Here is a 49,248-nt window from a genome sequence, read left to right as displayed (position 1 = left end):
GCAAAGCATTCGTTCATATCGCCATGATTAATTTGATGCTGACCAGGCTGTCCTCGGGGAAGGTATCAAACTTTTAAAACACGCACTAAACGTGAATAAGCAATAAAGAAAGTTAGGAAGCATTGAGTTTTTTTTCAAATAACTGCTAGGCTTATGTGATTGTTTCAATTATTCAGAGAATGACTTGGAAGAAGATTTAACCACCGACTTAGTTGCGCTGCAAAGCCATTTAGAGACGATGCTTGAGCGCATTCAGCGGAACAGCGCTACGTTGCGGAAGTTCCAGGCATTTGAAATAAGATTGCTAAAGCTCAATGCTTTACCGGACATTATTGACCATCTGCTCGAAGAGGCTAAAAACTATTTTGACCTTGATGCGATCAGCCTATGCTTGCTGGATGAAGCGGGTGAAATCGCAAAAACGCTTAACGATAGCGGTTACTCATGCAGCTCAAAAAATGGCTTAATCTTGCTGGACACTTTAAAACCGGCGGCCACCCAACCCTATATCGGTATTTATCGAAACGCCCAATACGCCGACTTTTTCCCGCATATTGAGAGACAGCCGGCCAGCGTTGCCATTACGCCTTTAACTCGCCGCGACAAATTTATGGGCACTTTAAATTTGGGTAGTTATCAGCTTGATAGATTCGACGATAAGATGGCTACGGATTTTATTGAGCACCTTAGCTCTGTAGTCGGTGTTTGCCTGGAAAATAATCTTCATGTCGAAGAGATCAGGCGAGTCAGTTATCTCGATGCATTAACCGGCGTTAATAACAGACGCTTTTTCGAACAGCGTATCGGTGAAGAATTAAAACGCAGTCAACGCAATGCCGCGCCGCTGTCTTGCCAGTTTTTCGATATTGATTTTTTCAAGTCGATCAATGATAAGTATGGCCATCAAGGCGGTGATTTGGTGTTGTCCCTGGTAGCCACGACGATAAAACACCAATTACGGGATAACGACGTATTCGTCCGTTACGGCGGCGAAGAGTTTGTGGCCTTATTGTCCAATACCGACGAGTTTGAAGCGCTGGAGACAGCCGAGCGAGTACGAAAAGCTATTCAGACGCTGGTCATTGCAGTGAATGACATTTCCGTCTCGGTTACCGTTTCTATCGGCATATCAAATTACGTGCCGGATACTGAATCTATTGTAATAGATAGTGATGCGGCCAATCTCCTGATCAAAGCAGCCGATTCTGCATTGTACAGGGCCAAGCATAACGGCCGGAATCGTGTGGAAAATGGTGGGATTGTTGCAAATAAACGAATGTTATCAAACAAGGTTTGACCACGAAGATCACGAAGTTACGACTTTCGTGTCTTCGTGGTAAGTTTCTTATCCTTTCAACGCTTTCAGCACCGCTTGCATCGTCGCATTGGCATCGCCGAACAACATGCGGGTATTTTCCAGCACGAATAACGGATTACCCACACCGGCGTAGCCGGACGCCATACTGCGTTTCAGTACGATAGTGGTATCGCCTTTCCAGCATTCCAGTACCGGCATACCGGCAATTGGACTGTTCGGGTCGTCCAACGCCGACGGGTTGACGATGTCGTTGGCGCCGATCACGATCGACACATCGACATCGTCCCAGTCTTCGTTGATCTCGTCCATTTCATAAACGATGTCGTAAGGCACTTTGGCTTCGGCCAGCAGCACGTTCATATGGCCGGGCATCCGTCCGGCAACCGGGTGGATGCCGAAACCGACTTTCTTGCCTTTATCCCTGAGCAACTTGGTGATTTCGTTGACGGTATGCTGCGCTTGCGCAACCGCCATGCCGTAGCCGGGGATGATCATGATGTTTTTCGCATCCAGCAGCAGTTGCGCGGTTTCCTCGGCGTTGACCGGCGTGACTTCGCCTTCGACAACCGCGGACGAGCCGCCGGACGTGCCGAAACCGCCGGCAATCACGCTGAGGAAATGGCGGTTCATCGCGCGGCACATGATGTAACTCAAGATCGCGCCGCTACTGCCGACCAGCGCGCCGGTCACGATCAGCAAGTCGTTGCTCAACATAAAGCCGGTCGCTGCCGCGGCCCAACCGGAATAGCTGTTCAGCATCGATACCACGACCGGCATGTCGGCACCGCCGATAGCCATGACCATGTGGATGCCGAACAATAATGCAATTGCAGTCATGATCCATAACGGCAGCGAACCGCCGCCGGTTTCGGTTTCCTGCAAAAACATCCAGCCCAGAACGATAGCCGCGATCAGCAAGCCCAGATTCAACCAATGACGGGCCGGCAATAACATCGGCTTGCCGCTGATGCGTTCGCTAAGTTTTCCGAATGCAATGACCGAACCGGAAAACGTCACCGCGCCGATCAGAATGCCGACATAAATTTCGATTTCATGAATCGTTTTTTCGACGCCGGTCAGCGTTGACGAAGTGTCCATGAAGTTGGCGTAACCGACCAGTACCGCAGCCATACCGACCAAGCTGTGCATGATCGCGACCAGCTCCGGCATTTGCGTCATTTCGACTTTCGATGCCGCGAAGGCGCCGATAGTGCCGCCGATCAACAGCGCAACGATCAAAATCGGGTACGAGCTGACCGCCGGGCTCAGGGCTGTGACGACAATCGCAATCGCCATGCCCAACATGCCGTAATAATTGCCTTTGCGGGCGGATTCCTGGTTGCTCAAGCCACTCAAGCTAAAAATGAACAGAATGGTGGCGACGATGTAAGACATCGTAATTAAACTATGGGACATCGTTTTCTCCGGTTATTTTCTGAACATTTCTAACATGCGGCGCGTGACCAAAAAGCCGCCGGCGATATTGATCGAAGCGATCAGGATCGCCAATCCGGCCAGGATCTGGATATTCTGGTCCGGCGCAGAAACCTGTATCAACGCGCCGATCACGATGATGCCGCTGATTGCGTTGGTCACGCTCATCAAAGGTGTATGCAGCGCCGGCGTTACGTTCCAGATCACTTGATAGCCGACGAAGCAGGCAAGCACGAACACCGTGAAATGCGTCATGAACGACGCCGGGGCCACCGCGCCGATGCCGAATAGCGCCGCACCGCCAATCGCTAACGGGATAAGCTGCTTGAGCCAGCATGGGATGATCGATTTTTTAGGTTCTTGTTCTGTTTTGTAAGCGGGAGCTTCGGTTTGCGGGGCAGGGGCGGCGGAGAGTTTCGGTGGGGGTGGCGGCCAGGTTATTTTGCCTTCTTTGATCACCGTGGCGCCGCGTATCACTTCGTCGTCCATATTGACGTTGATCTCGCCGTTCTTGTCGGGGCACAGATCGGTCAGCAAATGCCTGAGGTTGGTGCCGTAAAGCTGGCTGGCTTGGTTCGCCAAACGGCTGGGTAAATCGGTGTAGCCGATAATCGTCACGCCGTGTTTGACGACAACCTTGTCTTTCTCGGTCAGCGCGCAGTTGCCGCCTTGTTCGGACGCCAAATCGACGATGACGCTGCCCGGTTTCATCGATTCGACCATGCCTTCGGTAATCAGCTTCGGCGCCGGCTTGCCGGGAATCAGCGCGGTCGTGATGATGATGTCGACTTCCATCGCTTGTCTGGCGAACAACGCCATTTCGGCTTCGATGAATTCCTTGGACATCACTTTGGCATAACCGCCGGTGCCGGAGCCTTCTTCTTTAAAGTCCAGCATCAAGAACTCGGCGTCCATGCTTTCGATTTGTTCTTTAACTTCGGGGCGGGTATCGAAAGCCCGGACAATCGCGCCCATGCCTTTCGCGGCGCCGATCGCGGCAAGGCCCGCAACGCCGGCGCCGATGACCAATACTTTAGCCGGTGGGATTTTGCCTGCGGCGGTAATCTGGCCGGTAAAGAAACGTCCGAAATGCTGGGCCGCTTCAATGACTGCCCGGTAACCGGCGATATTCGCCATCGAGCTTAGCGCATCGAGCTTTTGCGCCCTGGACATGCGCGGCACGCTGTCCATCGCCAATACCGTCGCGTTTTTGGCCGCCAGTTTTTGCATTAATTCTTCGTTTTGCGCCGGCCAGATAAAACTGATTAAACGGCCGCCTTCGGGTAACAGGTCGATTTCGTCCAGCGCCAGCTCCGGATGCTGCTCGGGAGCGCGAACTTTCATGACAATATCCGCCGATTTCCATAGCGTCTTGGCACTCTCAACAATTTCAACGCCCACTTCTTGGTAGGCTTCATCGGAAATATTAGCTTCAAGTCCCGCTCCGCTTTCGAGCAGGACGGAAAAACCCAGTTTTATAATTTGTTCTGCGGCCTCAGGCGTTGTGGCCACACGTTTTTCACCTGGATGAATCTCTTTAGGTATACCAATCTTCATAAAATCTCCAGTGGGAGTAGTTTAGAGCATAGTGTCCAGAGGCTTTAACCTCATTCAAAACCTCAACATGGAGGATAGGAGATTAGGCAGGGTTTTTCAATAAAAACATAAAAGGTGGGTTATTGTTGATTTTTAGAGAAACAAATATTTTTTCTAAAAGTATGGCTATGGATAGGCTGTTTTCTGAGGCTGTATAAAGCTCACGCTTTTCTCCAGCCAGGCGTTAAAGCCGGCACAGTGGCCGAAGAAATGGTGCCGGCCCTTGCCGTACCAGGATGGGGTTTGGTTGGCTATGCTCATGAATCAGGCGACGGTTTGCTCGACAATCGCATCGGCGAGCTGGAGCTGCGCGGTTTACGCGGCGGCGATATAGCGCGGGTTACCCGCTTGGGTACAGATTTTCAAATCTCAATAACAGCGGCATCGAAAAACCGACAATATCAGAGCGCGCAAGAATTACGGTCGATTGCTATGGTTCCGATCTGAAAACCGCCTTGTCCGCGATAATGATGAAGGATGCTTACCTGTTCATCGATCAGCGGTTTTAACAGTTGCGAGCCGCAAGAGGATTTTTTCAGTAATGGTCCGAAAGCCGTGTTGAAAAGTTCGGCGGGGAGTTGGTTCGAAGCTGATACGTTGACCAGGGTATAAGTCAGGCTGATTTTCGGTCCCGGCCCCGCTTCAACACCGTCGAATCGGGTATAAACGTCGATCATTTCCGGCGTACTGTTTTTGATGACGCCAGCTGCGGCCTGAATTCGCTGATCGAGAGTGAAATTAAGATTCGCACTCGTCGCTTGCGCCGGTTCCCTATCCGGCGCTTCGTGCGCCGACGGCGCCTGTTTTGCTGGCAGGGCTTCCGGAGCGGTTTGATCGTCGTCAAAAACACGGGATGCATTGGAAGCAGAACTTTGAGTTTGCTCATTCGATTGAAGCTGTTTGGCCCGCATCGTATAGCTTTGATAGGCAGGCAAGGCAATGCCGGCGAGAACGCCGATGAGGGCGATGATCGCCAACACCATGCCGCCTTTTCCCAATCGAGGCACGAACAAGGCGAGCAGCCAGGATAATTTATGATGCGGCGGTAAAGAATCGTCCGGGTCGTGAAGGCGCATGGCCCGTTTGCTCAGCCATGGATAATCGGCCACCAGTTCATGAAAAGACATCCAAAAGCCGCTGCTTTCGTAAGCTTGGCATGTATATGCAGGTATATCTGTCGAGAGCCATCTTTTTCGGCCGGCGGCAAGTGCGGTCAGTCCCTGGACTGCGCTCCGGGAGTTTTTACAGCAAGCACGGCCGAATTGGTCGCAACTGTATTCCCGGGCACGGGAATAAGCCGGCCCGATTAACGGCAAAATACCGGACGGCCAAAGATAAGGCCCCAATAATAGGTGTCCGCTTCTAATGTGCCCCAGTTCATGGCCGATATAAAAATTAACGGCTTCCGGGTTTTCGGATAAAGCGTCGACGATATCGGAATGCAAAACGACCCAATGCTTGCCTAAAAAGCGCGCAGCAAAGGCATTCATGATGCCGCCGCCGTTGATCAGGTAGATTCCGGGCTGTTGCTTGATGCCCAGCACAACGCAGCAATTTTTGAAATGTTCGTACAGGTCCGGAAACTGCTCATCGCTGACCTTAATCCCATTGCCTTTGATCCAGGCTATCAGGCCCGATTGGGTAAAGAGATAACTGACGGCGAATATTGCCGCATAAATTAACGCCTTTCCTAGAGTTAGAGCGATGATCGTTAGCCAGAATAGGGTCGATAAAATTAAATGGATTATGAACAGAGGGCGTTCATGTTTATCGGCCAGCTTATTGGGATTAACGGTTCGTTGTTGTGGATGCATTGTAAGGTTGCTTAAATGATTTTTAGATCTACATAACGTGTGTTGATGTTGCCTACACACTCATTTCTAAGTGAGCGTGTAGTTACGATTTTCAATGTTGGTCTCAGCCATTCATTGCTGTAGACTGATGGTACTAACAATATGGCTGAGCGGTCAAGAAACCGCTTTTCCTTAGTATCCGGCATAAAAGAAAAGAGCGGGGCTGTTGTTTTGCCGTTAAACAAATTATTTACCATTGTGCAAAACCGGAGCGTAATTCTTCTTGCCGTATTTCTCGTCGCCTGCAATTTTTCGCAATCTACAGACTCTGTCGGGCGGTTTATCAACCAGTTTTCCAACTTCAAAACCGTCGTTCTCGATTTCTATTACACCGAAGGCAAATTGCCCGAGATCAGGCACGAACGGCAATTGCAGGCAGCGATCGGATTTTGGCATGAACTGGTCGTCGAAGGCCCGGGAAAATACCGTTTCGATCTGGATATAAACCAAGATAAAAAGTTGCCTGTTTATATATTGGTCAGCGAAAGAAATCCCGCTTCGCATCCGCCCCTCGAATTCCAATGCCTGTATCGCGATAAGGAGTTCGCAACTGTTTTTAATTCGTCGTTTTGCCGTTACAGCCATGACCTGCCCGTAAAGCAAACGGATACCGGGGAAAAGCAAGAACCGTCCAACGGCGGCAACCGGATCTCGGCTGAATTATCGCAACGTTACCGGGAGGAACTTCATGTTAGTCAGCTGCTGGAGCTTGAACACTGCCTAAAAGAATGGGGCATCGCTTGGAAATTGCCCTATGCGCCCATTTTGTCGGGCCGGTGTGAATCCGAAGCTGCTTCGAGCAGCGGAGAAAGCCCTTATTTTACCGGCCAAGGACGGAAAACGATCGTGCATTTGAACATCGATTACACGCCGCTATTTTCCGGACAACAAGGCCGAGACCAGGTAAACGACAAGCTAACAGCAGTTTATGCCCATTTTGAGGCCTTGTTTACTCGACAAGGCTTTTCAAAAGTTGCCGGCGACTTTCCTCATCGCACGAGCTTTATGCGCACGGCCGGAGAAAAACCGCTAAGGGTCTATATTACGAGACAAAGCTCAAACACGCTTGAGTTACTACTGGAGCAAGTCCGCGTCTTAAAATCCGGCGTTAAATTGCCGCAACCGCCCACGGAGGGATTTTTCAACTTTTTTAAGGACGGTGGGTATGGAAATTTGTTTTTATTGCCGCAGGGACGGTTGGCGGGAGAAGAAATCGTCGGCGGCTACACCATTGAAAATCCGCTACCCGTTGACGGGCCGCCTTTGTTCATTACACCTTATTGGGATGAATTCGTTCAATATCAAAGAAGCGTGAATATGCCCAGTAACAAACTGTTCACCTTCCATTATCCTAACTCGATAACTTTAGGCGAGCTAATCGGGGCCTACCGCGAGGTTTTAAACAATGCCGGCTGGCAAATCCATGAAGAAAGCGGCCATTCGATAAGGGCGTCGTACGCCTTGACGGCTAGAACATTGTTATTAATCTTGAAAATTTGGGACGAAAATGAACGTGTGGTCCGGATTGAGCTCGGCGATCCCTTGTTCAGCTCGTTGGAAGCAATCGTCACAAACTCATTAAGCAGACGTTACGATTATATCTTTACCCCGATTTTTAGCGCCGATAATAGCATGACGGCACTCACCGAGTTGCAGATTTCTGTCTTGCAGCAACATCTAAAAAGAAATTTCGATTCGCCAAGGGAAGGACTGGCATTCAGCCCGGTGTTGGCCGAGGCGGATAAAAACAATCCTGAATTACTGGCCCAGGCAGTTAGAGAAACGCAAAAAATAGTCGATGTATTTCTCCAAACAGGCATACCGGCACATAAAGTGCGCCTCGTGTTTGAACCGGAAGTTGCGAAGCAGGCGTCTAAGCATTTTCATCACGGAGCCCGGGTTGAGGACTTTTTCTGCCGGACGGTACAGGCCAAGGAGTCTAAAGAAAATGCCGACACTTGCGAATGCCGCACGCATTTTAAGATCATCGAAGTCATACCGGGAGCGTGCCAATGAAAGTATGCCGGTTAATACTGTTGATTTTTGCATTGGCCGGTTGTAGCGCCGGCATCCCGGAATTTATCGATCCGGCCGAATATATCGCACTTCAAGATCAGCCGGACGATTACGGCGGACTGGCCCGTATCGCCCATCAATATGCTAACCGGCAGGCCGTCGTTGCATATCTTGAAAAAAGAAACTATCGATGCAGCCGCCTTGAAAAAATCGCGCCGGCGCCGAATGGGCAAATTGTGACCGATTGCAGGTATGCCGGGATCGATTTATTGCCGGGGGTTAAAACCGTGTATTTGTTGTCCCAATCCGGCGTCATCCGCAAAGCGGTCGGCAAACGAGAGTTTCCGGCCGGGGTTTACCCGTCGTTTTTGAAAAAACGGTTCGATTCCAAGTTTTCCCCGCCGGGTATTAATTTTCCCAACATCCAACGTTTTGCCGATTTTGTTACGAATAACCTGGAAATCACCAATATCAATAATTGTTTGGATGCCGATGCTGTTGGGCCCGGCTCCCAAGCCGAATGCCGGCAATGGCGCGACAACAGGAGGCAGGGGTGGCCACGTTGGGAAGGACGTCCTGTAGATGCCGATTCGATTGCGGCGGCGGTTTCGCGGCTGAGGAGAAAGGGCTTCGATTGTCCCGAATTTCCGGCCGGCCATGGCGTATTCACTGCTTCGATTTTGCCGGACAAGGATACCGTCTGGTTGCAGTGCGAGAACCGGTCATTGCTGGGCCAAACGCAACGGGTCTTATTGGGGCTTAGGCTTGAAGACAGCGCACTATACCGCTTACGAGTCGAACTGGATACGGAGCGGCAGGATATTCCGTTGAAAACCGTCGCACCGGATTCCCATGTCAGTGATCGCAACGTCATTGTTCAAACCGATGACGGCACAGTTAAAACGGTCAGCCTCATTATTGAAAAAAATCGTAATTTGCGCGACTTGGATATTTCCGGCGTGGACTTTGATTCACGTCGGCGATTGCTTTCGGCAACCGTTTGGCAAGCCGGCATTGTCGATGAAACTTATCGGGAACTAACTTCGATACCTAAGCTGCAACAGCTTGACCGGCTAGCCTATTTGTTTGTCCGTTTGGGCCCTAAAGTATTAAGCGAGTGGCGGACGGCGCTCAAAGAATTGAAGCCCGATTTGCTGGCGTCTATCGTCATTGCCGAGTGCATGCAAGGAGATGCCAACCAAGCCGCACAATGCTTCTTACCTCATTTGGCCGCCGATCCGCGGTTAGCACCGTTTTTTACAGAAGCGATTGTTGAAATCGAACCCTATGTTGAGGGGCTGTCCAACGAACACACGGTGAAAAAGCGTCTAAATATGCTGTCCAATGCACTGATGGCGTATCGGCATTTTTTAATTGCCGGTACGAGAATGGAGTCTCCCAGTTGACATTTTATTAACCCGGCTCTAATTTTCCTTGGCATTCGCTTGTCGAAGCCTGATTGGATATGTCCTTCGACAGGCTCAGGGCGAACGGTATTTAAGGGCCGGGTTAATATTGCACGACCCCGCGTCTCCACGCTAGCTCCCTCACTTTGGTATTTGCCTATGATCCTTAAACTCCAACGGCCCAACACGCCGACTTCGATATTATTGCTTGCGCTTTTTTTCATAACGGCTTGCACAAGCAAAAAGGAAATAGACTGGATTGATAACGGCGATCAGTTTGTAGACCTAAAGGAAATCATGCCTTCGGTTCAATTGGATATTCGCTATTACACGAAAAACAACTTTATCGGTTCAAGAATTGACGGCTACGATGCGCCCAAGTGCCTGCTTACGAAGGACGCAGCCCTTGCTCTGAAGAATGTACAGAAGGAACTTGCAAGCAATCGGCAGTCGCTGAAGATTTTCGATTGCTATCGTCCTCAGCGAGCTGTCGATTATTTTGTTAGGTGGGCGAAAGATTTGCACGATCAGGAAATGAAAGCCGAATATTACCCATCGATTGATAAAAAGAATTTATTCAGGGATGGTTACATCGCCGAACAATCAGGCCATAGCCGTGGCAGTACGGTCGATTTGACGATCATCGATTTGGATAGCAACCGGGAGCTGGATATGGGAACGCACTTTGATTACTTTGATCCGCTCTCGCACACAGCCAGTAGTCACATCGGCAAGATTCAGCACGACAACAGAATGGCTCTAAAAACAGTAATGGAGCGAAATGGCTTCCGGAATCTTAAAGAAGAATGGTGGCATTTTACGCTTAAGAATGAAGCGTTTCCGAAGCAGTATTTTGATTTCAAAGTTCAATAAGCTGAAACGGGATATTTACTTAGGTGCTCCTGGTGAAAATAGAAAACGTTATAAGCCAGGCCCAAACAGAAAAGGCAATGGTTCAGTAACAAATCTTCGTGACGATTGCAGCTTTTTTGCTCCAGCTTGGCCTTTGGGGATTAATATCAAATGGACAGCTATTCAGAAATGGCCGCTATCAGGTTTGGGCGCCGGGATAACCCTTCGGAAAGTTAAGTTGATGCGCCCTTCAGTCACTTGCCGGTCGATTGGGACGCTATGTAGCCAGTGCCGCTGAAAATCCGGCCGCATAACCAGTAAGTCGCCGCTACGCAGCAATAGCCTGCCATGGTCGGAGAATTTCTTATGGCGGAATTCAAATTGCCGTTCCGCGCCGAAAGTCAATGAGGCGATGAAGGGTTGCCCGCCCAGTTCCGGTTCATCATCCGCATGCCAACCGACATAATCTTCGCCGTTCCGGTACAAATTGACCAATACCGAATTAAAGGAGAAATTTAAGCGCGCTTCGACTTGCTCCCTAATTGCTGACAACAGCGGCGTCCATTGCCTGGTTTGTAGCAAGTTGTTGCTATAGCTATAGCGGATGCCCGGGTCGGCATGCCAAGTCTGTAGCCTGGGCAGGATAAATTGCCGTCCGGCGACGGTGTATCGGTTGTCAGGCCAGTTTTGTTCGTGCAGCAAGCGCCGATAAATGCGCTCGCACTCGACGGCATCGTAAAAATTTGCAACGACTTCCAGTTCGGGGCAGTGCGCCATTTTAAGGGTGTTTGTTCAGGTGCGCCGCCAGCGCACTGTCCATGGTGGTCACATGCAGCCCGAACCACTGGGGCAGGCGGTCTTTGACAAACGGGCGGCCAAACGCAACCAGCCCCTTATCAACCCGCGACTTAAATTGTTTGAACTCGCCGAGCACCCGCTGATGTTCGCCTTTGTGCTCGGTTTCCCCCGGATACGCGGACTCAGCCATCAACTGGTTCTCCCGTTCGAAGTGTTGTCCGGTTTGTTCGTACAATTGCTGGAACAAGGCCGGGAACTCGCTGTTTCCGGCTGAGTCCAGCTTGTTTAACAGATTGATGAATTCATCATGGTCGCCGTCGATCAGCTCGTGGCCCACGGTCGGTATAGCGGTTGTTTCAAGCAATGGCATATTATGGTCACCTCGTTAGGGAAGTGCTGAATAAATCGATTCCGTTCATGGTTCGACTTGTGTTCACCACGAACGGAATAACAGTTTGCCGTTCGTCCTGAGCTTGTCGAAGGACTTTTTCAGCGCTTCCTTAGTTATTGAAAATTGGCTTTAACCGGGAGTTGAGTCAGTCCACGCGATAGCCTTCTTCCTGCAAAACCCGCCTTACCTTCGGCCGTTCCAGCATCAAGCGATAATGCCTGGAGCAATTTTCCGGCATCGCAAGCCCTATTTTGTAAGCCCAAAATTCGACATAAAACAAAGCGGCGTCGGCAATGGTGAACATGCCCATGACATAGCCTTCGGACGGCAAGATGTCGTTAATGACGGCAAAGCCGCGCTTGACGATGTCCATGCCTTGGATTTTCACGGCTTCAAAATCGTCTTTGCTAGGCGTGAACCGGTCGGTGGTAAAAATTCGGGTGAAGCCCTGGCCATGGATAGTGCCGACCACGTAGTCCATCAGTTCGATAACGCGCGCGTCGCCATCCGGGTTGCCAGGCAACAGTCCGGCTTTGGGATAGCTCCGCGCCAGCCAATAGGCAATCGCTTGAAATTCGGTCAGCGCCGTGCCGTTGTCGCGAACCAGGGTCGGGATCGTGGCTTTGGGATTCTGGGTAAGGTATTCCGGCGTATTTTGATCCCCTGCCATAAGGTTTACGATATGCGCTTCGAAAACCAAGTCGAGTTCTTCCATTAGAATATGAATGCCTGTTGAGCAGGAACCGGGCGTTAAATACAATTTCATTAGTCTTCCTGTGTGTGGGATGGAGTGGCTGGCCGCTAATCCAAAAAATAGCCATTGACGTTCACGGCGAAGTTTTGCCAAAGGCCGGCGATTTCACGCTTCACCCCGTTAATGTAAGTTCTGTCCGGCTTATGTTCGTTTGGGAAATTGGATAGGGCGCAGGAAGTGCAGTGCTTGTCGACCGCAAACATTAAAAAGTCGTCGATGAACCCGTCGAAAGCCGCCAACGCCGGCTTGGTCAATTCCGATAAGCCTTGGTTGACTTGCAGCTCCTCGCTGTCGAACGGCAGCGTTTGCAAATGCTTGAGCGCTTGCCCGTAAGCCAGCTCCAAAACGGCCAGCACATTGCGCTGGAAACATCCGTCCCATTGCTGCTTGGACAAATCCTGGGCGAGTAGCTGTTGGTATTGCGTTTTTAACGCGGGTTTAAGCCCGTCCACATAGCGCCTGAACTGGACGATACTGTCGGTGTTTTGTGTTTGTCGGCCGCCCTGGTTTAAATTGTTCATAGCCATCTTCATTCACCTCCAGCCATGGCAAAGGTTTTTAGGATTAACGGCTTCCTCCGACCCGCTAATTCCAAGCCGCGGAACGCCGCATAACGCTTGAGCGCTTCCAAACTCGGCTACAATTGCTGTTGCATGGCGGCACCGGCATTGCTGTACAGACCGTGCCGGATTGCAGCGGCGTAAAGGATTTTGGCGATATGCTCCGGTTTGCCGAAGCCGCCGTTAGCGATTTGTTGTTGGCAGGAAAATCCGTTGGCGATTATCGCCGCGTGCGGCTCGGCGCGTAGGGCAGGGAACAGCGCCAGCTCGGCCATGGCTTGCGAGGCGGCGTAATGTTCCGCCTCGAAGCCGAAATGTCCGGCCATGCCGCAGCAGGACGATTCGATCAGTTCGAAGTCTAGCCCGTCCACGGTTTTCAGGACTTTGCGCATTGCCTTCATCGCGCCGACCGCTTTTTGGTGGCAATGTCCATGCACCAACGCCCGGCCGCCTTCGGCCTTGAATGCCAGCGGCCAGCGTTTTGCGGTTTGTTCCTTGGCGATGAACTCTTCCAGCAACAGCACCCGTGCGGCCAGTTTATTTGCGGCCTCGCCCAGTCCCAGTTGCAGATATTCGTCGCGCAGGCTGAGGATGCAGGACGGCTCCAGGCCGATGACCCAACGGCCGGCGTCAATATGCGGCTGCAAAGCCTGCAATAGCCTGGCGGCTTCGCTACGCGCCCGGTCTATCATGCCGTTGGCAAAATAGGTGCGCCCGCAGCACAGCGCTGTCGTCCGGTTGTCGTCCGGTCCGGCAATATGTACGCTGTAGCCCGCAGCGTTAAGCAGGTTGGTTGCGGCTTCGGCTACGTCGGAGTTGAAATGGCGGTTGAAAGTGTCGACGAACAGTACCACTTCGCGCGCCGGTGCCGTTGACCGATTGTCAAATGCGATCCCCGTAGCGGGCTTTTCTTTGCTGCCGTATTCGGAAGGGACGGGCAACGGGGAGTCGGCGGCAATGCCCAATAGGCGTTCGCCGATACGCGCCAACCAAGCATGACGGTTGCGCAAGGCCAGCAACGGCCTGACCAACGGCCAAGCCAATAGTTTGGGTAGGTGCGCCCACAAAGTATGGCGCAGGGATAATTCTCGGCTTTTCCTGCGCTGGGCCAGATATTCGGCCTTGATCAGCGCCATATCGACTTCGTTCTCGCATTCGCGCTTGCAACCTTTGCAACTGACGCACAAATTCATCGCTTCGGCCAGTTCGGGATCGAGCAGCGCTTTTTCGTCGCTTGAGTTCAACGCGGCTTTCAAAAACTTGACCCGGCCGCCCGGCGACAACGCGGGGTTGCCGGTTGCTTTAAAGCTCGGGCACATCACGCCTTTGTCGCCTTGTTCGCATTGACGGCTGCCGATGCACACCGCGACAGCCTTGGCGAAGTCGCCGCCGTTCTTGGGAATATCGGCATAGGCGTCGCCCATGCCGGAATTTTGGTAACTGGACCAATCAAGAAATAGTTTCATCGCTGCTTGCAAATATAAATAACAGCAGGCAAGCAATAATAGTGCCATCGTTAAGATATTGTTTTGCTGGAAATTTGGGCTTATTGCTCTGTTGCAAAGCTTACAATGGGGCGCCGTTAAGGCGGGGATGCAACAGGATGTGGGCGAGGTTACCGGCGTAGTTGAAAGGGGCGGCAACTAACCGCACGAACGCTGCCACGGTCTGGCAAGCCGCCCCGTCATCGTCAGCATGGGCTTTGTCTTGCCAGGCAGCCGCTATTGCGCCCTACGGCCCTAGACGAGATTCCTCGTATGCAACGACGACGGCCCGTAAAGTTACTGTCTCTATTACCCGGCTTAATAAAACGAATATAAATAAGATCAGTCTGAATCAATATCTACATTTTGCGTTCTCACCCATAACGCGAAAGTCATCATTGCCCAGCCGCGGACAGCAATTTCAATATTCAGGCATATCGACATAAACCAGCCGTCTCCAGTGGGCCACTGCTTCCAGATTAAAAAGCCCATGATTACCGATATTAAACCGCCGAGCGACGTGACCAGAATGTGAGGCAGTTGCAAAGCGTGAGCCAGAGTCGCGCGTACAATGCCGCGAACAATTAAAAAAGTCGCAATCATCATGCTTAAGCGCGAGGGTTCTTCCGTCACGCTGAGGATAATCATTGTCCCGATAACCGCATCAAGCACCCCGACTTGCAGGTTTTGCAGGAAATCGCGCGGTTCCTTGGTTAATGCGGCATCAAGGCACTCCAGCAAACCCAGCGATAAAATCACCATGCCGCTGACCGGAAGCCAGGAAAGATGCCGCGCGGTGAGCACAATAGCATTAGGATTAAATGCGCTGGCCATTGCCAGGGTCGCGCCCGTCAAAGCAATAAGGATGCCTTGTACCAGCAGCCTCCGCCAATCCATCTCGAAACGTTCGTAAGTCAGGAATTTTTCAAGTAGATTCATGCTGCTTTTTCCGTATCAGTGAAACTATTGTTCGCATTTTCCATATTTTTTACGGCGTGTCATTAAATCGGTATTTTTAAATTCACAAACATCCGATTAATCTATAACCTTGTTTCATGTCATTCAATTTAAAGTTATCGAACACGGAAATAGCTCATGCGTATTATCAGTATTCTTGTTCTTGTTGTTATTTCAATTCTTGAGATTAGTCCGGTTCCAATTACCCCTATATTGTTACTTTATGTCGTGCTGTTCCGCCCGCTATGGTTTTATGAATGGGTTCTCAAAATATATGACAAGAATTAAAATCAGCAGCATGAAAAATAACTCATTCTTTAAACTGAATATCGTCAATATAAAAAGAGCTAATAATCCTTAGCATATTATCCGGCTGAATTCCGGAATTTCAGCGTCCTTGAAATAACCTGCATGATTTTTAAATGAAACCGATCTTTTACCGTCCCGCCCAACTGCGCGGCCTGGCTTTTCTAGGCTTATTGGTGCTGGCTCTCGCCATACTCGGCGGCATGATCTGGCGCAATGTACATCACTTTGAAACTGTTTTTTCCTATGTTAACTACTCGCATCGCATCCAAAATGTATCGGTAGGCCTACAGCAAGCGTTGATCGAATATTTGACCGAGACGGTATCGGGCTCAAGCCCGGTGGTGCTGACCAAGACGCTGGACGAGATGCAGGATTTAATGACGGATAACCGTTATTTATCGACAGCGACGCGGACAAGCCTGGAAACCGTCAAAAGTATGCTCGGCGATTTATCCACGTTAAAAAAAGAGGAAAAATACAACCGCCTGTTAACCGCGCTTAAAATTATGAGCGAAACGCTGGATAACGAGGCGTTGCAGCGCGAAGAGCTGCTGGAAGACATCAGCCGCGATACCCAAACCGAACTGTATATGGCTTTGGCGATATTCACGGCGACATTGTTTGTCGCGCTATTATTTTTGCGCTTCAGGATACTGCACCCGCTTAACGATTTGAAAGAATTGCTGCAACGCTTGACCGAGGAAAACTTCACCCCGATCACGACCGACCATCTCGACCCGTTGTTATTGCCGGTGTTCAATAGTTATAACGAGATGGTCAAGCATCTCGCTGAACTGGAAGACGCGAACCGTTTGCACGCGCAATCCTTGCAACATGAAGTCAGGCTCGCCACGCAAGCCTTATTGGAACAGCAATACAGCCTTGCCAGAGCCGACCGGTTGGCGGCGATAGGCGAGGTCGCAGCGGAATTGGCGCATGAGATACGCAACCCGCTGGCCGGAATTCAAATGGCTTTTAACAATTTGCGCCGTGAAATTGATGACGCGGACCAATTGGAACGGTTGGATTTGATTAATGCCGAACTGAAACGGATGGCAAGACTGCTTAACGACATGCTCAATCAAAGCCGCCATTCGCCGGAAGTGGCTACGGCTTTCGATGTCAGGACTCTAATCCGGGATCTGGTCGCACTAACGCGCTACCAGATCGCCGAATCGATAAATCTGGAAATAGACGTACCTTTTCCGTTGCCTGTACATCTTCCGGAAAGCGGTCTAAGACAAGCCTTATTAAACCTGATGCTGAATGCGGCCGATGCGCTTGAAAGTAATTCCGGCACTATCTGCATCAAAGCGCGTACGGAAAGGCAAGGATTACGCATCGACGTGCAGGACGACGGCATCGGCTTTTCGCAGGACATGTTGGAACATGGCATCAGGCCGTTTCGCACCAGCCGTCAACGCGGCACCGGGCTTGGTTTGGCGATGGTGCAACGTTTTGTAAAGGATGTGGGGGGCTCGATCACTCTCACCAATCAACCGACACACGGAGCCTGTGTATCGATATTACTGCCCAATGAATGCATTGTTAGAGACAAAACATGATAGAAACCCTGTTGATCATTGAAGACGAAAAATTGTTAGGTTCCGAGTTATCCCGCCATTATCGGCAGTCGGGTTGGGATGTGGCGTTGGCTACCAATCTGGCTGAGGCCAAGGAACTATTGCTGAAGAAAAAAATAGAACCGTTGCTGATTATTTCCGATATGAATTTGCCGGATGGTAATGCGCTGGATTTCATGGAAAAAATCAAAAGCGATATTACCTATAGCGACGACACCAAGAAAGGTGCGATGCCGGGAGCCCATGCCGAATGGCTGTTCCTGACCGGCTACGGTAACGTACCCGACTCGGTCAGGGCATTACGGCTCGGCGCTTACGATTTTCTGGAAAAACCCTGCGACCTGGAGCGTCTTGACCTGCTGGTTGCCAGCGCCGCCCGCAGCGCATCGGTTCAGAGGCGGGTTGCCGATCAAACCAAGCATCGGCATCGGCGCTATTCGCCGGCTGCTTATGTCGGCCATAGCCAGCAAGCGAAAAATATCCGCCAGTTATTGTTACGCTTAACGGAAGTGCCGTTCAGCGCATTGATTATCGGCGGCGAGAGCGGTACCGGCAAAGGCTTGGCGGCCCGGATACTGCATTACGGCGGCTCCCGCGCGCAGCAACCGCTGATAGAAGTTAACTGTGCGGCGTTACCGAGGGAATTATTGGAATCCGAGTTATTCGGCCATGAGCCCGGCGCATTTACCGGGGCGGCCGGACGGCATCGCGGCTTGCTCGAACAGGCCGACGGCGGCACTTTATTCATGGATGAAATCGGCGAAATGCCGCTGGATTTACAGTCGAAACTGCTCAAAGTCATTGAAGACCGTAAAGTCCGGCGTCTGGGCGGGGAAAAGGAAATCCAGGTCGATGTGCAGATAGTGGCCGCCAGTAACCGCGATTTGGAAAAAATGGCGCAAGACGGTAGTTTTCGCGCCGACTTATATCACCGCTTAAGCGTATTCAAACTGATCCTGCCGCCGCTACGCGAGGCGGTCGAAGATTTGGACGAACTGGTACCGTTATTTGTTGCCGAATACAACGCTAAAGCAGGACGCCAGGTTAAAGACATCCCCGATGCGGTGTGGAGCAAGCTGAAAGCGCATTATTGGCCGGGCAATGTCCGGGAACTGCGTAATGTGATCGAACGTTGCGTTTTATTCTCCGACGGCCCGACTTTTCCGGCGCAATGGTTGCAATTGCCCGGACAGCCTTCGGTCGAGGCATTGCAAACCGAACAAGGCATTTGGTTACCGTTAGATGGCAGCATGGCGCTGGACGATATGGATTGCTTTATTATCAAGACCGCCCTGGAGCGGGCGGACAATAACCTGACAGCAGCCGCCAGGGCGCTCGGCGCTACGCGCGAAACGTTGCGTTACCGGGTTCGGAAATATAATTTGAAAATATCCGATTGAGATTTTTAGCTAATCGGTGCCGTAATTGATTGAGATATATTGATATGCCACTAAATAAAGAGAACACGGATGACACGGATTTTTACGGATTAACACGGATAAGTATCTGAACATAAGTATCCAACTCGTGTTCAAAGCCGGAGTGCAGGCTCCAACAGTAGGCGCTTTACGACTGTAAGGATTCAGGAGGTAGACAGAAAACCGCTCCTGCGTTTTCTGCATTCACCACATCCTTGTGGTTTAGCAATGCTGGAGCAATTGCCGAGGCGAAGCTTGCACTCCAAAATACCGGAAAACCTTAGCGGGATTACTCAATAAGTTAGCCCCGTAAAAATCCGTGCCGATCCGTCGCATCCGTATCATCCGTGTTCCATCTCTACCTGTGGAGCTTCGATTAGATTTATACGTAGCAGCGGCAATTGGCCGGTTTCAATAAGTCATTGCGGCGTGTTAGAATCCAAAACGAATATTTCCACATTAAAGGAACCGTGTGCTGAATACGCTGCATTTTCAAAGAAATCGCCCTTACTTGCACAGCTTGGTGTTCGTGTTGCTCGTAAGCTGGATTTCTATGACGGTTTCGGCAACTTGTGCAATGCCGGGGTCATTGCGGGCGTCTTCGGCTGTCACCCTGTCGACAGGATGTGCGGAACAGGAACACCTTTTCTTGCAAGCTAACGGGCATGCTTCAATGCCCGATCAAGACTGTTCTTTCAATCCTTGTCTTGATTCGCAGCCCAATCCGGCTTTCGAATTCAAAATAGATAAACCGCAGCTACCCCTCTTTGTCCTATGTTTAATCGGCCTGGCCGGGTATTTGCTTCGCTATGTCCCGATACAACGTATTTCCCGCGCAACAGCGCCACCGATCGGCAGGCGGATTCTGCTGATTTACCGCTACTGTACACTCCTGAATTAGCCTTATTCCTTGAAACAGAACCGCGCCTGTTAAGGCGTTAACGTGGTTCTGCGTCTTGCGGAACCTGTTTTTTTCGATGTTAAGGAAATCTATGTACTCTGTAATATTCCGGCCGTTTTCATTGCCGGTAGTCTGCTGCCTGACTCTATTTTCAACCGTCCTGTTGGCTGACGAGCCCGTGCTGACGCCCGAACGGGCGGTCGGCATCGCGCTGGCGGACAATCCCAATCTTGCCCAAATCAAGGCGCGTAGCGAGGCGATGGCCGCAATTCCATCGCAAGAAGGCAGCTTGCCCGATCCGACGATTAATATCGGCGCGCTTAACTTGCCTACGGCCAACGGCCTTAACCTGCAAAAAGAAGATATGACCATGCTGGAAGTGGGTGTCAGCCAGGCGATCCCGTTTCCCGGCAAATTGGCGCTACGGGAAAAAGCGGCTACTTTCGAAGCCGCGGCCGCGGCCGACAGCGTCGATGAAGCGCGTCTTCGATTGGTCCGCGACGTCAAAATGCACTGGTGGCAGTTGGTATTCATTCACCGTTCGTTGCTGAACCTTGACGATACCGAGCGATTGTTAAAACAGCTGGCTGAGATTGCCAACAGCCAGTACCGTATCGGTCAGGGCTTGCAGCAGGATGTTCTGGCGGCGCTGCTGGAGCAGTCCAAACTGGCCAAAGAAAAAGCCCAGCACCTTGGCATGCACCGCGCTGAGATCGCGCGCTTGAACGCGCTGCTTAACCGTTCCCCGGACAGCACGATCCGTTTTCCCGACGAGGTCGATACCCGTTTGCCCGATATTCAATCCGCAACCGACGGCCAGGAATCCCGGCCACTGCTGGCCGAGCGGAAGAATGCGATCGATGCCGCGCAAACCAGGCTGGAACTGGCGAAAAAGGATTATTACCCGGATTTTACGTTGGGAACCGCTTATTCGTTTCGCCAAAGCACTCCAAACGGCCAAAGCCGCAGCGATTTTGCCAGCGTTCAGCTCAGCATGACCCTGCCCATTTACACCGAACGCAAGCAGGCGAAAGCGGTCGACCAGCGTCAAAGCGAATTACTGAAGGAACGTTACGCACTGGATCAAGCGCGGCGGGAAATCCAGGTCGAAATCAGCGAATCGCAGGCTCTTTACCAAAGCAGCCGCGCGCAGTTTGAGCAGTTGAAAAACACCATACTGCCGCTCGCGGAACAGAACGTCGCAAGCGCTGTTAACGCCTATCAAGTGGGCAAAACGAATTTTCAGAGCGTAATTCAGGCCAAAAATGCCTGGATTGAATACCGGAATCAGTATTGGCAGACGCTGGCCGAAGCGCATCAGGCCTTGGCGCAGTTGGCGGCGGCGACAGGGAGGGAGTCATTATGAACAAGAGCATGTTATGGATTGCGCTCGCGGCTGCGGTCTTCGGCGCAGCGGGCGGTTACTGGCTGGCTGCCGAGCGGATCGGCAGTACAACATCCGCAAAGAAACCGCTTTTTTACCGTCACCCGATGAATCCGTCGGTTACCTCGACGGTACCGGCCAAGGACGAAATGGGCATGGACTACGTTCCGGTATTCGACGAGTCCGCACCTGACGCTAATCCAGGGCAGGGCAAAAAGGTTCTGCATTACCGCAATCCGATGGGCTTGCCCGATACCTCGCCGGTCCCGAAGAAGGACGCGATGGGCATGGACTACATTCCCGTCTATGAACAGGAGGACCAGCAAGGAACCGACATGCTCCGCGTCAGCAGCGAGAAAATCCAGCGTCTCGGCGTGAAAACGGCGCCGGCGGAAAACATCGAAATCGCCCGTTCGGTTCGTAGCGTCGGCGTTGTCGAAGCCGACGAGCGGCGGCTCTATAACGTGACTCTCCGTTTTGACGGTTTCATTGAAAAACTCTACGTGAACACCACCGGGCAAGCCGTAACGCGCGGCCAACCCTTGTTCGAACTGTACAGCCCGGATCTGGTTTCCGCCCAACAGGAATATCTAAGCGCCAGGAACGGCGAGGCCGCGCTAGGCAACAGCGAAGCTTGGCTGCAATCCGGGATGAAAAACCTGACCGACAGCAGCCTGGAGCGCCTGCGCAACTGGGGCATTTCCGAAGCGGAACTGGCGCATCTGCGGCAACAGGGCAAGGCGCAACATGCGCTGACCGTGCGCTCGCCGGCATCCGGCATAGTCATGGAAAAGTCCGTCGTCGCAGGCGCACGGGCCATGGCCGGGGATACGCTGTTTAAAATAGCCGACCTGTCCCAAGTGTGGATTATTGCCGAAGTTTATGAACAGGATATGGGCCTTATCAAATCCGGCCAAAGCGCCCAGGTTACGCTTGACGCTTATCCCGGCCAAACCTTCAACGGCAAGGTGGGCTTCATTTACCCGATGTTGAACCCGGCGACGCGCACGGTCAAAGTGCGTGTCGAATTGCAGAATTCTGACGGCCTGCTGAAGCCGATGATGTACGCCCAGCTTGAGATCGCCAGCCAAACGCATACCGCGTTGGCGGTGCCGAGATCGTCGGTTCTGGAAAGCGGCCGGCGCACGCTGGTGCTGGTTGACCTGGGCGAAGGGCGCTTCGAGCCTCGTACGGTCAAGTTGGGGCAGCGCGGGGCGGCACGGATTCCTGACCCGTTGACTCACTCCGGCCATCCCTGGCAGCCGGATGAAATGATCGAGATAATGGAAGGCCTTAGCGAGCACGAGCGCGTCGTGGTCAGTGCAAATTTCCTGCTCGACGCGGAGAGCAACCTGAAAGCCGCCCTAAGCGGGTTTGAACCTGCCGATGCAAAAGTCCCGGACGAGCCACCGCAACACGGCGAACATCAACATTCAGGAGGGATGTGAAATGCTCGGGAAAATCATTGAATGGTCGGCGCGCAACGTTTTCCTGGTTTTGCTGTCGACGGCCTTTATCGTCATTGCCGGCATTTATGCAGTCATCAAAACTCCGCTCGACGCGTTGCCCGATCTGTCCGACGTCCAGGTTATCGTCTATACCGAATATCCGGGCCAAGCACCGCAAGTGGTCGAGGATCAGGTGACATATCCGTTGACCACGGCCATGCTGAGCGTGCCGCGCTCCAAAGTCGTGCGCGGCTTTTCGTTTTTCGGCGCGTCGTTCGTGTACATCATTTTCGAGGACGGCACCGACGTTTATTGGGCGCGCTCAAGAGTGCTGGAATACCTGAACTTTGCGTCCAGCCGCCTGCCGATGGGGCTATCCCCGCGTCTGGGCCCTGACGCGACCGGGGTTGGTTGGGTATTTCAGTATGCGGTCCTTGGCGCCCGGCAATCGCTTGCGGAACTCCGAACGCTACAGGACTGGTTTGTCCGCTACCAGCTCGCCAAAGCGCATGGCGTCGCGGAAGTCGCCAGCGTCGGCGGCTTTGTCCAACAATACCAGGTGATTGTCGATCCGCGTAAACTCCAAGCTTTCGGCGTCCCGTTGTCGACGGTGAGCCGTGTCATTACGGAAAGTAACAGAGACGTCGGAGGCCGGGTGGTCGAGATGACCGAAACCGAATATATGGTGCGCGGCAAAGGCTATTTGCGCGGCATCCGGGATATAGAGGATTTGGTTGTCAAATCCGAAGGCGGCATCCCCGTGCTGATTCGCGATATTGCCCGCGTGGAGCTGGGGCCGGACGAGCGCCGCGGCGTTACCGAACTGAACGGCGAAGGCGAAGCTGTTTCGGGCATTGCGATTGCCCGCTACGGACAAAATGCGCTGGACGTCATCGAGAACGTGAAAACCAAGATTCGGGAGATTACTCCCGGCCTGCCGGACGGCGTTTCGATAGTGCCGGTTTATGACCGCTCCGTGCTGATCCTGAAAGCCATTGAGAATTTGCGCGATAAACTGGTCGAGGAAAGCCTGGTGGTAGCCGGAGTTTGCGTACTGTTTCTTTACCATGTCCGCAGCGCGCTGGTCGCGATCGTGATGCTGCCGATCGGCGTGCTGATTGCCTTCATCGTCATGCACGGGCTCGGCATCAATTCGAATATCATGAGCCTTAGCGGCATCGCGATTGCGATTGGCGTGATGGTGGATGCGGCGATTGTGATGATCGAGAATGCCCATAAGCATCTGGAGCGGGCCGAGCCCGACGCCAACCGCCTTGAGTTGATGATTAGCGCCGCGAAGGAAGTCGGCCCGGCCTTGTTCCTGAGCCTGCTGGTCATCACTGTTTCGTTCCTGCCGGTTTTTGTGCTCGAAGAGCAGGAAGGCCGCCTGTTCAAACCCTTGGCTTACACCAAAACTTTCGCGATGGCGGGGGCGGCGCTGTTGTCGGTAACCTTGGTGCCGGTATTGATGTGGCTGTTCATCCGCGGACAGATCGTGCCGGAACACCGCAATCCGCTGAACCGGTTGCTGATCTGGCTATACCGCCCGGTTATCGAAGGCGTGCTGGGCTGGAAGAAACTGACCGTCGCCGTGGCGGTCATTGCACTGGCGGCGACTATTTATCCGGCCTCGAAGCTGGGCAGCGAATTCATGCCGACGCTGAATGAAGGAACCTTGCTGTTCATGCCGATGAGTTTGCCCGGCATCTCGGTCACCAAGGCGTCGCAGATCATGCAGACCCAGAACCGCATCCTGAAAAGCTTCCCTGAAGTTGAATCGGTATTCGGCAAGGCGGGACGCGCGTCAACCGCGACCGATCCCGCGCCGCTGGAGATGTTCGAAACGGTGGTCAATCTGAAGCCGGAAGCGCAGTGGCGGCAGGGCATGACCACCGACAAGCTGATTGCCGAGATGGACGCCGCAACGCAAATGCCGGGCGTGACCATCGCCTGGACCATGCCGATCAAGAACCGCATCGACATGCTTTCGACCGGTATCCGCACGCCTATCGGCATCAAAGTGTTCGGCAACGATCTGGGGCAAATGGAAAAGCTTGCAACACAAATCGAACGCGTCGTAAAAACCGTGCCGGGCACGACAAGCGCTTATGCGGAACGGCTGACCGGCGGCTTCTACCTGACCATCGAACCGGACCGGAAACAACTGGCACGCTACGGGCTTAGCGTGGGCGACTTTCAAAACGTGATTGCGACCGCTTTGGGCGGCGAGACCGTAACGACAACGGTGGAGGGTAGGGAACGCTTCAATGTGATCGTGCGTTATCCGCGCGAACTGCGCGATTCGCCCGAGATGATCGCCACGCAAGTGTTAGTGCCGGCACCGGCCGGGGCGATGATCCCGTTAGGGCAATTGGCCAAGATCAGTCTCGACAAGGGCGCGCCCGGTATCCGCACTGAAAACGCGTTGCTGTCCGCCTATATTTTTGTCGATATTCGCGGACGCGACATCGGCAGCTTCGTAGCCGATGCGCAGCGCGCCGTCATCGAGCAGGTCAAGTTCCCGCCCGGCTATTACGTGACCTGGAGCGGCCAGTTCGAATACATGGAGCGGGCGAAAGCCAAACTCGCGATTGCGGTGCCGATGACTTTGTTTATTATCTTCCTGCTGCTTTACCTTAACTTCAAACGCATCACCGAAACCCTGATTGTAATGTTGTCGCTGCCTTTTTCGCTGGTAGGCGGCGTTTGGCTGCTGTACTGGCTGGGCTATAACCTGAGCGTGGCCGTCGTCGTCGGTTTTATCGCGCTGGCGGGCGTGGCCGCCGAAACCGGCGTTGTGATGCTGATCTATTTGGATCATGCGCTGGAAAAAATCAAACAGCAGAGGAGGGCGGAAGATAAGTTTTTCGGGGTCGCCGATTTATATGCGGCCATTCGGGAAGGGGCGGTGGAACGGGTTCGGCCCAAAATGATGACGGTCGTCGCGATCATGGCAGGGCTGCTGCCAATCATGTGGGGAACGGGCGCCGGCTCGGAAGTCATGCGCCGCATCGCCGCGCCGATGGTTGGCGGCATGGTCTCGTCAACGTTGTTGACCTTGATCGTGATTCCGGCGATTTATGCGCTGATCAAAGGCCATCGCATTGAGCGGCAAACAGGCCCAAGCGTGTAAAGTTCGTTGTGAGGGGGATTTGCTGTTACCGGCAGATGGGTTAGTAGCGTCTAGGCTTCCGGGAGTAACAACAAGGGAGATTCATACTGAGCGCTTACGGCGAATCATGAATCTCCCGCTTCAAGTTAGAACGTTTGTAATACAGGCGTTCAACTTCAGATTGATAATCTCGGCTTAAGCCTTTAATTCCGGTATGAGAAACGGCCCTCGCGAAATAATTTTAAACAGGCATCGACAACTTGCGGGTCATAAGCAGTACCTCGTCCGCGTTTTATTTCTTCGATAGCGGCTTCGATGCCTAATGTTGGACGATAAGGCCGATGCGAAGATATGGCTTCTACAATATCGGCCACCGTCAAGATGCGCGCTTCAAGCAGTATCTGATCGCCTTTCAATCCGTGAGGATACCCGGAACCGTCCATTTTTTCGTGGTGTTGGGCAAGGATATCGGCAATTGGCCATGGGAAATCCACATCTTTCAAAATTTCAAAACCCGTTTCAGGATGCGTTTTGATCAACATGAACTCAATCTCGCTCAGTTTGCCTGGTTTAGCAAGAATTTCTGCCGGTACGTTGATTTTTCCCAAATCGTGAATCTGGGCGGCCAGCTGAATGCCATGGATTTTTTCTTTAGGCAGTCCCATTTCCTTTGCAATCGCCACAGCTAAATCAGCCACACGCCGTTGATGACCCGCGGTATAGGGATCCCGCAATTCGGCTGCTAAGGATACTGTATGGAGCGTGCCTTCCAATGCATGTTCTAGCACTTGCCGTTCGTCGCGCAAGAGTTGCTCGACCAACTTGCTGGTTGTAATGTCCTGCATCGTGCCTAGAGAACGAAGTGGTTTACCGTTTTCATCGTAAGTCGTTTCGCATTTCTCCAAGATATGTTTGATTCTGCCGTCTTTCATCTGCAAGCGAAATTCCGTTTGAAACGGCTTTTTATGTTGCAATGATTCGGCGAAGGCTATTTCTATCGTCTGGCGATCGTCCTGATGAACGATGCCGAGAAATTTTTGATAGGAAGGGGTGAACGAATGCGAATTAACTTCAAAAATGCGGTATACCTCGTTGGACCATGTTAGTTCATCCGTTCGATGGTCAAGCTCCCAATGACCTAAATGGGCCATCCGCTGGGCCTCAGCCAGTTTTGCTTCGCTTTCGCGCAACTTGTCTTGCATGCGCTTTTTTGCAGTGATATCGACAGCAAGGCCAAGCAAATGGGTGGGATCGCCTGCTTTGTCGTATAGCCCGATTTTAAAGCTATGCAGCCACTTTTCAGTGCCGTCGACGGTTTTGACGGCCTGGTCGGGTATTTCCAACGGTAGATGACTAACTAATGCTTCCCTATCTTGCCGATCCATAGCATTCGCCAGTTCTTTAGGAAATATGTCGAATACGTTTTTGCCCAGAATCTGATTTTGGGAATAACCCAATAAATGTTCGCCGGCTTTGTTGAAAAATTCGAAGCTTAAATCTTCCGCGCGTTTCAAGAACACCATGGCCGGAATATTCTCCACTATGGAATTTAATAATTCCTGAGAATGTTTAAGTTCGCCCTTGATTCGCAATTGTTCGGTTATATCGAGAAAAGTAATGACGGCTCCCTGGACACACCCTTCCTGAATTACCGGATACGACCAATACATGACATGGAATGAGCTGCCATCCTTACGCCAATAGATTTCGTTGTCGCGATAAAACGATTTGCCGTCGCGAATGGTAAAGAAACTGGGGCAAATTTCGTAAGGATGAGGCGAGCCATCGGCTCTAGTATGATGCACTAATCGGTGCATGTTCTTGCCGAGTAATTCGGAGGGATTATCGTAGCCCAGAGCTTTCACACCCGCTGTATTAATGAAAGTGCAGCAGCCTTGCGGGTTTACCCCGTAAATGGCGTGAGCGATTGAGTTTGTCAGCAATGTGACTTCGGCTTCACTTTGTTCCGCTTCCTTTATAACGCGTTGTTGCCGTCTGCCGCCTATAAATAAACCGAATACGCCCAGCCCCCAGATTAGGCCATGACCCGCAATCAAGGCATTACGCTCGCGGTCTTCACGTTTCAGAGAGGCATCAATGGGCACGGCAATGCTTACTCCCCCACGAACTCCCCCAAGCTTATCGCCATATTGGGCGTGGCATTTCAAGCAGGCTTCTTCGGTAATCATCGGTTTCATGTAACGATAGTAAGATTTGCCATCGGGCATGACGTCGATTGAAGCGTGCTCCTTGTCGCCTTGAACAAATGCTTGGAGCGCTTGGCGCTCCCAGTCGTCAGCAGCATTCACTGGGTTGATTGGATTCAGGCTAGCGATATTTCCACGGACCGGCATGTTGGCATCCGCCATGGCTTGATGCACCAGACGCACCACATAAGAGGAGTTCAACAACGTTAGCTGCTTGCCGGAAGGCGTGACGATGTCCCGCTCAGGCAGTCCGCTTAGCCACGGACTTGGATTAACATTGTCGGTAACCGGCACGTAGACACCGCCGCTGTGAATAACCCAGTTGCGATAAGCCATTTCCATCGAATGAAAAGCCGCTGCTTCGGTATGTAATGTGGTCTTGAAACGCTCTTGCTGATAATACAGGTTCCAAATTAACGAGCTGCCGACAACCGCTGTCCATATCAGAATAAAAAGTTTGATGTTTCGCCAAAGCTGTTGTGTTCGAGTGCGTTTAATTTTTGCCATATTCATAGCTCTATATTCTGGTTTGAACCTCCTGGAAATCCGAAGCAGTTTAAACTTTTAACGGCAGATTTCTGGAAACTCGGGCCGTTGGCTTTGCATTATCCATAGACCGCTGTTGGCCGAACTGCGGCATTCAGTTCAACCAAATCAGGAACAACTCTCCGAATCGCGCAAATTTTTGTTCAACTGCCCCGGCTAACGCTGTGCCGGATAATCAATGATCAACGTTTGATATTATATTGATGCTCAAGGCCTTCGGTTAAATTGTAACCTTCGTGATTGAATAGATCGCCGTCAAAAAACAAATGTAAGTCGATAATCCAGGCGATTTTTTTTATGTTGTTGTTTTCAATAATAATAGTTGAAAGTTTATGATCGTTGTCAATGATCTGGTCTACGATTGTTTTGGGATTGTTAGGGTCTTCTGTCAATGCGCCGGAGACAATGCGCTGGGCGGATTCCATTGTCAGCACAGGATAAGTCGTAGGCAGCTCGGCAATTTTTTCTTTTTTAAGCGATTGCGCGTTGAAGTAGCCGATGTCGTAGACAACCTTAAACAGCACGCCCAGTATAATCAAGCAACCATAAATAGAGAGGCCAATTTTTAATCGTCTTCTAACGCGAGGATTTGATAGTTTTTTTATAATAACGCTAAGTTTCATATTTATTTTTGTTGCGGTTTAACGGCTTGGTTTGTCCTTATTCAGCTCTAAGCTTCTGTGTAATAAGCGAAGCTCTGCATATTCTATATTAAGATTGGTTCTTCGCTTAATTCTCGGCAGCAATCGATCAAAATAATGTGAGTGCAATTGAAAAGCCGTTTGCTGCTGGTATGATGTTATCGAATAGCAGACGCTCAAAACTTAATTGAAAGAAGCAAAAATGTTTTATGTTACGGAATCCCATACATTCGAAGACATCATAAAAAAATCGCGATTTATCGGTATCATTTTTCCCTGCCTCAATGATCAAGACGTTTTTCGGCAATTAAAAGCGTTGCAAGCCGAACATCCGCACGCCAACCATATTGCCTTTGCCTACCGTATCAAAACCAACGACGGCGTTATTTACCGGTTTCACGACGCAGGCGAGCCTACAGGCACGGCAGGAAAGCCGATTTTTCAGCATATTGAAGGTAAAAACATTATTAATGCTCTCGTTGTAGTAATCCGTTATTTTGGCGGCGTGAAGCTTGGAGCCGGCGGACTGACCAGGGCTTACGGCCACATGGCGAAACAGGCGATCGATACGGCGGCATTACACCCTTACATAGAAATGGCAACGCTTCATTTCACGCTCGATTATGAAAGATTTCAGTCCTTTGATTACGCATTGAAAAAAGTGAATGGACACATTATTGAGCAAGTCTTTGCCGGACAAATTCATCTAACGGTTACGCTTCCCGTTGAAAAACAATCGGATTTGGAAAGCCAGTTTGCTACGGTATAACCGTGGATGAGGTAATCCGAAGAAGACGGTATTTATATAACGCTAGATAACGGATAAAGTGCGGTTTTATGCAACGTGATTAGGAGAGAGCTCATGTCATATAGTGTTAAAACGCTAACTGCACTGATTTTGTTGAATATTTTCGCCCCGGTTCATGCCGCTACGCCTAGCTATGACCCGGTTAGCGGACGCCTCAATTTACCGGAGGTGTTAATTAACGATCACTCTTACAGCAACATTGTGTTGGCGCTCGGTTCCGACGGCCGCTATCAACTATTATCCTCAACTTCACCGGTTTCGCTGACCGATGCCGACAATGGGCGATCCATCGAACTCGTACAGGGACAATTCCTTGAAATAAAGCTGGCGTCCAATCCAAGTACCGGTTACAGCTGGACATTCAACAGTCAATCGATCGACTTAGTTGAACTTCAAGGCAATAGCAGCTTCGTTCTCGATAGTGATTGCGGGGGAAGAGTAGGATGCGGCGGCACTGAGACAGGAAAGTTCAAGGCGATAAAGCAAGGCAATGGAACGCTTCGCCTTGAGTATCGCCGTCCTTGGGAAACAACTGCGCCGCCGGCACAAGTTTTTCAGTTATCTATTACTGTGCGCTAGCGGCGCTTGGCCGATTAGCTGTCCTCTTCAGCCAAGCGATAGCCGACTCCGACCTCTGTCCGTAAATAACGCGGTCTGGCGGGGTTGACTTCCAGTTTATGGCGCAGTTGCCCCATATATACCCGCAGATAATGCTGGTCGTGGATATGTTCGCCTCCCCAGACTTCTTTCAGGAGCTGGCGGTGGGTAACAACCAAACCGGCATGGCGGACTAGAATGCTGAGCAGGCGGTATTCAATCGGCGTGATATGAACTTCATTGCCGGCCATAAAAACTTTGCGCCGGGCCAGGTCGACCGATAATTCGCCGGTTTGAAATGTTTCCGTTTTGTTCGTTGTGCGCATCACGCGGCGAAGCAACGCCTGGAGGCGGGCATGCAGTTCTCCGGTACTGAACGGTTTGGTCAGGTAATCGTCCGCGCCGGCATCCAGCGCCATGATCTTGTTTTGCTCCTGGCTGCGGGCCGATAACACCAACACCGGCAAATCGGATAACTGCCGTAAACGTTTGGTTAGCGAAATGCCATCCATATCGGGTAAGCCCAGATCAAGTATGACCAGATCGGGGCTGTCGCTTTTAACCAGCGCGAGCCCATCCTTACCGTTTTCCGCTTCAATAACGCGCCATCCGCGGGTGCAAAGATTGGTTTTCAGCAGACGGCGAGTTTGCGGATCGTCCTCAATCACTAGAATAAGCGGCTTGATCTCATCGCTCATGACGGCATTCCTTCAAAACAGTTCAACTCAGGCGAATCGTGGATCGGTAAGTTAATGATAAACGATGCGCCTTTACCGGACTGATTGGTCGCATGAATGCTGCCGTCATGGGCTTCAATAATGGCCCGGCATAAGGTTAATCCGAGTCCTACCCCGCCTTGATGGCTTTCGGACTCAAGCCGGTAAAACTTGTCGAATATTTTTTCTTCCATGCCTTGCGGAATGCCGAAACCATAGTCCGATACGGTAATGATTATGTTGTTGGCCGATAATTCAGCGCTAATATCGATAGGACTGCCTTCCGGCGTGTACTTGATCGCGTTTTCGATCAGGTTGGCCAGAACCTGTTCGATTAATACCGCATCTATCCAAAGCAGCGGCAAATGATCAGGTAACAGCGTTCTCACCGGCCGCGTTTTCAAGTTTCTTTCCAGTCGGTTCAACGCGCTGCCGACTATTTCTTCAAGTGCGTTCCATTCCGGGTGAAGAATGATTTCACCTGCCGTCAGCCTCGCCATGTCCAGTATCTTGCTGGTCAGTTCCGACATGCGTTGGGCTTCGTCAAGAATGACTTTATTAAGATCCAGTTTTTCTTCCGATGAAAAATCCGCGTTATTTTCAACCAGGGCCGTGCCTGCGCCGATAATGCGCGTCAATGGCGTGCGCAGATCGTGCGATATCGCACTTAACAATGCATTGCGCAAGGACTCGGTTTCGGCTTGAAGATTCGCATTGTTCGCCTGTTCGGTTAAGCTTAGGCGCTCAAGGGTTTGCGAGATCAGGTTCAAAAAAGTATCGAAAAAAGCAGTCAATTCGGGATCTTTTAAATTAGCCGCTGCCGGTGATTTTATAGCCAGTACGCCCTGAATGGATTGCGAGCTTTCCAGCGGATAATAGCTAATTGAGCCTGTTGAATCTTCGGTTCTCTCGATAGTGCGTTGCCGATAGGTCTGCTGCGCTATTTCCAGGTCGATGCCGCGAACAGAATGCTCGAGCGGCGTATCGGACGGATACTTGAGACGAAACTCCCGGTCCGGAAACAGCAATACCGACAAGGCGCCAAAATCATCGTAGATATGGTCTACCGCGATTTTGGCAACTGCTTGTTGATTATGCGCATCGGATAGGGCCTGACTTAAGCGATAAAGTGCGTTGGCCCGGTTTTCCCGCTGTTTGGAGATTTCCGCTTGCAGTTGCACTCTCTCCAAAAAATTACTCGTCACATTAGCAACAACCATCATCACGCCTAGTCCTACGATGTTTTCAAGGTCGCTGATAGCAAGTGAAAAAATCGGCTGGGCAAAATAAAAAGCAAATACCGGTGCGCTCAAGAATGAAGCGATGATGGATGCGCCGCGACCGTAGCGGCTCGCGACTAAAAACACTCCTAACAAGTAAGTCATCAGGATGCTGGCCGGCCCTAAAACATGACGTAGCGGCCAATCGATCAGCGTGCAAATAAACGGAGCAGCGATACCCCACAGGTAGCCTTGCAACCGGTTCGGACGGTGACTGCGGTTTAACATTATTTCCGAGAGCCGATGCTCTGCCGGTTCGTTGTTACGCAAACTTTTCTCCCAAAGCGGCTGACCGTCTACAACCACTGTTAAAAAGATTTGGAGTTGATCAAGAAATGTACGCCAATGCTGGCAAAATAGCCCAACAAAATCATCGGGCACCATTTCATATGGCTGGTGAAAGTATATTGGCCTTTTGCTTGGCCCAGCAAGCCGATTCCAGGCGCCGAGCCAATCGCCAGCAGGCTGCCGCCGACGCCCAAGGTCAGGGTCAACAGCAGCCATTGCCCTTGTGATATGTCGGGGTGCATCGTGAGGACGGCGAACATCAACGTGCCGTTATCGACAAATGCCGAGGATAGGCCGATCAGAACGTTGGCCAGCGTCGGGCTTAATTGTCCGTACAGCACTTGCGAGATCGCATCGAGATAACCGATGTAGCCCAGTCCGCTGATGCCCATCATCGCGCCGTAAAAAAAGAACAAGGTATCCCATTCAAGACGGCCGACTTTGTCGAAAATATCCAATCTACTGATTTCGCTGGCGGAGGAATTGATTTTTCCGCTGCCGAAAAACAACGCGAATTCCGATTGCTTATAGGTATTTTCTTTATTGATTCTGTTCAGGTAGTAATAAAAGAACTGCAATAACGATAAGCCTGCCATCATCCCGGCTGCTGCCGGCAAATGCAGTTTCATGTCAAACGTTACAGCCAGGCTTATCGTAATGCCAAACAGAAAGATCACGCGTTTAGCTCCGCGAAGCAAATGGACCTGTTCATCGTCGATATCAGGCCTGTCTTTGGGTACTGAAAAATTCATTACCAAGGCCGGAACGAAAAAATTTACCAGGCAAGGAATAAACAATTTAAAAAACTCCGTAAAGCCCAAAATGCCGTGTTGCCATACGAATAGCGTCGAAATGCCGCCCAATGGGCTGAAAGAACCGCCGGCATTGGTCGCAACGATAATGTTGATGCATGCCAATGAAACGAAACGCGGACTGTCTTTGCCGACGGCGACCACTACGGCTCCCATCAGTAATCCCGCTGTCAGGCCGTTAACGACGCTGGAAATAAAAAATACCAGTAAGCCGGTAATCCAGAACAGTTGCCGGTAACTCAAATGCATACCGACTAGCCGGACTTTTAAAGCGTCGAATATGCGCATGTCTTCCATCGCGTTCAGGTAAGTCATCGACACCATGATAAACAACAACAATTCGATATAAGCCTGCATGTTGCTCTTAAAGGCGGTTACCGCAAAATGGTCGTTGCCTTGTTGTTGATAGGCCACGACAATCACAAGCCAAATCAAACCCGCAGCAAGTAGCATCGGTTTGGATTTGCGAAGTTCAGTAGCCTCTTCGAACATCGCTGTAATATAGGCAAAGATCATCACTACCAGAGAAAAATAGCCCGCCCAATGATGCGTTAGATCAATATGCTGCAATGGCGCCGCCGCTGTTTCTCCGTCGGCGAAGACCGTTCCCGGCAACAGCAAAGCCGTTATTCCTAGTATAAAGCTGAGTTGAGCGGCTTGTCCGCTCAAACGAAACTTATGGCCTTTGGCTATAAAGCTGAGTTGAGCGGCTTGCCTGCTCAAACGAAACTTATGGCCTTTGGCTATAAAGCTGAGTTGAGCGGCTTGCCTGCTCAAACGAAGCTTATGCCCTTTGGGTATAAGAAAACCATAATTCACAATAATCGGCCTCATGCTTAATCAATTTAAATGGTTTACCTGGCAACGCTTGCCTAGTCGCTAAGCTTGCAGATTTTAATACCGGATTTTAATCAGATCAGTGTAAAAAAAGCGTAAAGGCGCGGATTAAAACTGTCTGGAGCTGTCATTGAATCCGTTTCTTTATCGGAACCCGGCTTTCAGCGATATAATTTTATTTTGCGGCTGCTCGGAACCCGGACATTCAAGATTCGGCCGGCTTTATTAGCGTAGACTTCGAAAATCAAGCTTTAAACAAAAACAACAAACTTTCTTAACCGGAATATTGAAAACATGGCAACTAAAGCAGCTCCAACCACCTCGCCAACCCACACTTTCATCGATGAGTTCTGGGGGGGATTGGCGTCCATGCTGGTTGCATTGCCGTCGGCGATTGCTTTTGGCGTGCTGGTGTTTTCCTCGGTTGACCCGAAAATGGCAGGCGAGGGTGCTTTTATCGGCATGATAGGCGCGGCTTGCATGGGTTTGGGCGCGCCTTTGTTTGGGCGCACCCCCGCCTTGATTTCCGCCCCTTGCGCTCCGGCTGCGGCGGTTTTATCGGGGTTGGCACTTGAGTTAACCAGGACCGGCACCGAGATTAACCGCATTCCGGCATTGTTAGCGTTGACTGCGTTATTGGCCGCGTTGTTACAAATCCTTTATGGGTTATTGAAAGGCGGGCGATTGATTAAATATATTCCTTTCCCGGTTGTCAGCGGTTATTTATCGGGCGTCGGCCTGATTATCGCGATCGGCCAGATTCCCAATTTGCTCGGCATACCGAAAAGTGCAGGCCTGTGGCATGGCTTAACGGCTCCCGATTCATGGCAATGGCCCGGAATTGTCGTCGGAGCAGTCACTATCGGCGCAATGTTAATTGCACCGCGCATAACGCAAAAAATTCCGGCCGCTATCGTCGGCTTGTTTTCCGGAATAGCCGGCTACTTCCTGATAAGCCTGTATGTGCCGGCATTGTTATCTTTAGAAGCCAATGCGCTGATCATCGGGCCGATTCCGGCCGGTACGGATTTTTGGGAAACGGTTAAAGACCGCTTTCAATCGGTGCAGCAAACCGGCTTGGCCGACTTACAGGTAGTGGCTTACTCCGCGCTGGCTTTATCGGCGTTGCTGTCTATCGATACGTTGAAAACCTGCATCGTGCTGGATGCACTGACCAAAAAACGCCATGATTCCAATCAAGAGCTGTTAGGCCAGGGCTTTGCCAATCTGCTGTCGTTCGCGGCCGGAGGAATGCCCGGTTCGGGAACGATGGGCGCCAGTTTGGTCAACATTACCAGCGGCGGCCGTAAGACCCAATCCGGGGTGATTGAGGGCGGCTTGGTCGTGCTGGCAATACTCGTATTATCGCCATTGATTGCCTGGGTGCCTATTGCCGCGTTAGCCGGCATTTTATTGGTCGTGGCTACGAGAATGTTCGATTGGCATGCGTTCCATTTATTACGGCATAAAGAAACTTTTTTCGATTTTACCGTCATTGCCTCGGTCGTTATTGTCGCTGAAACGGTCGGTTTAATTGCCGCTTCCGCGACAGGCATCGGATTGGCGATTTTATTGTTCATTCGCGATCAAATTCGCGCTTCGGTATTGCGGCGGCGGGCCACGCTTAAAGAAACGTCCTCCAAAACCTACCGCTTGGAAGACGAGCAGCTATTTCTACGCGAGCACGGTAACGAAGCGGCGATTTATGAATTACAAGGCAATTTATTTTTCGGCACTACCGATCATTTGTTCAGCCAATTAGAGCCCGATTTAGACATTTGTAAATGGCTGTTATTCGACATGCGCCGCGTGGAATGTCTGGATTACACGGCCGCGCATTTGTTTACGTTGATGCAGGATAGGTTGCGAGCACGAGGCGGCGAACTGATATTCAGCGGCATGCCTTCCAAATTACCCAGCGGCGAAGACCTGTTGAAGTATATGACTCAAGTCGGTTTAGTGACTGACGACGGCAACGGCATTCGGATTTTCGATACCCGCGATGAAGCGTTGGAATGGATGGAAAATCAAATTCTACAAGCATCCGGATGGACTGAAGAAAGACTTAACGAGCAGACGCTTGATCTGGCCGACATTGAATTACTGCGCGAATCCGATGAAGCAACGCTCGCTGCATTACGGCCTTGTCTACAGGAACGGACGGTGCCGGCCGGTGAGAAAATATTTACTTTAGGCGATAGCGGCGATGAGCTGTTCCTGATCCGCCGCGGCATCGTGCAGGTTTTCTTGCCGCTAAACAATGGCAAACATCATCATTTAGCGACTTTTCACCAAGGCGACTATTTTGGAGAGATGGCGTTTCTGGATCATCGCCAACGTTCGGCCGAAGCCATTGCCAAAACGGATTGTGAGATTTACTCGTTGTCGCGGCAGGAGTTTAACGGCCAAGTCTATAATAATCCGGTGTTAGGGACGCGGATTTTTGCCCGTATCGCCAGGGCTGTTTCCCTTCGTTTGCGGCAAACCGATATTGAGCTTTGTTCGCTGGAAGAACGCTAGATTTCTTTCGTCAGCCCTTATCAACGACGGCTACACAATTTTACAGCGGATTACAGCGTCTTCATCATATGAATAAATGGCGCACAAGCGGTGATAGCCGTCGGCAATGACGACCTTGCCGTTGGCCGTATCCCTGACCAATAAAAGCGGGGAAATATCTTTTCCCGATTCTATTTTTTTCTGGTCTTTTTCGACATGCGCATTACTGATACCGAGCAGTGAAAGACCTGATGCCCTGAAAATATCTTTTGCCTTGAATTCGGAGAGAGGGGCGTCCCTTAATTTTTCTACATAGGCGCTTGCCGCCGATTCATCGTAGATTAGACTCAAATAAGATCGAGCCGCAGGATAGTCATGTTCTTCCGGTTGGTTAAGCCAATTGATTTGAACGGTTTTCTTGGACATATTTAAGTTCCTTCGGTGTACCTATAAAGTTTAAAAGTATAGTCATCCGTAAAGGGAATTTAATTGTTCCAGGCAAAATCGACATTCACTTTCCTATCTTCCGATTTCAGTTTCCGTTTTACCGGTTTGAATTAAATGAATCGTTAGCTTACCTAATCAGCGGCAAATTGGGTAAATCAGTCCCATGAGAGCCGTCCGGCTTTGCTGCGCTTGCGGTTTTGGTTCAAGTTACCGGCAATCGCGGCAATCGCAAATAGCGCCGATGAAATGATGAATTCACCGCAAAGATAGCCGAGCAGGCCGGTTATAAATAGCAATCCTGTTAACAAATCTCTGTAGAAGTCACTCATGATTCAGTTTCCTTTGTAAAGTTGAAGTATGTTTCGATACGCTGTGTAACGTCATCGCGATTAGCGCCTGACAGTTACGATGATGCATAGATTACAGAGGCAAGATGAGAGAAAACCTAGACATTGGATTAAGATCGAATGAGGACCGGATTAAAATTCGCAAACCGCCGTATATCATCGTGAAATTCGGTTTTTGTTCTCTTTTTTGCGTTTTATGCGGTTTACGGTAAGCTGACAAAAAATAAATCACAGGAGCCCTATGAACGCATTAACCCGGCGGCAGAAAGAAATCTTCGATTTCTTGCGCGATAACTACGAAAGCTTTGCCCATCCACCGACGCTGGATGAACTCTGTTCGGCGTTGGGCATGGCATCGCGCGGCTCGTTGTACAAGCACATCATGGCGCTGATTGCGGCGGATCTGGTCGAGCCGTTCGCCGGCAATAAGCAAGGCGGTATTCGTTTGTCCGCCAAGGCTCAGCGCGACTATACGGCTTGCGAACACTCACTGCCGTTCGTCGGTAAAATTGCCGCCGGCAGACCCATTGAAGCTTTAGAAAACATCAACTATATGGCCGTGCCGGAAATACTGAAAAGCAATAAGCCCTGCTATGTGTTACAGGTTCAGGGCGATTCGATGGTTGAGGCCGGGATATTCGACGGCGACTGGGTAATCATCGAGCAACGCAGTTATGCCGGCAACGGCGAGATCGTGGTGGCGCTAATCGAGAAAGCCGAAGCTACGTTGAAATATATAGAGCAGGCGCCGGGAGAAGTGCGATTGATCCCCGCCAATAACGCAATGTCGGCGATGAGCTATCGCCCGGATCAAGTTGAAATCCAGGGCGTTCTCGTTGGGCAAATGCGTAGCTACCGCTCGCATTAGCGACAAAAACAACAGTAATAACCGGGAGAAGCCTGATGCCTAGAAAAATCCACATGCAGGATCAAGTCGGACATAACAAAATTGAAGAAATTATGAGTCATGATTACGGCCAGAGCTTGATAGAACTCTGGGCGATGAAGTTTGCCGTGATTGGGTTATTTTTGTTGATCGGGGTGTCTTGGTAACTATCGTATTCACCGCGTACGCTATAGTGGTGTACTCAACGCTGGACTGTTGAACTCTCTTCTTCGTGGCTGGTAAAAAGGTATTCACCGCACGTAGCCGTAAATCTTCTGAATAAAGGCTGAGCATAGACAGGTAGCTCATGCGTACTAAACATTTGTAGTCTAACAAGCGGTTTAAACATACAATGGAAATATATTGCCAGTGCCTATCCCTGAGGTTAACTTGTATATTTCTTTGTCTCGGCAGTGCACTAATCAATCGTTGTAAGCTTTAGCTGATATTCAGGAAGCAATTTTTAAGGTATTTTAATAGTGAATTCAACGCTTGGTTATCCAGACAAATCATAATTAGTTTCAGAACTAGATGCTCTACTGTTTTCGGCCCCGTATGCGGCAATCGCAATTAATCACGTAGTTACTGGAACAGTACCGAAGCCAAAATTCTCAATAAGAAGATGACGAACAATACTCAAGCATTCTGCTAACAGGGGAAACTAGATGGAAAAAACGTCAACTAGAAGCGATCAGAATCACTTAGTGAAACAGGCGCTTGTTGAACTTAGGGAGCTTAAGGCAAAGCTCAAAAAACTGGAAAACGCGAAAAATGAACCGATTGCAATTATCGGCATGGGCTGCCGGTTTCCTAAAGGCGTTGATAATCTGAAAGATTTTTGGAGTTTATTGAGTAATGGCGTTGATGCGATCACCGATATTCCTGCCGATCGGTGGGATGTTGAGGCCTCATACGACCCAGACCCTGACGCAAGTGGAAAAAGCTATATCCGCCATGGCGGGTTTATTGACGGCATTGATTTATTTGATCCCGATTTTTTTAACATTCCCCCCAGGGAAGCAAAACAGCTGGACCCACAGCTTCGGCTCTTATTAGAGGTTACCTGGGAATCTCTTGAGAATGCAGGCCTGTCTCCCGATCAAATACGGGGAACCGAAGCCGGCGTGTATGTGGGATTGATGAACAGCGACTATGTCTTTCGCCAATTCGGAGGTATTACGCCCTCAAGCATCGATCCTTACATGTTGACCGGGAACAGTAATAGTTTTCTTGCCGGACGCTTATCCTACTCGCTCGGGTTGCATGGCCCCAGTATGGTGGTCAGTACCGCCTGCTCATCGTCGTTAGTCACAGTTGACCTGGCTTGCAAAGCGTTACGCAATAAAGAATGCGATTTAGCCTTTGCTGGCGGCGTGAATCTGATTCTAGACCCCGTCACTAATATCATGCTTTCACAGATGCGGGCCATCGCTTCCGATGGCCGTTGCAAATCGTTTGATGCGTCGGCCGATGGTTATAGTCGAGGCGAAGGATGCGGGATGATTGTGCTTAAGCGTCTTTCGGATGCGCTTGCCGACCGCGATAATGTTCTCGCGCTGATTCGCGGATCGGCGGTCAATCACGACGGCAAGAGCGCCGGTCTTACGGTTCCCAATGGACTCGCCCAGGAAAGACTGTTGCGCAAAGCCTTTAAAGCTGCCGGGGTAGAGCCGGCGGACGTCGGTTATATTGAGGCTCATGGCACCGGCACGGCATTGGGCGATCCGATTGAGATCCGGGCGTTGACCAGAATAATGGGCGATAATCGGGAGGCTCCGCTACACATCGGTTCAGTTAAAACCAACATCGGCCACTTGGAAGCCGCCGCCGGGATTGCCGGTTTGATCAAGACCGTCTTAGCGTTGCAATATCAACAAATCCCGCCGAGTTTGCATTTTAAAGAGCCCAATCCGCACATTCCATGGGATCGGATTCCATTAAAAGTCGTGACCGAGTTATCGCCATGGCCCCATAGAAACAAACCCAATATTGCCGGTGTGAGTTCTTTCGGATTGAGCGGTATTAATGCGCATATTATTCTTGAGGAAGCCCCAACGTCCGAGGTCGAAACGATCAGCGAGGAGCGGCCGCAGCATATTCTTGCTTTGAGCGCAAATTCCGATGATGGATTACGGGAGTTGGCCCAACGCTATATTTCCCATTTAAAATTTAATCCAGAGCAGTCTTTCGCCGATGTTTGCTATACGACAAATCTAAGCCGCATTGACTTGCCCCACCGTTTACACGTTGTTGCGGAATCTTCGCTTGAAGCCCAGCAATTGTTATCGGCGGCTACATCGACTGCAACTAGGACGCGGATCAAAAAAGCGCCTAAAGTTGCGTTCCTGTTTACCGGACAAGGATCGCAATATCCGGATATGGGCCGTCAGTTGTTTGAAACGCAGCCGACTTTTCGCCGCGCCTTGTGCCGATGCGACGAAATTTTACGCGCTTATCTGGATATTCCTCTGCTGGAGATTCTTTATCCTAAAGAAGGCCTGTCTTCGATAAAAGACACTGCAAATGAATTTGTGATTCACCAAACCGCTTATGCGCAACCGGCCTTATTTTCGCTTGAGTACGCTTTGAGCCAGCTTTGGCAGTCGTGGGGAATAAAGCCTGACGTTGTGATGGGCCATAGTGTCGGGGAATATGTTGCCGCATTGGTTGGGGGCGTCTTTAATTTGGAAGACGGACTCAAAATGATCGTGGAGCGGGGGCGCTTGATGCAGGCGCTTCCCAAAAACGGCAAAATGACCAGCATTTCGGTCTCTGAGGCCGATGCCGCAGCAGCGATACGCGCCTCTGACTCCGGTAACGAGGTGTCAATCGCTGCAATCAATGGGCCGAAAAGCGTGGTTATTTCGGGCTCGGACAATGCGGTAGTTAAGGTCGTTCAATTTCTTTTACGCCAGGGGCTGCTTAAGGAACAATCGGACGCGATAGACCTTGAGGTTTCGCATGCATTCCATTCACAGTTGATGGATCCGGTGTTGGTTCCCTATGCGGAAGTTATTCAAAAAATTAAGCTTTCAGCGCCGAGTATAAGGCTGATTTCCAATATTACCGGCCAGTCGATCCAAAATGAAATCGCAAGCGCGAATTATTGGTGTCGGCATCTACGCGAACCGGTACGATTTGCCGATGGCATAGACAGTCTGAACCAGCTGGACGTCGATGTGTTTCTGGAAATAGGACCAAAACCCGTTTTGCTTGGATTAGGGCAGCAATGCCTGTTTGAAGGCAAAGAACGGGCATGGTTGCCGACTTTGCGAAAGAATAAGGATTGGGAGCAAATTCTTTGCAGCCTGGGACGGTTGTACGAGTTGGGAGCCAAAGTCGACTGGCCCGGTTTCGAACAGGACTATGCGAAGGCTCGCCGCCGGGTGGTCCTGCCGAACTATCCGTTCCAGCGGCAACGTTACTGGGTGTTGAATAATAAATCGCACCTGAATACCGGGAAATGCGCTTCAACCAAATGCACTACCTTGCTGAATCAGGGTAACAGTAACGAACTTGCCGATTGGCTTGCCCAGACCAAAGATTTTTCCCAAGAAGAACTGAAGTTGATGCCGAAAATTCTGGAGGCTTTGGTAGAGCAGCACCGGCGGGAAACGGAAGAGGCACGGATTGACGCTCAGATTGCAAACGATACCGCATACCCGGAGTCGTCAGAACCGATCGATGTCAGCTTGCCGCTTCTTGATTGTCTGCAAAACGCTCCAGCCGATGAGCATCTGATGCTGGTCACCGAGGCCCTCGAAGCTAAAGTCGTTAAAGTGTTGGGACTTAGCAGGGCAGTTGATACCGATATTTCGCTGGTTGAGTTAGGATTCGATTCGCTGATGTCGACGGAGCTTCGGACGTGGTGCAAGCGTGAATTCGGGGTCGAGTTGGATATAGCGAATTTCCTGTCAAGCTTGGGTGTTTCCGCTCTGGCGCAAAAGCTTGTTGAGCAAATATCGTTCTCGGCATCGTCAAGTCTTGCAGCCGCTGATACCGGCAATATCGGCACTAGCGCATCAAAAAACAATGCGCCCTTTCCTTTGTCACATGGACAACAAGCGCTCTGGTTCATCTATCAAAACGCGCCCGACAGTTCCGCTTACAATGTCGGCCTTGCCTTACGCATCTGTTCGGAGCTTGACGTAGACGGCCTTCGCCGAGTCTTCCAATTACTGAGCGATCGGCATCCTGCGTTACGGAGCACATTTTCAGCCGCCAATAACGGCGAACCCCAACAGATTGTCCATCAGGCCCGTCAAGTCGATTTTGAGACCATCGATGCGACGAAATGGGAATACAGCTTGCTGGTTCAGCAGGTCGACTCGGTTCATAAGCAACCTTTCGATCTAACCGAGGGGCCGTTGATGCGAATCCGGCTGTTCTCATGCTCCGCCAGCGATCATGTGATGTTGCTGACGTTTCATCATATCATTTGCGATAACTGGTCCATTTGGACGCTGCTGTCGGAATTCCGTGATTTATATTCCGTGGTAAAAACGGGCCGCTCCAAGATCTTGCCGTCGATTCAGCACCATTACAGTGATTTTGTCCGTTGGCAACAAGAAATGTTGTCGGGGCAAGCCGGTAACGACCTGTGGGCTTACTGGCAGAAGCAACTAAACGGAGAGATTCTCCCCCTGGATTTACATACGGATTACCCAAGGCCGGCCATACAAACATATAAAGGTGCATCCTACGCGGTAATGTTACCGGCAGAGTTGACCCAAAAGATCAGGGAATTGGCACGCCAGGAGCAAGCCACGCTGAACATGGTGCTTTTGGCCGCCTACCAAGTGTTATTACATCGTTATACCGGACAAACCGACATCTTGGTCGGAGCGCCTACGGCGGGCCAGAACCAGAGCATGTTTGAGCATGTGGTCGGCTATTTCATCAATACCGTTGTTCTGCGCGCCGACCTCTCCGGAAATCCTACTTTCCAGACGTTTTTGCAGCAGGTCCGCCAAACTTCATTGGAAGCCCTTGCGCATCAGGATTATCCTTTTTCGTTATTGGTGCAAAAACTGCATCCAAAGCGCGACTTAAGCCGTTCCCCGCTCGTTCAAACCCGTTTTTCCTTACAGAAAGAACCGCCTATCCTGAGTAGCGAATTGGACATGATCCAGAGAGTCGATTGGGGCGGAATAAGTATTGAACCGTTTGAATTAGCGGAGGAAGAAGGCCAGCTCGACATTAATATGCAAGTCGTGGAAGGCAAACACACGTTAAAAGTCATTCTTAAATACAATACGGATTTATTCGATTTAGCCACTATTCAGAGAATGAGCGGACATTTTGTCAACCTGCTGACAAACATCGTTGATCGGCCTTCTGACTGCGTCTCGATGATCCCGCTGTTGTCAAAATCGGAACGCGAGCAAATGCTGGTCGCCTGGAACGACACCAAGGCGGAAGCGCCATTGGATCAATGTATCCACCAGTTGTTTGAACAGCAAGTAAGCCGAACGCCAACGCAGATAGCGGCGGTATTCGAGGACAACCGCCTAAGCTATCAGGAGTTAAACCGGCGGGCTAATCAGCTTGCGCATCGCTTGCAGGAATTAGGGCTTGGTCCGGAAAAAGTGGCCGGCATCATGTTAGAGAGATCGCTGGACATAGCGGTGGCCATTTTGGGCGTCCTTAAAGCAGGAGGCGCATATCTGCCTTTAGATCCGAAAACGCCTCGCGAGCGCTTAAATTTTATCTTGCAGGACAGCTCGGCACAGGTTCTGCTCACGCAGCAGAAGCTGATCCCTGAAGAAGCGATCCCTGATGACGTTCCGCTATTTTGCCTGGACAGCGATTGGAAGACGATTGCCGAGTATAACGACCAAAATCTCGTTAGTGCCGCCGGTCCTCTGAACCTCGTATATATTATTTACACTTCAGGTTCGACAGGCAAACCTAAAGGCGTTCAACTGCTGCATCGCGGTTTGACCAACTATCTTACCTGGGTTGTACGTACATTCGACGTTGGTAAAGGATCGGGCGCGCCTGTGATTTCCTCAGTCGGTTTCGACCTGACCATTACCAGCTTATTTCCGCCATTATTGACAGGCAAGACGGTTTATTTTTTCCCTGAAGGCAATGAAATCGAAACCTTAAGCAAAGTTTTGATCGAAGATCAAAACTTAAGCCTTATTAAGTTCACGCCGACCCATTTGGAAATGTTGAACCAGCTTTTACCGGCTAAAAAAATGGCCGCTCCGGTTCAAACCCTGGTTATCGGTGGAGAGGTATTGTCAGGGCAACAACTGACGTTCTGGCAAACTTATGCGCCGAACACCCGGTTGTTCAATCATTACGGCCCGACCGAAGCCGTGGTTGGCTGTTGTTATTATCCGGTTAGCGAACCGATGAGCGGAAATATACCGATCGGTAAACCGATCAGTAACGTGCAACTCTACATTTTGGACCCGCATTTAGAGCCGGTGCCGGTCGGAGTTATCGGCGAATTGCATATCGGCGGTGCAGGTGTCGCGCGCGGTTATTTGAACCGTCCTGAATTGAATCAAGAAAAATTTATTACCAACCCTTTTGGAGAAGGCCGGCTGTTCAAAACCGGCGACTTAGCCTGTTACCGGGCAGACGGTAATATTGAGTTCTTTGGGCGCAAGGATTCCCAGGTGAAATTACGCGGCTATCGAATCGAGTTAAGCGAAATCGAAGTGCTGCTGTCAAACCACTCCGGGATTCAGGATTCTGTGGTCATGGTCCGGGAAGACAAGCCGGGAGATCAGCGGCTGGTTGCTTACATTATCCCGTCGGACGGCTCGCAACAGGCGGGCATCACCGATGAGCAACTGCGCCGCTATTTAGCGGATGAATTACCCGGATATATGATTCCGTCGCATTTTGTCACGATGGATTCATTTCCGCTGATTGCGAACGGCAAGGTTAATCGCAAAGCATTACCTGCCCCCAAAATCAATGACTTGAAAGATTCCCCGGCCAGTCCTCGCGATACGCTTGAGCTTGAACTGACGCCAATTTGGGAATCGGTGCTGGGCTATCATCCGATTGGCATACACGATAGTTTTTTCGATCTTGGCGGACATTCCTTATTGGCCGTCAGGTTGATGGCAAAAATTCAAAAGAAATTCGGCCGCGACCTGCCTTTGAGCTTGCTTTTGCAAAACGATACCATTGCAAAATTCGCCGACTGCCTGCGGAAAGCAGCCAGCGCCGATGATACATGGTCGCCGCTTGTCGCTATTCAGCCTTTGGGAAACAGGCAGCCCCTGTTTTGTATTCCCGGAGCCGGCGGCAATGTGATTTATTTCCACAAATTGGCCAGCTATCTAGGCTCCGATCAGCCCTTCTACGGTCTACAGGCGGCCGGGCTTAACGGCATCGCAACACCCCATACGACTGTCGAGGAAATGGCTGCGTATTACATCGAAGCAATGAAGCAAGTGCAACCTACAGGTCCGTATAGGGTTTGCGGCCATTCGGTTGGCGGTTGGGTTGCGTTTGAGATAGGTCAACAATTACTCAAACAAGGAGAGCAAATCGCTTTTGTAGGGATTATCGATACGCCGATACCTAACAAAGATCGCGAAGACCGATCGGGTTGGGATAATGCGAAATGGATTATTGAGTTAACGGCACGGATTCAGCATTTGCTGTCGGCCGATCTGTCGGTTTCCCTGGACGACTTAAGAGAACTCGATTTCGACCAGCAGCTCCACTATTTTAAAAGCCGGCTGAATCAGGCCGGCCTGTTTCCTGCCGAAGTCGGCATCGATCAATTAAAAAGTATCCTGCAATTGTTTAAGGCTCAATCGCAGGTTATCTATTTTCCAAAAGATGTGATTCCGTCCCGGCTTAGCCTTTTCCGGACTGACACCGTTCATAAGAATCTTCCTCCCGAAGATCAGACCTGGGGATGGCAAACGTTCGGTTCTGTTGATATTTACCAAGTTCCGGGCGAACATTTGACTGTACTTGCCGAACCTTATGTACAAATTTTGGCGAAGGAGATGTCCGCTTGCCTGGAAGTTTTATCGTAGGTAAGCACATAAGATTATGATATTTCCAGATTTGATCAAGGATGCCCGGGCATGAGCTTTTTAACAAAAAATAGAATTTTTTATCTACCATTGGCAATCCAAAAAGGGGGGTATTTATGTCAACGGTAGTTGTTCTCAATTTGACCAGTTCAGGCCATATCAATCCGACGTTGCCGTTGGTTACTGAACTGGTCGGCCGCGGAGAGAGGGTAATTTATTACGCGATTGAACAATACCGTTCGCTCATCGAAGCTACAGGAGCGGAATACCGCCCTTACAGCCATCCTGAATACTTGGTTCCTAAAGTTCACCAGGGCGAATTCTTTGGGTCGATGGCCCATTTCGCCAAAGCCGCTCAAGTTAATTTGCCGGCATTGTTGGAAGATTTGGAGCAATCTCCTCCGGATTATATTTTGCTTGATTCGATGTGCATCTGGGGGAATCTGGCGCAGCAGATCATGAAGCTGCCCGCCATCACGTTCTCGTCAATCTTCATCATGCACCCGACGATGAAAGCCGAGGACATTCTTGATATGGTTTATTCGCCGCGCCCCAAGGAAGTCGTTCTCAAAGGAGTGCAAAGCCTGTATCGCTATTTTGAGATTTCCCAGGAAATCAATGAACAATACCATTGTAAAATCCCCAGCCTGATTGAAGCGTTTTCCAACCCGCAAGATTTGAATATCCTGTTTACGTCCAGAAAGTTTCACCCATTCTCGGAAATGTACGATGCAAGCGTCTACAAATTCGTCGGCCCGTCCATTGCACCGCGGCCAGGAACAATTCCGTTCCCGTTTGAACAGCTCAAGCCTGGAGTTACGATCTACATTTCGTTAGGCACGATCGTCAATGACGCCGTTGAATTTTATAAGGACTGTTATCAAGCTTTTGGCAATAGGATAGAGCGCCCGTATCCTCATCAAGTTATTCTCTCGATTGGCAATAAAGTGAATCCAGCCGATCTTGGACCGGCTCCGGATAATTTTGTTGTGATGCCGCATGTGCCGCAGCTTGAGGTATTGGAGCGAACTTCTGTTTTTATTACTCACGGCGGGATGAATAGCGCTAGTGAGGCGCTATGCTATGGCGTGCCTCTCGTCGTCATTCCGCATCGGGGCGATGCGTTTCTTGTGGCGCAACAAGTTGTCAACAATGGTGCCGGAGTAAGTATGCTGCCGGCTCAAGCATCGCCGGATACCTTGCATGATGCGGTGGAAAAAGTTCTATCGTCGCCGGCATTCAAGCAAAATGCAGAAGAGCTAGGACAGTCGCTTAGATCGGCGGGGGGATATGTCAAGGCAGCCGATGAAATCATGGCCTATAAGAGCGAGATCGGCCTCAATTAAAAGAAGTAATCAGAACAAAGATAATTAGAAAAACAAGGAAAAAGTAAAAATGACATCAGAACAGAAGCTTCACCCATTGATTGCCAAGTGTTATCGCCTTGCATTATCGGCACTCTACACTATTTTTATTATCCCGAACGGGTGGTGGCTAAGGAATGTGGCCGCGCGAAAACTACAAGCAACAGGTTCAAAGCCGCAGCTTTGGCAGGATAGAACAACATCGGATACTCAGCTCGATCATGCACGGAGGCAATACTAAATGTATATCTTAGGAATTTCCTGTTTTTACCACGATTCGGCAGCAGCGTTGCTGCATGACGGCAATTTAATCGCCGCAGCCGAAGAAGAGCGGTTTTCAAGAAAAAAACACGATTGGGAATTTCCCCATCAAGCGATTGCCTTTTGCTTGTCTTTGGCCGGAATTTCGAAAGAAAACGTCGATTATTTTGTGTTCTATGAAAAGCCGATGATCAAATTCGACCGCTTTTATCAAACCATCATTCAGTCATCGCCAAACTTAAAACATATTTACACAAACAGCTGGGAAAGCCCTTATAAAGAAAAACTTTGGGTGAAAAAAGAACTGCTTAAGGCTCTGGATATTCCATCTAAAAAATTGCTATTTGTTGAGCATCATCTCAGTCATGCAGCCAGCTCATTTTTTTGTTCGCCTTATGAAGAAGCAGCGATCCTGACCGTAGACGGCGTCGGCGAATGGGCAACCGCTACGATTGGCAGGGGGACTGCGAGTTTCTCGTCGGAGAACAGCGGGAATACCGGCATTGAGCTTTTCAAAGAAATTCGTTATCCCCATTCGCTTGGATTGATGTACACGTCTTTTACCGCCTTTCTTGGTTTTCGAGAGAATTCGGGCGAATACAAGGTGATGGGCATGGCCCCCTACGGCGTGCCAAGGTATGTGGATGATATTTATAAGCATATTTTCGAAGTCGATGATGACGGCGGGTTCCGGCTGGATATGGACTATATCCCGATTACCCAATCACTGCCCTGGAATCCCAGGATCATCTCGAAGAAGTTCATCGAACTTTTCGGGCCGCCGCGGGAAAAGGAATCGGAATTTTTCACGCTGACGACGCATCCTAATCGCGACCATCCGGATTGGGATGAGGCCGTGGCGGCAAAAAACCAGCATTACGCCGATATTGCCGCAAGTATTCAGGTTGTTACCGAAGAAACCATGTTGAAAATGGCAAACTATGCTTATAAAAGCACGGGCTTGAAAAAGCTGTGCATGGCAGGCGGATGTGCGCTTAACTCGGTCGCCAATGGCCGAATTATGCGCGAGACTCCATTTGAAGATGTCTATATTCAACCGGCTTCAGCAGACTCCGGTTCTGCGTTGGGCGCGGCATTATATGTCTATCACGCATTACTC

34 protein-coding genes (1 of these 34 cut by a window edge) are annotated in these 49,248 nt (G+C 50.6%); 18 read left to right on the top strand and 16 right to left on the bottom strand.

Annotated features, from left to right (window positions below; all coding sequences use genetic code 11):
• Positions 1 to 184 precede the first annotated feature (184 nt).
• Positions 185 to 1,297, top strand: a complete 1,113-nt coding sequence (locus EKO24_RS18545; protein WP_127030792.1) for a sensor domain-containing diguanylate cyclase — start codon at positions 185 to 187, stop codon at positions 1,295 to 1,297.
• A gap of 48 nt (positions 1,298 to 1,345) precedes the next feature.
• On the opposite strand, the gene pntB is transcribed toward EKO24_RS18545, so the two are convergent.
• Positions 1,346 to 2,734, bottom strand: a complete 1,389-nt coding sequence (gene pntB, locus EKO24_RS18540; protein ID WP_143733255.1) for a Re/Si-specific NAD(P)(+) transhydrogenase subunit beta — start codon at positions 2,732 to 2,734, stop codon at positions 1,346 to 1,348.
• Between the two features lie 12 nt (positions 2,735 to 2,746).
• On the bottom strand, positions 2,747 to 4,309 hold the full coding sequence (locus EKO24_RS18535; RefSeq protein WP_127027484.1) for a Re/Si-specific NAD(P)(+) transhydrogenase subunit alpha: 1,563 nt from the start codon (positions 4,307 to 4,309) through the stop codon (positions 2,747 to 2,749).
• Positions 4,310 to 4,546: 237 nt separating this feature from the next.
• On the opposite strand from EKO24_RS18535, the gene EKO24_RS18530 reads away from it, so the two are divergent.
• On the top strand, positions 4,547 to 4,795 hold the full coding sequence (locus tag EKO24_RS18530) for a hypothetical protein (protein WP_127027483.1): 249 nt from the start codon (positions 4,547 to 4,549) through the stop codon (positions 4,793 to 4,795).
• On the opposite strand, the gene EKO24_RS18525 is transcribed toward EKO24_RS18530, so the two are convergent.
• Positions 4,750 to 6,162: a M48 family metalloprotease gene (locus EKO24_RS18525; RefSeq protein ID WP_127027482.1), complete on the bottom strand. Its 1,413-nt coding sequence runs from the start codon at positions 6,160 to 6,162 to the stop codon at positions 4,750 to 4,752. The genes EKO24_RS18530 and EKO24_RS18525 overlap by 46 nt on opposite strands.
• A gap of 141 nt (positions 6,163 to 6,303) precedes the next feature.
• Between EKO24_RS18525 and EKO24_RS18520 the strand changes: the two genes are divergently transcribed.
• The 3 genes from EKO24_RS18520 to EKO24_RS18510 all read left to right on the top strand — a co-directional run bounded on the left by EKO24_RS18520 (position 6,304) and on the right by EKO24_RS18510 (position 10,496).
• The gene (locus EKO24_RS18520) at positions 6,304 to 8,217 is read left to right on the top strand and encodes a hypothetical protein (RefSeq protein ID WP_127027481.1); all 1,914 of its coding nucleotides are present in this window, start codon (positions 6,304 to 6,306) and stop codon (positions 8,215 to 8,217) included.
• Positions 8,214 to 9,623 (top strand): hypothetical protein, encoded by a 1,410-nt coding sequence (locus EKO24_RS18515; RefSeq protein ID WP_127027480.1) that lies wholly within the window; start codon positions 8,214 to 8,216, stop codon positions 9,621 to 9,623. The genes EKO24_RS18520 and EKO24_RS18515 overlap by 4 nt, the downstream gene beginning before the upstream one ends.
• A 159-nt stretch (positions 9,624 to 9,782) precedes the next feature.
• The gene (locus EKO24_RS18510) at positions 9,783 to 10,496 is read left to right on the top strand and encodes a M15 family metallopeptidase (RefSeq protein ID WP_127027479.1); all 714 of its coding nucleotides are present in this window, start codon (positions 9,783 to 9,785) and stop codon (positions 10,494 to 10,496) included.
• A gap of 162 nt (positions 10,497 to 10,658) precedes the next feature.
• Here the strand turns inward: EKO24_RS18510 and EKO24_RS18505 are convergent, their stop codons facing one another.
• The 6 genes from EKO24_RS18505 to EKO24_RS18480 all read right to left on the bottom strand — a co-directional run bounded on the left by EKO24_RS18505 (position 10,659) and on the right by EKO24_RS18480 (position 15,401).
• Complete coding sequence (locus EKO24_RS18505; RefSeq protein WP_127027478.1) at positions 10,659 to 11,252, bottom strand: alpha-ketoglutarate-dependent dioxygenase AlkB family protein; 594 nt, start codon at positions 11,250 to 11,252, stop codon at positions 10,659 to 10,661.
• 1 nt (position 11,253) lies between these two features.
• Positions 11,254 to 11,643 (bottom strand): bacteriohemerythrin, encoded by a 390-nt coding sequence (locus EKO24_RS18500; protein WP_127027477.1) that lies wholly within the window; start codon positions 11,641 to 11,643, stop codon positions 11,254 to 11,256.
• 166 nt (positions 11,644 to 11,809) lie between these two features.
• Positions 11,810 to 12,430, bottom strand: a complete 621-nt coding sequence (locus tag EKO24_RS18495) for a glutathione S-transferase family protein (protein ID WP_127027476.1) — start codon at positions 12,428 to 12,430, stop codon at positions 11,810 to 11,812.
• 35 nt (positions 12,431 to 12,465) lie between these two features.
• Complete coding sequence (locus EKO24_RS18490) at positions 12,466 to 12,939, bottom strand: amine oxidase (RefSeq protein WP_127027475.1); 474 nt, start codon at positions 12,937 to 12,939, stop codon at positions 12,466 to 12,468.
• 116 nt (positions 12,940 to 13,055) lie between these two features.
• Complete coding sequence (locus tag EKO24_RS18485; RefSeq protein WP_241674663.1) at positions 13,056 to 14,492, bottom strand: (Fe-S)-binding protein; 1,437 nt, start codon at positions 14,490 to 14,492, stop codon at positions 13,056 to 13,058.
• A 312-nt stretch (positions 14,493 to 14,804) separates the two neighbouring features.
• Positions 14,805 to 15,401 (bottom strand): hypothetical protein, encoded by a 597-nt coding sequence (locus tag EKO24_RS18480; RefSeq protein WP_127027473.1) that lies wholly within the window; start codon positions 15,399 to 15,401, stop codon positions 14,805 to 14,807.
• Positions 15,402 to 15,841: 440 nt separating this feature from the next.
• On the opposite strand from EKO24_RS18480, the gene EKO24_RS18475 reads away from it, so the two are divergent.
• From EKO24_RS18475 to EKO24_RS18455, 5 genes are all read left to right on the top strand, one after another.
• Positions 15,842 to 17,293 (top strand): sensor histidine kinase, encoded by a 1,452-nt coding sequence (locus tag EKO24_RS18475; protein ID WP_127027472.1) that lies wholly within the window; start codon positions 15,842 to 15,844, stop codon positions 17,291 to 17,293.
• Positions 17,290 to 18,711, top strand: a complete 1,422-nt coding sequence (locus EKO24_RS18470; RefSeq protein ID WP_127027471.1) for a sigma-54-dependent transcriptional regulator — start codon at positions 17,290 to 17,292, stop codon at positions 18,709 to 18,711. Before EKO24_RS18475 ends, EKO24_RS18470 begins: the two co-directional genes overlap by 4 nt.
• A 1,010-nt stretch (positions 18,712 to 19,721) precedes the next feature.
• Positions 19,722 to 20,996 (top strand): TolC family protein, encoded by a 1,275-nt coding sequence (locus EKO24_RS18465; protein WP_161990624.1) that lies wholly within the window; start codon positions 19,722 to 19,724, stop codon positions 20,994 to 20,996.
• Positions 20,993 to 22,462: an efflux RND transporter periplasmic adaptor subunit gene (locus tag EKO24_RS18460; protein WP_127027468.1), complete on the top strand. Its 1,470-nt coding sequence runs from the start codon at positions 20,993 to 20,995 to the stop codon at positions 22,460 to 22,462. The genes EKO24_RS18465 and EKO24_RS18460 overlap by 4 nt, the downstream gene beginning before the upstream one ends.
• A gap of 1 nt (position 22,463) precedes the next feature.
• On the top strand, positions 22,464 to 25,595 hold the full coding sequence (locus tag EKO24_RS18455) for an efflux RND transporter permease subunit (RefSeq protein WP_127027467.1): 3,132 nt from the start codon (positions 22,464 to 22,466) through the stop codon (positions 25,593 to 25,595).
• 182 nt (positions 25,596 to 25,777) lie between these two features.
• On the opposite strand, the gene EKO24_RS18450 is transcribed toward EKO24_RS18455, so the two are convergent.
• Both EKO24_RS18450 and EKO24_RS18445 read right to left on the bottom strand, forming a co-directional pair.
• The gene (locus EKO24_RS18450; RefSeq protein ID WP_127027466.1) at positions 25,778 to 28,294 is read right to left on the bottom strand and encodes an HD domain-containing phosphohydrolase; all 2,517 of its coding nucleotides are present in this window, start codon (positions 28,292 to 28,294) and stop codon (positions 25,778 to 25,780) included.
• Between the two features lie 215 nt (positions 28,295 to 28,509).
• A complete protein-coding gene (locus EKO24_RS18445) occupies positions 28,510 to 28,950 on the bottom strand; it encodes a hypothetical protein (RefSeq protein ID WP_127027465.1) in 441 nt (146 codons plus the stop codon).
• A gap of 220 nt (positions 28,951 to 29,170) precedes the next feature.
• On the opposite strand from EKO24_RS18445, the gene EKO24_RS18440 reads away from it, so the two are divergent.
• Complete coding sequence (locus EKO24_RS18440) at positions 29,171 to 29,737, top strand: IMPACT family protein (RefSeq protein WP_127027464.1); 567 nt, start codon at positions 29,171 to 29,173, stop codon at positions 29,735 to 29,737.
• A 93-nt stretch (positions 29,738 to 29,830) separates the two neighbouring features.
• A complete protein-coding gene (locus EKO24_RS18435; protein WP_127027463.1) occupies positions 29,831 to 30,355 on the top strand; it encodes a protease inhibitor I42 family protein in 525 nt (174 codons plus the stop codon).
• 14 nt (positions 30,356 to 30,369) lie between these two features.
• Here the strand turns inward: EKO24_RS18435 and EKO24_RS18430 are convergent, their stop codons facing one another.
• From EKO24_RS18430 to nhaD, 3 genes are read right to left on the bottom strand one after another with little or no spacing between them, the layout of a single operon-like run.
• Positions 30,370 to 31,071 carry a response regulator gene (locus EKO24_RS18430; RefSeq protein ID WP_127027462.1) on the bottom strand — a complete coding sequence of 234 codons (702 nt, stop codon included), beginning with the start codon at positions 31,069 to 31,071 and terminating at the stop codon, positions 30,370 to 30,372.
• Positions 31,068 to 32,639: a DUF4118 domain-containing protein gene (locus tag EKO24_RS18425; protein WP_241674661.1), complete on the bottom strand. Its 1,572-nt coding sequence runs from the start codon at positions 32,637 to 32,639 to the stop codon at positions 31,068 to 31,070. Before EKO24_RS18425 ends, EKO24_RS18430 begins: the two co-directional genes overlap by 4 nt.
• 38 nt (positions 32,640 to 32,677) lie before the next feature.
• On the bottom strand, positions 32,678 to 34,108 hold the full coding sequence (gene nhaD / locus EKO24_RS18420; RefSeq protein ID WP_241674677.1) for a sodium:proton antiporter NhaD: 1,431 nt from the start codon (positions 34,106 to 34,108) through the stop codon (positions 32,678 to 32,680).
• A gap of 492 nt (positions 34,109 to 34,600) precedes the next feature.
• Here nhaD and EKO24_RS18415 point away from each other — a divergent pair, with 492 nt between their 5' ends.
• A complete protein-coding gene (locus EKO24_RS18415) occupies positions 34,601 to 36,826 on the top strand; it encodes a SulP family inorganic anion transporter (RefSeq protein WP_127027460.1) in 2,226 nt (741 codons plus the stop codon).
• 30 nt (positions 36,827 to 36,856) lie between these two features.
• Here EKO24_RS18415 and EKO24_RS18410 read toward each other — a convergent pair whose 3' ends face one another.
• Positions 36,857 to 37,231: a hypothetical protein gene (locus EKO24_RS18410; protein ID WP_127027459.1), complete on the bottom strand. Its 375-nt coding sequence runs from the start codon at positions 37,229 to 37,231 to the stop codon at positions 36,857 to 36,859.
• A gap of 176 nt (positions 37,232 to 37,407) precedes the next feature.
• Positions 37,408 to 37,581 (bottom strand): hypothetical protein, encoded by a 174-nt coding sequence (locus EKO24_RS22665; protein WP_162853374.1) that lies wholly within the window; start codon positions 37,579 to 37,581, stop codon positions 37,408 to 37,410.
• Positions 37,582 to 37,840: 259 nt separating this feature from the next.
• Between EKO24_RS22665 and lexA the strand changes: the two genes are divergently transcribed.
• From lexA to EKO24_RS18390, 5 genes are all read left to right on the top strand, one after another.
• Positions 37,841 to 38,467, top strand: a complete 627-nt coding sequence (gene lexA / locus EKO24_RS18405) for a transcriptional repressor LexA (protein WP_127027458.1) — start codon at positions 37,841 to 37,843, stop codon at positions 38,465 to 38,467.
• 35 nt (positions 38,468 to 38,502) lie between these two features.
• Complete coding sequence (locus EKO24_RS22440) at positions 38,503 to 38,652, top strand: hypothetical protein (RefSeq protein ID WP_154671603.1); 150 nt, start codon at positions 38,503 to 38,505, stop codon at positions 38,650 to 38,652.
• A gap of 498 nt (positions 38,653 to 39,150) precedes the next feature.
• Positions 39,151 to 46,503, top strand: coding sequence for a non-ribosomal peptide synthetase/type I polyketide synthase (locus tag EKO24_RS18400; RefSeq protein ID WP_127027457.1), 7,353 nt, complete (start codon positions 39,151 to 39,153; stop codon positions 46,501 to 46,503).
• A gap of 116 nt (positions 46,504 to 46,619) precedes the next feature.
• Positions 46,620 to 47,849 (top strand): macrolide family glycosyltransferase, encoded by a 1,230-nt coding sequence (locus EKO24_RS18395; RefSeq protein WP_127027456.1) that lies wholly within the window; start codon positions 46,620 to 46,622, stop codon positions 47,847 to 47,849.
• Positions 47,850 to 48,108: 259 nt separating this feature from the next.
• Positions 48,109 to 49,248, top strand: partial view of a carbamoyltransferase family protein gene (locus EKO24_RS18390; protein WP_143733254.1) — the 5' portion only. Its footprint extends 669 nt past the window's final position; 1,140 of the gene's 1,809 nt are visible here — the first part of the coding sequence; its start codon is at positions 48,109 to 48,111; the stop codon falls past the right edge of the window.

Origin of the sequence: Candidatus Methylobacter oryzae (genome assembly GCF_003994235.2) — a bacterium.
Taxonomy (GTDB): domain Bacteria; phylum Pseudomonadota; class Gammaproteobacteria; order Methylococcales; family Methylomonadaceae; genus Methylobacter_A; species Methylobacter_A oryzae.
This window is presented reverse-complemented; position numbering and strand designations above follow the sequence as displayed.

Excerpts from the sequence above, each read along its gene's own strand:
- pntB (WP_143733255.1), bottom strand. The coding sequence starts at position 2,734 with ATGTCCCATAGTTTAATTACGATGTCTTACATCGTCGCCACCATTCTG.
- EKO24_RS18535 (WP_127027484.1), bottom strand. The coding sequence starts at position 4,309 with ATGAAGATTGGTATACCTAAAGAGATTCATCCAGGTGAAAAACGTGTG.
- EKO24_RS18525 (WP_127027482.1), bottom strand. The coding sequence starts at position 6,162 with ATGCATCCACAACAACGAACCGTTAATCCCAATAAGCTGGCCGATAAA.
- EKO24_RS18520 (WP_127027481.1), top strand. The coding sequence starts at position 6,304 with ATGGCTGAGCGGTCAAGAAACCGCTTTTCCTTAGTATCCGGCATAAAA.
- EKO24_RS18515 (WP_127027480.1), top strand. The coding sequence starts at position 8,214 with ATGAAAGTATGCCGGTTAATACTGTTGATTTTTGCATTGGCCGGTTGT.
- EKO24_RS18510 (WP_127027479.1), top strand. The coding sequence starts at position 9,783 with ATGATCCTTAAACTCCAACGGCCCAACACGCCGACTTCGATATTATTG.
- EKO24_RS18505 (WP_127027478.1), bottom strand. The coding sequence starts at position 11,252 with ATGGCGCACTGCCCCGAACTGGAAGTCGTTGCAAATTTTTACGATGCC.
- EKO24_RS18500 (WP_127027477.1), bottom strand. The coding sequence starts at position 11,643 with ATGCCATTGCTTGAAACAACCGCTATACCGACCGTGGGCCACGAGCTG.
- EKO24_RS18495 (WP_127027476.1), bottom strand. The coding sequence starts at position 12,430 with ATGAAATTGTATTTAACGCCCGGTTCCTGCTCAACAGGCATTCATATT.
- EKO24_RS18490 (WP_127027475.1), bottom strand. The coding sequence starts at position 12,939 with ATGAACAATTTAAACCAGGGCGGCCGACAAACACAAAACACCGACAGT.
- EKO24_RS18485 (WP_241674663.1), bottom strand. The coding sequence starts at position 14,492 with ATGGCACTATTATTGCTTGCCTGCTGTTATTTATATTTGCAAGCAGCG.
- EKO24_RS18480 (WP_127027473.1), bottom strand. The coding sequence starts at position 15,401 with ATGAATCTACTTGAAAAATTCCTGACTTACGAACGTTTCGAGATGGAT.
- EKO24_RS18475 (WP_127027472.1), top strand. The coding sequence starts at position 15,842 with ATGAAACCGATCTTTTACCGTCCCGCCCAACTGCGCGGCCTGGCTTTT.
- EKO24_RS18470 (WP_127027471.1), top strand. The coding sequence starts at position 17,290 with ATGATAGAAACCCTGTTGATCATTGAAGACGAAAAATTGTTAGGTTCC.
- EKO24_RS18465 (WP_161990624.1), top strand. The coding sequence starts at position 19,722 with ATGTACTCTGTAATATTCCGGCCGTTTTCATTGCCGGTAGTCTGCTGC.
- EKO24_RS18460 (WP_127027468.1), top strand. The coding sequence starts at position 20,993 with ATGAACAAGAGCATGTTATGGATTGCGCTCGCGGCTGCGGTCTTCGGC.
- EKO24_RS18455 (WP_127027467.1), top strand. The coding sequence starts at position 22,464 with ATGCTCGGGAAAATCATTGAATGGTCGGCGCGCAACGTTTTCCTGGTT.
- EKO24_RS18450 (WP_127027466.1), bottom strand. The coding sequence starts at position 28,294 with ATGAATATGGCAAAAATTAAACGCACTCGAACACAACAGCTTTGGCGA.
- EKO24_RS18445 (WP_127027465.1), bottom strand. The coding sequence starts at position 28,950 with ATGAAACTTAGCGTTATTATAAAAAAACTATCAAATCCTCGCGTTAGA.
- EKO24_RS18440 (WP_127027464.1), top strand. The coding sequence starts at position 29,171 with ATGTTTTATGTTACGGAATCCCATACATTCGAAGACATCATAAAAAAA.
- EKO24_RS18435 (WP_127027463.1), top strand. The coding sequence starts at position 29,831 with ATGTCATATAGTGTTAAAACGCTAACTGCACTGATTTTGTTGAATATT.
- EKO24_RS18430 (WP_127027462.1), bottom strand. The coding sequence starts at position 31,071 with ATGAGCGATGAGATCAAGCCGCTTATTCTAGTGATTGAGGACGATCCG.
- EKO24_RS18415 (WP_127027460.1), top strand. The coding sequence starts at position 34,601 with ATGGCAACTAAAGCAGCTCCAACCACCTCGCCAACCCACACTTTCATC.
- EKO24_RS18410 (WP_127027459.1), bottom strand. The coding sequence starts at position 37,231 with ATGTCCAAGAAAACCGTTCAAATCAATTGGCTTAACCAACCGGAAGAA.
- EKO24_RS22665 (WP_162853374.1), bottom strand. The coding sequence starts at position 37,581 with ATGAGTGACTTCTACAGAGATTTGTTAACAGGATTGCTATTTATAACC.
- lexA (WP_127027458.1), top strand. The coding sequence starts at position 37,841 with ATGAACGCATTAACCCGGCGGCAGAAAGAAATCTTCGATTTCTTGCGC.
- EKO24_RS22440 (WP_154671603.1), top strand. The coding sequence starts at position 38,503 with ATGCCTAGAAAAATCCACATGCAGGATCAAGTCGGACATAACAAAATT.
- EKO24_RS18400 (WP_127027457.1), top strand. The coding sequence starts at position 39,151 with ATGGAAAAAACGTCAACTAGAAGCGATCAGAATCACTTAGTGAAACAG.
- EKO24_RS18395 (WP_127027456.1), top strand. The coding sequence starts at position 46,620 with ATGTCAACGGTAGTTGTTCTCAATTTGACCAGTTCAGGCCATATCAAT.